The following is a 56,650-nucleotide window of genomic DNA, read 5'->3' as shown; positions in this document are numbered from 1 at the left end:
GAATATTCGCACAACCCAACCCTCCCCCTCGATGGGGGAGGCAGCGAGACTAGCCAGCTTGCTGGCTTAGTCGCAGCGGAGGGGGTGCGCTCGCGTCCTGAGATGACGGTGCAAGGACGCACCCTCACCCCCATCCAGCTTCGCCTAGCCGCGTCGCGGCAAGGCTGCATATCCTTCCCCCATCAAGGGGGAAGGTAGCGGTGTCGGCCAATGAATTTGATGCCATCGTGCTGGGCGCCGGCGCGGCCGGGCTGATGTGCGCCGCGGTCGCGGGCGGGCGCGGTCGCCGCGTGCTGCTGCTCGATCATGCCGATCAGGTGGGCAAGAAGATCCTGATTTCGGGCGGCGGGCGCTGCAACTTCACCAATGTGAACACCGCGCCCGACCGCTTTATTTCGGCGAACCCGCATTTCGCCAAATCGGCGCTGGCGCGCTACACCCCCGCCGACTTCATCGCGCTCGTCGTTCGCTATGGCATCGCTTATCACGAAAAGACGCTGGGCCAGCTGTTCTGCGACGGGTCGGCGAAACAGATCGTCGCGATGTTGCTGGAGGAATGTGCAAAGGGCGGGGTCGATGTCCGCACCGGGCAGCTGGTCCACGACGTCACCCACGCCGACGGCAAGTTCATCGTCCGGTTCGGCGATGCCAGCTTTTCCGCGCCCGCTCTCGTCATCGCCACCGGTGGCCCGTCGATCCCGCAGATGGGCGCGACCGGCTTCGCCTACGACTTGGCGCGTCAGTTCGGCCTCAAGGTCGTCGAGCCGCGCCCCGCGTTGGTCCCGCTAACCTTGGGCGGCGACGATGTGCTGTTCCGCGAGCTGTCGGGAATCGCAGCCCCGGTCGAGGCGCGCGCGGGCAAGGCAGCGTTTCGCGAGGCGGCGCTGTTCACGCATCGCGGCCTGTCGGGTCCGGCGATCCTGCAAGTGAGCAGCTACTGGCGCCACGGCGAGCCCGTCACGATCGACTTCTTGCCCGACGCTCCGCAAGCCTGGCTGCTAGACGCCAAACGCACCCGCCCACGCGCCACCCTACGCGCGGCGCTGGGGGCGATGCTCCCCGATCGCCTCGCCGAAACGCTCGCCGAACGCCTCGGCCTCCCCGGCGAACTCGCGGCGCAAACCGATCGCAAACTCGCCGATGCCGAGTCGCGGCTCGCGCGCTGGGATTTCCGCCCCAATGGCACCGAAGGCTTCGCCAAAGCCGAGGTCACCGTCGGCGGAATTTCGACCGCCAGCCTATCGTCGCAAACAATGGTGGCCAAAACCGTTGCAAACCTCTATGCGGTCGGCGAGGCCGTAGATGTCACAGGGTGGTTAGGCGGCTATAATTTTCAATGGGCCTGGGCAAGCGGACACGCTGCCGGACAGGTGATTTAAGCCCATTGAGCCCCTTCTATCGGCCCGTCACCGCACCGGTGACCGCCTATGTTATTGAGATAATAATGACTTTCGAAAATCTTTCTCCCGTCCTTTCGGACGCCCTTACCGCGCGCGGCTATGAAGCGCTCACCCCCGTGCAGTCGCAAGTCAGCGAAGATCAGGCCAAGGGCCGCGACCTGCTCGTTTCCGCCCAGACCGGCTCGGGCAAGACCGTCGCCTTTGGCCTCGCGATGGGTGACGAGCTGATCGAGGACGGCCGCCTGCCGTTCGCGACCTCGCCGCTCGCGCTGATCATCGCCCCGACGCGCGAACTCGCGCTGCAGGTCAGCCGCGAACTCAGCTGGCTTTACGCCAAGGCCGGCGCGCGCATCGCGACCTGTGTCGGCGGCATGGACGCCAGCAAGGAGCGCCGCGCGCTCGGCCAGGGCGTACAGATCGTCGTCGGCACCCCCGGGCGCCTGCGCGATCACCTCGAACGCGGCGCGCTCGACCTGTCGGCGCTGCGCGTCGCGGTCCTCGACGAAGCCGACGAGATGCTCGACATGGGCTTTCGCGACGACCTGGAAGAAATCCTCGACGGCACCCCCGCGACCCGCCGTACACTTCTGTTTTCGGCGACGATCCCCAACCCGATCGTGCAGCTCGCCAAGCGCTACCAGACGAACGCGCTGCGCATCTCGACCGTCGGCCAGGACCGCGGCCATGGCGACATCGCCTATCAGGCCGTCACTGTTGCCCCCGCCGACATCGAAGGCGCGGTGGTCAACCTGCTGCGCCTCCACGACGCCGAAACCGCGATGCTGTTCTGTGCCACGCGCGACAATGTCCGCCGCCTCCACGCCAGCCTTGTCGAGCGCGGTTTCGCCGCGGTCGCGCTGTCGGGCGAGCATAGCCAGAACGAGCGCAACGCCGCGCTGCAAGCACTGCGCGACCGCCGCGCCAAGGTGTGCGTCGCGACCGACGTCGCGGCGCGCGGCATCGATCTGCCGACGCTCAGTCTGGTGATCCACGTCGAAATCCCGCGCGACGCCGAGGCGCTCCAGCACCGTTCGGGCCGTACCGGCCGCGCGGGCAAAAAGGGCACCGCGGTCATCATCGTCCCCTATCCGCGCCGCCGCCGCGTCGACGGCATGCTGCGCGGGGCGCGGATCGAGGCCGAATGGATGGACGCCCCCACCGCCGCCGACGTGCGCAAGCGCGACCAGGAACGGCTGATGGAAAAACTGCTCACCCCCGTCGAGCATGAGCCCGAGGATCTCGAACTCGCGCAGCGCCTGATGGCCGAGCGCACCCCCGAGGACATCGCCGCCTCGCTGGTTCAGATGCACCGTGCGCTGATGCCGCCCCCCGAAGACCTCATCGACAACAGCGCCCGCGGCCGCGACGCCGCCGGTCGCCCCGAACGCGGCGAACGCTTTGAGCGCCCCGAGCGCGGCGCCGGCGGCGACCAGCGCGAAGGGTTCGAGGACAGCGTATGGTTCCGCCTCAACATCGGCCGCCACCAGAATGCCGATCCGCGCTGGATTCTGCCTTTGCTCTGTCGCCGCGGGCATGTCAGCAAGAACGAGATCGGCGCGATCCGCATCGGTCCCAAGGAAACGATGTTCAACATCCCGCGCGCCATCGCCGATCGCTTTGCCGAGGCGGTGATCCGCAGCGCCAATGAAGATGGCGAAGACGACAGCGGCGTGGCGATCACCCCCGCACCCGACGGCCCGACCTATCCGCCGCGCCGCGATAAAGGCGGGCATGGGGGCGGACACTCGAGCGGCCCGCGCGATGGTGCCCCGCGCAGCACGCTGGGCCGCGCGCCCGGCGGCGACCGCAGCTTTGGCGATCGTCCGCGTGGTCCCGGTGGCCCCGGCGGCAAGCCCACCGATCGCTACAAGCCCAAGCCCTTCGGCCAGCGCAGCCCGCGCCGCCCGTCGAAGTAAGCGGTTCGCTACCTAAAACCTCGTCATTGCGAGCGGAGCGAAGCAATCTCCAGCCATCGACCTTGCGCTAGGCCGATAACTGGAGATTGCCGCGTCGCCTTCGGCTCCTCGCAATGACGATGTCGATGGACGACTTGCCCTTGCGTCCTGCCGCCCGGCCCACCAGATGGACGGGACAGCAGGAGAGCGGCGCATGAAAGCGATCGAAGCCTTCATCGAAAGTCAGGGCGGGCCCGAAGTCATCGACTGGCGCGACGTCACGCTGGGCAAACCGGGGCCCGGACAAGTGCTGCTGCGCCAGAGTGCCATCGGGCTCAACTACATCGACATCTATCACCGCGACGGCACCTATCCGGTGCAGTTACCGGGCGGGCTCGGGCTCGAATCCGCGGGTGAGGTGATTGCGGTCGGCGACGGCGTCCATGGTTTCCGGCCCGGCGACCGCGCCGCGACCTTTGGGCCCGAACGCACCGCCTATGCCAGCGCAAGGTTGGTTAGCGCGGCGTCGCTGTTCAAACTGCCCGCCACCATCGACGACGAAACCGCCGCCGCGGCGCTGCTCAAGGCGTGCACGGTCGAAATGCTCGTCGAACGCTGCGCCAAAGTCGAAGCGGGATCGCCCGTGCTGGTCCACGCCGCCGCGGGGGGCGTCGGGCTGATCCTCGTCCAATGGCTAAAGGCGATCGGCGCGACGGTGATCGGCACCGTCAGCACCGAAGCCAAGGCGCACGCCGCGCACGAAGCGGGCGCCGACCACGTCCTATTGTACAACAGCGACGATGTCGCCGCGCATGTCCGCGAAATCACCGCCGGTCAGGGCGTCCCCGTGACCTTCGACGGCATCGGCATGGCGACATGGGACGTATCGCTCAAAGCCACCGCGCGGCGCGGGCTGATCGTCAGCTATGGCAATGCCGGTGGGCCGGTGACCGGGGTGAACCTAGGCGTGCTCGCGCAGCATGGCTCGCAGTTCGTGACCCGCCCGACCCTGTTCGACTATTATCTCCATCCCGGCGAACGCGCCGCGGGCGCGGCGCGCGTGTTCGAGATGATCGAAAGCGGCGCGGTGAAGATTATGGTTGGGCAGCGCTATGCGTTGCAGGATGCGGCGCGCGCGCATGCCGATTTGCAGGCGGGGCGGACGACGGGATCGACGCTGCTGATTCCTTGACCCCCCCTCCCTGAAAGGGAGGGGTTGGGGGTGGGTGCGAGCAACGCGAGCCGCGGCGCTCTACCGCATACCCACCCCTAGCTACGCCTAGCGAACAAGTTCGCAAGGCTCGCTACCCCTCCCTTTCAGGGAGGGGAGATTCACGCCTTCAATCGTTCCGCATGCCACGCAACATGCTCGGCCAGAAAGGTCGAGATGAAATAATAGCTGTGGTCATACCCCGGCTGCATCCGGATCTCGGCCTTCTGCCCCGCCAGCTCGCACGCCTCGACCAGCAGGTGGGTCTTGAGCTGTTCGGTCAGGAAATTATCCGCCTCGCCCTGATCAACGAGCAAATCGGCAACGCGCGCGCCGCCCGCGATCAGCGCGCAGGCATCATACACGGCCCACGCCGCGCGATCATTGCCAAGGTAATTGCCGAGTGCTTTCTCGCCCCACGGACATTGCAACGGCGCGACGATCGGTGAAAAGGCCGACACCGAGCGAAAGCGATCGGGCGTCCGCAGCGCGACGGTCAGCGCGCCATGCCCGCCCATCGAATGGCCGCTGATCCCCTGCCGCGTCATGTCGGCGGCGGCAAATTCGCGCAGGATCAGCGACGGCAGCTCGTCCTCGATGTAAGATCGCATCCGGTAATTCGCCGCCCACGGTGCCTCGGTCGCATCGACGTAAAAGCCCGCGCCCAGCCCGAAATCCCACGCCGCATCAGGGTCATCGGGCACAGCATCACCGCGCGGCGAGGTGTCGGGCGCCACAAAGATCACCCCATGCTCGGCGCAGGCGGCGCGATATTCGCCCTTCTCCATCACATTGGCGTGGGTGCAGGTCAGCCCCGACAGATACCAGAGCACCGGCAGCTTCGCGCCCGGCGCATGATCGGGAACAAAGACCGCAAAGGTCATGTCGGTGCCGGTCGTCGTGCTCTGATGCCTGTACACGCCTTGCGTGCCGCCATGGCTGCGAACGGTGGAGAGGGTTTCAATGGTCATGGATTGTCCTGCACGGGGATGGGGGCGACCACCGGGTCATGCCCCCAATGGCGCAGCAGGTCCAGTATCGCGCCGCCCGCCAGCGCGAGCGTCGCGGTATTGCGCAGCGGGTGGACGTTGACCGGATCGGCGGCGGCCAGCGCCGCGTCGAGTACGACGGTGATGCTTCCCGGCGCGGCATTGATCGCCGCCAGCGGGGTGACCGAACCCGGCGTGATGCCGAGCAGCCGATCCATATCGGCGGCCTTGCCGAAACTGACATGTTTGCATCCGATCGCGCCGGGCAGGCGCTTCAGATCGACCCGCGCATCGGACGGCACGGTGACCAGCCAATACGCCCCCCGCTTGTCCTTGAGGAACAGATTCTTGGTGTGCGCGCCGGGGATGGCGGCGTTGACCGCATCGCTTTCGGCGACGGTGAACACCGCTTCATGCTCATGGGCGGCGAAGGGGATCGACAGCGCACTTAGGTCCGCCAGCAGTCCCGCTTCGCCGCGCATGGGTCCTATCGGCCGCTTACAGGCGCTTCAGCGCGCACAGTTTGTTGCCATCGGGATCGCGCAGATAGGCGAGATAGAGCTGACCAAAGCTGCCTTCGCGGATGCCCGGCGGGTCTTCGATGCTGGTGCCGCCCGCGGCGACACCGGCGTCGTGCCACGCCTTCGCCTGATCGCCATCCTCCATCGCGAAACCGATGGTGCAGCCATTGCCCGCGGTCGCCGGCTGGCCGTCGATCGGCGGCGTCACCAGGAACAGCCCGCCGTTGTGCATATAGATCAGGCGGCCCTTGTCGTCCTGGATCCCCGGCTTGCCGCCGATCGCCTGGAAGGTCGCGTCGTAGAATGTCTTCGATTTTTCAATGTCGTTGCTGCCGACCATATTGTGGCTGTACATCGCCTGCGCTCCTCTGGTTTTGGTTGCGAATCGATACCTATACCCTTCGACGGCCTAGCGGAAGACCACCGTCTTGCGGCCATCGATCAACACCCGCTGTTCGGCGACCCAGCGCACCGCTTTCGCCAGCACCTGTGCCTCGACGTCGCGGCCGATGCGGATCAGGTCGTCGACGCTGTCGCGGTGATCGACGCGCTCGACTGCCTGTTCGATGATCGGGCCTTCGTCGAGGTCGCTGGTGACGAAATGCGCCGTCGCGCCGATCAGCTTGACCCCGCGCTCCTGCGCGCGGTGATAGGGTTTGGCGCCCTTGAACCCCGGCAGGAAGCTGTGGTGGATATTGATGCAGCGCCCCGAAAGCTGTGCCGACAGATCCTGCGACAGCACCTGCATATAGCGCGCCAGCACCAGATAATCGGCACCGCTGCGCGCCATCAGGTCGAGGATCCGCGCCTCCTGCTCAGCGCGATTGGCGTCGCTCACCGGGAAGTGGTGGAACGGCACGCCGTGCCATTCGCTCAGCCGCCGCTGATGCTCGTGGTTCGACACCACCGCAACGATGTCGATCGCGAGGTTGCCGGTCGACCAGCGGTGGAGCAGGTCGTTGAGGCAATGGCTGCCCTGCGACACCGCGATGACGAAGCGCGGTTTTGCCGCGCTGTCGCTGATCCGCGCATCCATCGCGAAACGCGCGACGATCGGCGCAAACGCCGCCTGCACCCCGGCGAGTCCCTCGGGAAAGCGCGACCCCGCGCCGCGAAACGCGACGCGCATGAAAAAGCGCCCCGAATCAAGGTCGGCATATTGCTGGCTGTCGAGGATGAAGCCGTCGCGCTCCGCCAGCAGCCCGGTCACCGCAGCGACGATACCCACCGCATCGACGCAGCTGAAGGTCAGGACAAAAGGTCCGCTCATCAGTTCATTCCCCCCGCCCCTCCGGCGTCGGCACCGCATGGCCGAAGATCGGCGCGGCGGCAAGCACCGGGGAAATGCGAATAAGTATAGGTCAGTACACCACGACGCTGCGGATGCTTTCCCCCGCATGCATCAGGTCGAAGCCCTTGTTGATCTCGTCGAGGGTCAGGACGTGGGTGATCATCGGGTCGATCTGGATCGTCCCGTCCATGTACAGATCGACGATCTTGGGCACGTCGGTGCGCCCCTTGGCGCCGCCGAACGCGGTGCCGCGCCAGTTGCGGCCGGTGACCAGCTGGAACGGCCGGGTACTGATTTCCTTGCCCGCTTCGGCGACCCCGATGATGATGCTGGTGCCCCAGCCGCGGTGGCATGCTTCCAACGCCTGCCGCATCACGGTCGTGTTGCCGGTGCAGTCGAAGGTATATTCGGCGCCGCCGTCGGTCAGCGCGACCAGATGCGCGACGATGTCGCCGTCCACGTCCTTGGGATTGACGAAGTGCGTCATCCCGAACTTCTTGCCCCATTCTTCGCGGTCGGGGTTGATATCGACCCCGACGATCATCCCCGCGCCCGCCATTTTTGCGCCCTGCAGCACGTTCAATCCGATCCCGCCGAGCCCGAAAACAATGACATTGTCGCCCGGCTGAACCTTGGCGGTGTTGGTCACCGCGCCGACCCCGGTGGTGACACCGCAGCCGATGTAACAGCTGGTCTGGAACGGTGCGTCCTGACGGATCTTCGCGACCGCGATCTCGGGCAGCACGGTGAAGTTGGAGAAAGTCGAGCAGCCCATATAGTGGAAGATCGGCTGGCCCTTGTACGAAAAGCGCGTGGTGCCGTCGGGCATCAAGCCCTTGCCCTGCGTCGCGCGGATCGCGGTGCACAGGTTGGTCTTGCCCGACAGGCAGCTTTTGCACTGGCGGCATTCGGGGGTGTAAAGCGGGATGACATGGTCGCCGGGAACGACGCTGGTGACGCCCGCGCCAACCTCGCGCACGATGCCCGCGCCTTCATGGCCCAGCACGCTAGGGAACAGCCCCTCGCTGTCGAGCCCGTCGAGGGTGTAAGCATCGGTGTGGCAAATGCCCGTCGCCATGATCTCGACCAGCACCTCACCCGCTTTCGGGCCGTCGAGGTCGAGTTCGACAATTTCGAGCGGCTTTTTTGCTTCGAATGCAACGGCGGCGCGGGTCTTCATGGGCGTGATCTCCTCAATCTCGCTTGGCTATCAGCACTCCACGACGCTGACCGCAAGCCCCCCTTTCGACGTTTCCTTATACTTGTCACGCATGTCGCGGCCGGTTTGCAGCATCGTCGCGATCACCGTGTCGAGGCTGACCACATGCGTGCCGTCGCCGATCATCGCGATGCGGCTGGCGTCGATCGCCTTGATCGAACCCATCGCGTTGCGTTCGATGCACGGGATCTGGACCAGCCCGCCAATCGGGTCGCAGGTGAGGCCGAGATTATGTTCCATGCCGATTTCGGCGGCGTTTTCGACCTGGGCGTTGGTGCCGCCCAGCGCCGCGGTCAGCCCGGCGGCGGCCATCGAACAAGCAACGCCAACCTCGCCCTGACACCCGACCTCGGCGCCCGAGATGCTGGCGTTGCGCTTATACAATGCGCCGACCGCCCCGGCGGCGAGCAGGAAGGTCCGCACCCCGGCATCGTCACCGCGATAGCCGCGCCGGTAAAAGCGGATCACCGCGGGGATGATCCCCGCCGCGCCGTTGGTCGGCGCCGTGACCACTTTGCCGCCCGCGGCATTTTCTTCGTTCACCGCCATCGCCCACAGGTTGATCCAGTCCATCATCGCGAGCGGATCGGTCAGATTTTGTTCGTGGCGGTTGCGGATGTCGGCGGCGATCTGCGGCGCGCGGCGCTTGACCTTCAGGCCTCCCGGCAAAATCCCGGTGCTGCAACAGCCAGCGTCGATCGACGCATCCATCGCCCCCGCGATCGCGTCGAGCCCGGCCTCGACCTCGGCCAGCGGGCGATGGACAAGTTCGTTTTCGAGCATCATTTCGGCAAAGCTCTTGCCCGACGCCGCGCCCATGCTCAGCAGGTCGGCGCCCGAGGTGAAGGCGAAGGGCAGGCTCACCTCGTCCTCGGCGCCGCGGCTGTTGCGCCCCGCCTCGTCCTCATCGACGACAAAGCCGCCGCCGATCGAGAAATACATCCGCTTGGCGACGATCTCGCCGTCGGCGTCGCGCGCGGTAAAGCTCACCGCATTGCTGTGGAACGGCTGGCGCTGGCGCATCTGGAAATGCAGGTCGCGCGCGGGCTGAAAGCGGGCGCGCTGGCGCCCGAGCAGATAGAGAAAACCTTCGCTCGTCGCGTGGTCCCAATGGGCGCGGATCGCGGCGAGACTGGTGCTGGCCGGGATCTCCCCGGCGAGCCCCGCGACGATCGCGGTATCGGCGGCGTGCCCCTTGCCGGTGAGCGCGAGCGAGCCGTAGAGATCGGCTTCGACATGCACGGTCCGGTCGAGCCATTGCTGCTCGTCGAGCCAGACGGTGAAACGGCGCGCCGCGACCATCGGCCCGACGGTGTGCGAGCTGGAGGGTCCGACGCCGATTTTGAAGAGTTCAAAGAGGCTGATGGTCATGGCGGCGCCTATAATGGGCAACCCGCCATGACGATAGTATCAGATGAAATTTACCTTACGGTCAGGCCGGATAGGTCCAGGTCGTATCGCGCGCGAAATTCTCCGCCGCGAAATCCCAGTTCAGCAGCTCGTCGACCACCGCATCGACATAGGCCGGGCGCAAATTCTTGCGGTCGATATAATAAGCATGTTCCCACACATCGATGACGACCAGCGGCTTGATCCCCGCGGTCAGCTCGGTCCCGGCGTCATGCGTATCGGTGACCGACAGCGTGCCGTCGCGCGAGACGAGCCAGGCCCAGCCCGACGCGAAATGGTTTACCGCAGTTTCCTTCAGCTTCTTTTTCAGGTCGTCGAGCGACCCGAAATCGCGGGTGATCGCGGCGAGCAAATCGCCTTCGGGCGCGGTCTTTTCAGGCGACAGGCTGTTCCAGTAAAAGGCATGGTTCCATGACTGGGCGGCGTTGTTGAACAGGCCCTTGTTGCCCGCGCCTTCGGCATGATGGACGATTTCCTCGAGCGGTTTGTCGGCGAGTTCGGTGCCGGTGATCGCGGCGTTGACCTTGTCGACATAGGCCTTGTGATGCTTGCCATGATGCGTCGCGAGCGTGTCGGCCGAAATATGCGGCGCGAGCGCGTCCTGCTTGTAGGGCAGCGGGGGAAGAGCGATCGTCATGGCAGTCTCCGTTTTATTATTGAACGTTCGGGACCTTAAACTCGGGATGGCGGAGGGCGGTTGCAAGGTTTTGAGGGCAAATTTTCCGCTCGTCATTGCGAGCAAAGCGAAGCAATCTCCAGCCATCGGCCTTGCGCCGACCGATGGCTGGAGATTGCTTCGTCGCTACGCTCCTCGCAATGACGACGCTGTTTACGTCACCATCGCCAGCAGCGTCGCAATCCGGTCCGCCTCTTCGGCGGGCTTGTCGCGGCGGATGCGCGCAATCCGCGGAAAGCGCATCGCGAGCCCCGACTTGTGGCGCTTCGATGCGTGGATCGAATCGAATGCGACTTCGAGCACCAGCGACTTTTCGACCTCGCGCACCGGGCCGAAGCGGTTCAGCGTGTTGTCGCGGACGAATTTGTCGAGCCATTTCAGCTCCTCGTCGGTGAAGCCCGAATAGGCTTTGCCGACCGGCAACAACTCGCCCGCGTCGGACCAGCAGCCGAAGGTATAATCCGAATAGAAGCTCGCGCGCCGCCCGTTGCCGCGCTGCGCGTACATCATCACGCAATCGGCGGTGAGCGGATCGCGTTTCCATTTATACCACAGCCCGGCGCGGCGCCCCGCGACATAAGGCGCATCGCGGCGCTTGAGCATCACCCCCTCGATCGCGGTATCGCGCGCGCCCGCGCGGCGCGCGGCGAGGTCGTCAAAGTCGGTCGCGTCGATCACCTGCGACAGGTCGAAATGGCTGTCAGCGAGCCGCGGTACGAACACTTCCAACTGGCGCCGTCGTTCGGTCCACGGCCGGGTCCGCAGATCATTGCCGTCCACCGCAAGCAAGTCATAGACGCGCACAAACGCGGGATAATCGGTCAGCATCTTCTTCGACACATTCTTGCGCCCGAGCCGTTGTTGCAGCGCGTTGAAACTCGCCGCCTCGCCCCCCTGCACCTCGCCGCGCACCAGCAGTTCGCCATCGATCACCGCATCCTGATCAAACGCCGCGACCAGTTCGGGAAAGGCGCTGCTGATCTCTTCGCCGCCGCGGCTGTAGATGCGGGTCTGACCGCCACCATGGACAATCTGGACGCGGATGCCGTCCCATTTCCACTCTGCGGCATAATCGGCGAGGTCGACGGTCGCGTCCTCCAGCGGATGGGCGAGCATGAAGGGACGAAAGAAGGCGACGTCCTTCAGGTCCGGCCGCTCGGCCCGCCCCTCGCCCCAGGCAAAGAGGGGCGCATAGGGCGGCGGGATCGCGTGCCATAGCTCCTCGACATCGTCGACCGGCACATCGAACGCCTGCGCAAAAGCCTGTTTGGCGAGCCGCGCCGACACCCCGACGCGCATCCCGCCGAGCGCGAGCTTGAGCAGCGCATAACGCCCGTCGGCGTCGAGGCGGTCGAGCAGCGACGCGACAATTGCGGGCGCGTCGCGGCGGCTCGCGGTAGCGAGTGCATCGACCGCTTCGGATACACTAAGATCGGCCTTTATTCTTGGCCCATCGGGCCACAGCAACGCCGCCGTCTCCGCCGTATCCCCCACAAAGTGCCGCGACAGCCGAAACAATTCCTCGTCGACCCGTGTCGCCAACAACGTCCGCACCGTCCCCGCCTTCACCGCAGGAAAATCCAGGCTCTCGGTCAGCGCCGCGATCGCCCAGCCGCGATCGGGATCGGGCGTATGGCGGAGGTAATCGACGATCAGCGCGAGCTTGGAATTGCGCGAGCGCGTGTAGATCAGCCGGTCGATGAGGGCCGCGAAGCGTTTCACGCCTCTTCCTCCAGATCGCGCCCGACCAGATGCAGCGCGCGCGCTTTGCGCTGATGCAGCTCGCACCAACGCAGCAACCCGTCCTCGCTGCCGTGGGTGATCCAGCTTTCCTTGGGGTTCACATCCGAAATCGTCGTCGTCAGCTCGTCCCAATCGGCATGGTCCGAAATAACGAGCGGCAGTTCGACCATCCGCTGCCGCGCGCGCTGGCGCACCCGCATCCAGCCCGACGCCATCGCAGTCACCGGATCGGGCAGCCGCCGCGACCAGCGATCATTGAGCGCCGAGGGCGGCGCGAGGACGATCTGCCCAGCCATGTCGGCCTTGTCGGTTTCGCCGACGAGCCGCAACTCGCCCAGATCGACGCCGTGCACCGCGTAAAGCGCGCACATTTTTTCGAGCGCGCCGTGGATATAGATCGGTGCGTTCCACCCCGCCGCGCGCAGCTCGGCAATCACCCGCTGCGCCTTGCCGAGCGCATAGGCGCCCACAAGCACACAACGCTCAGGCTCGGCGCGCACCGCGCCGATCAGCTTGGCGATCTCGCCCCCGGTCGGCGGATGACGAAACACCGGCAGCCCGAACGTCGCCTCAGTGATGAAGATGTCGCACGGCACCACCGCGAACGGCGCGCAGGTCGGGTCGTACCGCCGCTTGTAATCGCCGGTGATGACGATCCGTTCGCCCTGATATTCCATCAATATCTGCGCGCTGCCCAGCACATGCCCCGCGGGATGAAAGCTGAAGCGCACCCCGCCGCGCTCGAACCCGTCGCCATAGCCGAACGCCTGATTATGGCTCGCCTCGGCATCGACGCCGTAACGCAGCGCCATGATCGCCAGCGTTTCGGGCGTCGCGAACACCGACCCATGGCCGCTGCACGCATGGTCGGCATGACCATGGGTCACTGCGGCGCGCTCGACGGCGCGCGAGGGATCGATCCACAGGTCGGCGGGCTTCACATACAGCCCGTGCGGATGCGGTTCGAGCCAGGGCTTTGGCTTGACCATCAGGCGGCGAGCTTTCGCGCCAGCGCCAGATCGGCGACGAACGCCGCGCGTTCCTCGGCGGCGCGCGCCCGATCGGGCAAGCGCAGCAGGAAAGAGGGATGGATCGTCGCGACCAGCTTTGTGCCTCCCGCAAGTTCGTGCACCACACCGCGCATCGACATGACACCCATGCTCTTTCCCGTCACCCCGCGCAGCGCGCTGCCGCCCAAGGTGACGATCAGGTCGGGCTGCACCAGCGCGCGCTCCTTGTCGAGCCACCAGCGACAGATGTCGATCTCGCCGGTTGTCGGATTCTGATGGAGGCGGCGCTTGCCGCGCGGTTCATATTTGAAATGCTTGACCGCGTTGGTCAGGAACAGCGATGTGCGGTCGAGCCCCGCCTCGGCCAACGCCTCACCCAGCACTTGCCCCGCGGGGCCGACGAAAGGCCGCCCCTCCAGATCCTCACGATCGCCCGGCTGTTCGCCGACCAGCATGATGCGCGCCGCCGATGGTCCTTCGCCGACCACCGCCTGCGTCGCATGGCAATGGAGCGTGCAGCGCGTACAGCCGCCGACGGCGCGCGCGAGTTCGTCCAGCGTCTCGATCTCGTCGGTCAGGGCCAGGGTTTCGGGCACGCGGGTTCGCCATTTGTCGGTTTGCGGGTTTGCTAGCGAAACGGCGGTCTCGCGCATGCGTTCCACCCGCGCCGCGGCGCCCGCGAGCAGCGGCGCTATATCCTGTGCTTCGGGCAGGTTCTTCCAATGTTTCTTCGGCATTTCGGCGCGCATCGCGGCGATCTTGACCCGCGCCGGGTTGAAGATCGCACCATAATAGGTGCGCCACTGATCCTCGACGACGTCGCTGTCGGGCACTTCGCCCTTCGTCCCGCCGGGCCCGTAGATCAGCTTCTCGTCCGTCCAGATCGCCCGCGCGTCGGGCGTCACAATCGCCCAGTCCATGCCGTAGAAGCGGCGCTGAAAGAAGGGCGCGGTCAGCCGCAGGATGCGATGGTCGGGTTCAAACCATGCCGCAAAGCTCTCGCGCCCCGCCTCTTCCCCCAGCCGCCGGAAGCGCACGAAAGCGTGCATCTTGTGAATGTCGCGGCGGATCGCCTTTTCGGCCTTGCTGAGCCAGTCGATGTCGGGATCGGTCCGCCGCGCGAGCAGCTGGCGGTCGCGCAGCGCGCGCCAGACGATGCGATAGAGTCGCGCCGACACCGCAGCATCGCGATGGCAGATCACCCGGTTGGTCATTGCGACCAGTTCGCGCGGCAGGGTGACCGACGTGGTGGGCGCTGCGGGCGCCGCGTCACCGAACAGCGACGCCCCTTCGTCGGCGGTGCGCCAGCTCACGTCCTCCGGCCGCACGCCACCGGCCAGCAAAGCCCGCGCCGCATCGCGCCATTCGGCGAAATCGCCGGGGCGGGCGAGCACGACCTCCCTCATAGCGCCAGCGACAATTGCTCCGCGGGCGGCGCAAAGCGCGCGCGCAAGCTGGCGCTGTCGGTCAGCGACCCCGGCCGCCAGTCGGGGGTGACGATGAACGGCAGCAGCTTCTTCACCGACGCGGTGAGCTTCGCCAGGTCGCCAATCCGCAGCTTGCCGGTGCGCCGCACCGCGACGATCCGGTCGACCGCGCGCGTCCCCAGCCCCGGCACGCGCAGCAGCAGTTCGCGCGGCGCGCGGTTGATGTCGACCGGAAAGATGTCGCGCCGCATCAGCGCCCAAGCGAGCTTGGGGTCGATGGCGAGGTCGAGCATCCCGCCGCTTGCCCCCTCCATGATCTCTGCCCGCTGAAAACCATAAAAGCGCAGCAGCCAGTCGGCCTGATAGAGTCGGTGTTCGCGCATCAGCGGCGGGCGCACCGGCGGCAGGTCGCTGCTGGCGTCGGGGATCGGGCTGTACGCCGAATAATAGACGCGGCGCAGCCGATAGCCCGAATACAGGCTGGTCGCACTCGCCAAGATGTCATCGTCGCACGATCCGTCGGCGCCGACGATCATCTGGGTCGATTGCCCCGCAGGCGCGAAGCGCGGCGGCTTGGCCTTTTTGAGCAACCGCCCCTTGCTCGCCTCGATCGCGTCGTCGGCGCCGACGCGCACCGACGCCATCGTCTTGCGGATCGTCGCGGGCTTTTTCTCGGGCGCAAAGCTCTGCAATCCGGCCGCGGTCGGCAGCTCGACATTGGTCGATAGCCGGTCGGCGAACAGCCCGGCGCGCGCAATCAGTTCGGGCGCGGCGCCGGCGATGGTCTTGAGATGGATATAGCCGCCAAACCGATGCTCCTCGCGCAGGATGCGCGCGACCTCGACCAGCTGCTCCATCGTATAATCTTCGGATCGGATGATCCCCGACGACAGGAACAGCCCCTCGATATAATTGCGCTTGTAGAAATCGAGCGTCAGCCGGACCACCTCCTGCGGATTGAAGCGCGCCCGCGGGACGTTGCTCGACGCGCGGTTGATGCAGAAACGGCAGTCGTAGATGCAGAAATTGGTCAGCAGGATCTTGAGCAGCGAAATACAGCGACCGTCGGGAGCATAGCTGTGACAAATGCCCATGCCCTCGGTCGACCCGATCCCCTTGGTCTCGGTCGAATCGCGCTTCACCGTCCCCGACGACGCGCAGGACGCATCATATTTCGCGGCGTCGGCCAAAAGACCGAGCTTTTCCAGAATCATCTTTTCCGCCATCGCCCCTGCTGTAACACAGGAACATAAAGCGAACAAATCAACCGGACGCGGTCAGGCGTCGCGCCACCGCGCCGGCAAGCTGATGTCGAGCACCAGCCCCGTCGGTTCCCAATGACGCTCGATCGTGCCGCCCAGATTGTTGCGGACGCTGCGCTCCATCAACAAGGTGCCAAAGCTGGTCTTTTCAGGCGGGCCGATCGGGCCGTGATTGCCGGTTTCGGTCCAGGTCAGCCGGAACAATCGCGGCGCGTCGCCTTCGGGATCCTGCGTCCATTGGACATCGACGTCGCCGCTGGCTCCTGACAGCGCGCCATGCTTGACCGCATTGGTCGCCAGTTCGTTGAACACCAGCGCCATCGCCACCAGCGCGTTTTCGGGGAGGAGCAGGTCGGGGCCCGACCAGCGGATGCGCGGAAACGCCGCCTCGACCTCGCGCAGCAGCGCATGCATCGACCCCGTCATGAAATTGGCGCCGAGCAGGACGTTCTGCGCGCGGTTCAAGGCGTCGAGCCGCCCGCTGATCCGCTCGACATAATCATCGACATCGGTCGCCGCGTGGCGGGTGAGCGAGATGATCGCGCTGACCGTCGCGAACAAATTGCGCATCCGGTGGTGCAATTCGCGCATCAACAGATTGGCATTTTCCTGACGGCTTTTCTGTTCGGTGATGTCGGTGCTGATCCCGGTCAGAATGGCGTCGTCGGACCGCACGTCCCAGTCGGCGCGCACCGCGATCCAGCGCACCCCGCGTTCGGGATGCTCGATGCGATATTCGGTCGCATAATGGGTGCCGTTTGAAATCGACCCGTCGAGCACGGTCCGCACGGCTTCGCGGTCGTCGGGATGGAGGCGGTCGAAAAAGCCGTCGATATGGGCGAGCGCGGTCTCGAAATCGGCGCCCCACAGTTCGGCGACTGCACCGCGCCACTCGATCGCGCCGGTCCGGGCATCATAGCGCCAGGTCGCGATGCCCGAAAAATCGAGCGCGCGCTCCAGCGTCTGCCGCGCGTCATCGCGTTCGGCCGCGATGCGGCGAATGTCGGCCTCTGCCATGATGATCGCGGCGAAATCTTCGAGCCGCGCCACTTCGCGCTCGGCCAGAACCGCCCGTTCCTTGCGATCGATGACACACAAGGTGCCCAGGATCGCGCCATTATAGGCGCGCAGCGGCACCCCGGCGTAAAAGCGGATAAAGGGATCGCCGGTGACCAGCGGATTGTCGCGAAACCGTTCGTCGCCCAGCACATCGACGACTATGACGGGCTTGTCCTCGGTCAGGACATATTGGCAAAAGCTGATGTCGCGCGGCGTTTCGGGGGTGTCGAGGCCATAGGATGATTTGAACCATTGGCGGCAGTCGTCGACCAGCGACACCAGCGCGATCGGCGCATCGAACAGGTCGGCAACCATTTTGGTGACCCGGTCAAATCCCTCTTCCGGCGCCGTGTCCATGATTCGGTATTCGCGCAACGTGGTGAGGCGCAGACGTTCGGTCTGCGCTGGATCCAGATCAGCCCCGTCTATCAAGTGTCGCCCCTCGCTTCCTCGTACCGCACCGGGCCGCTCTGCCATGAATATGGTCCCTAAAAAAGCATGCTTGCCGCAAAATAAGGAAAGTGGCGTTATTCCACTCACTTACATATCGGCCTGTCGTGTCTCGGCTGACTCTACGCACCGCAACCGGACAAGTTGCAGTGACCCAGCGCACAGGGACGTCGCGGTTGGCGGCGCGATTTTGACGCGTCGATGCGGAACCGATATCCGGCGGACCGCGTATACCCTGTCTGGGCGGGAGATAAATTGCATGAGTTTGGGTGATGAAATTCGCGGGCATCTGCCGTTCTTGCGGCGTTACGCGCGCGCGCTGACGGGCAGCCAGCAGCATGGCGACAATTTTGTCCACACGACGCTGGAGGTGATTGTCGCCGCCCCCGACGAATTCAGCGCCGGCCACAGCACCCGCATCGATCTGTACCGCAATTTCCACCGCATCTGGGAAAGCGCTTATATCGACGATGGCGAAGGCGACGACGACGGCGAGGATCCCTTCGTCCACGCCGCGAACCAGCGGCTGGCGCAAATGACCCCACTCGGCCGACAGATCCTGCTGCTGACCGCGCTGGAGGGTTTTTCGGTCGGCGAAGCGGCGACCATCACCGGCACCGACGGCACGACGGTCGAAACATTGCTGGCCGATGCTGTGGGCGAACTTGACCGGGAATCGCGAACGTCGGTGCTGATCATCGAGGATGAGCCGCTGATCGCCATGGAACTCGAACAGATCGTCCGGGCGCTCGGCCACAAGGTCGCCGGGATTGCCGCGACGCATGCCGATGCCGTGGCCGCGTTCGAGGCGACCGATGCCGGGCTGGTGCTCGCCGATATCCAGCTCGCCGACGGGTCGTCGGGGATCGACGCGGTGCAGGATATATTGGCGATTGCGCCGGTGCCGGCGATCTTTATCACCGCGTTTCCCGAACGGCTGCTCACCGGCGGGCGCGTCGAGCCGACCTTTTTGATTTCCAAACCGTTTCGCGAAAATACGGTGCGCGCCGCGATCAGTCAGAGCCTGTTGTTCACCCCGCAGCTTGCGGCGTAACGACGATCAATCGCGCCCGGGTCCGTTCGCGGTCAGGTGATCGACGTCGTCCATGATCGACCGGAACACTTCGCTCGACGCGAGTTCATCGGTGCTGCGTAGCGGCATCGCGCCGCTTTCCAATATGGCTTGCAGCGCGGCGCGCGCGCGCGACACGCGGCTTTTCATCGTCCCGACCGCACAGTCGCAGATCGCCGCGCCTTCCTCATAGGATAGCTGACCAGCCCCGATCAGCACCAGCGCCTCGCGCTGATCGACCGGCAACATCAACAGCGCGCGCTGGACGTCGGCCAGGTGCAGGCTGTCGTCCTGATCGTCGGGCGCGACGAGCAGTCGTTCGGCCGCCAGCTCATCATATTCGGCGGTAAATTTCTTGCGCCGCATCTGCGACAGGAAACAGTTGCGCAGGATCACGAACGCCCAGCTTTTCATGCTGGCCGGTCCCGGCACATATTGTTCGCGCGCCTTCCACGCCTTCAGCATCGTTTCCTGCACCAGATCATCGGCCAGGTCGGCGTTGCCGCACAGACTGCGGCCAAAGGCGCGCAGGTGCGGCAGCATCGCCGCCAGTTCACGCTTGAAGCTGGCATCGTCGAGCGGTTGCGGGTCGAGCGTTGGAGGCGTCAGGTTGTTGATAATATGGCCTTAGTTTTGGCAGTCACGTTCGCGAAGCGGTTCAGGCTTAGCGCCTTGCTCCCCCGATGCAAACCCGAAGCAGCGAGCGCACCAAAAAAGCTCATGGCGCCGGTCAATCGGTAGCGCCCTGGGCCGATCGGCCGCGACGCCCGAGCGCAATGAAATTTTCCATCATCAACGCATCCTGCGGGTCGAGCCGTCCGCTGCTCGCCAGCCGCGCCAGATTATCGTCATGGCCGCGAAAATTCGGGTCGTACAGCATCGTCCATTCGGCAAAGGCGCGGTCGTCGATCGTCCGGCGGCGCACCTCGATCATCCCGCTATGCCGCGGATCGCGGCGAATGGTGCCCAGGCAGGCGTCAACCTTGTCGGCCGGACCTTCGAGCAATTGGAGGAAGTTATGGCCGTTGAAGATCAGCGCGCCGGTCAGCGCATCGCGTTGGTTGTTGCGGCGGGCCTGAACGAGAAGGGCGGCGATGTCCTGTTCGCCGATCAACGGATCGGCAACGCTAACATAGATGACGGAAAGCAAGCGGCGTTCTCCAGCCTTCCGTCGTGCGGAACAGGCAAAGCATAACCCCTCGCCGCCAGCCTGGTCGCCTGCGCGGCACCTCGAATAGGGCCGTTGTGGCATCTTGGCAACGCTTTCGTCGCAAAAAACGCGCTGGTCGGGAACTCGCGGCCGTTTTCGTCGTTGCTTCCGCATGGCTACGCAAGGCAACAACAGGACGAACGGTCAGGGCACCCCGCCCCCGGGCACCGATGCGCCTATTCGCAAGCAGGGCAGCTTTCCCGGCACCGACAGCGATGAGTGGCATCGCACCCTCACCGGTCGCCAGGCACCCGAACCGGTCAGCGCAAAGCTGCGGATGATTTACGGCAATATCGTTTCCGAACAGCTTCCCGACAATATGCTCGACCTGTTGTCGCAACTCGACCAGAAAAGTTCGAAGCAATAATGTCCGACCCCGCTGCTGCGGCGCCGGGTGGCGACAGCTTGTCCGACACCGAATTCAAGGTGTTGCTGGCCGGCGTTATCCCGCATTTGCGCGCCTATGGCCGCAGCCTGTCAGGCAGCCCGGATCTCGCCGATGATCTGACTCAGGATACGATGGTCAAAGCATGGGCATCGCGCGAGCGGTTCGAACGCGGCACGTCGATCAAGGCGTGGACCTTTGTCATCTTGCGCAACACTTTTCTGTCGCAGATGCGCCGCAACAAATTTGTCGGCGAATATGACGAAACCGCGGTCGAGCGAACGATGTCGACGCGCGCCAGCCAGGAAGACAGCGGCGAAATGGCCGATTTGCAGCGCGGCCTGATGGAATTGCCGCAGGACCAGCGCGAAGCACTGATCCTCGTCGGCGCCGGCGGCATGTCCTATGAAGAAGCCGCGAGCATTTGCGACTGCGCCCTCGGCACGATGAAAAGCCGCGTCTCGCGCGCCCGCGGCGCGCTCGAGGAAATCATGAACAGCGGCCAATTCTCGCAAAAACGTGCCGATGCGCCGCCAGCCAGCGAAGCGGTCGATGCGATTATGGACAGCGTCGAGATCATCACGGCGCGGCGCGAAGCGGCCAACCGCTAGACCGCGTAAACGCCCCTCGACTTTGCCGCGCCGCCGCGCCAGATTGGCGCATCCTTCCCCCAGCAAAGCGAGCTTTTCCGATGAAAATATTGCCGCTCCTCGCCCTTACCGCGGCGCTCGCCGCCGGCGCCTGCTCGGCCAGCACCGCGTCGAGCCAGCCTGCCGATCCCGCCAAGCTCGACGCGTCGGGTGATCAGCCCACAACCCCGGTTGCCGACGCCCCGTTCACGGTTCAGGAAGTCGCGAGCTTCGACGAACCTTGGGCGATGACCTTTGTCCCCGGCACCCGCGCCGCGCTAATCACCGAGAAAGCGGGCAAGCTGAAACTGTGGCAGGAAAGCGGTCCGACGCTCGACGTCGCGGGCGTTCCTGCGGTCGCCTATGGCGGTCAGGGCGGCTTTGGCGACATCATCGTCGCCCCCGACTTCGCCACCAGCGGCACCGTTTACTTGAGCTGGATCGAGCCCGGCGCCGGCGGCACCTATGGCGCCGTCGTCGGCATGGCCCGGCTGGTTCAGGGCGCCACACCGCGGCTGGAGGGTCTGAAAACGATCTGGGCCCAGTCGCCGAAGGTCACCGGCCGCGGCCATTATTCGCACCGCCTGGCCTTTTCGCCCGACGGCAAATATCTGTTCATCGGATCGGGCGAGCGCCAGAAATTCGACCCGGCGCAGGACATGCAGGCCAATCTGGGCAAGATCGTCCGCCTGAACCCCGACGGCAGCGTGCCCGCCGACAACCCGTTTGCGGCGCAAGGCGGCGTGACCTCACAAATCTGGTCGCTCGGCCACCGCAACATTCTCGGCCTGACCTTCGACGGCGCGGGGCAGCTGTGGAACCAGGAAATGGGGCCAAGGGGCGGCGACGAGGTCAATTTGGTCGCGGCCAAGGCCAATTATGGCTATCCGATCGTGTCGAACGGCGATCATTATGACGGCAAGGACATTCCCGACCACCCGACCCGGCCGGAATTTGCGGCGCCGAAACTGTGGTGGAACCCCGCGATCTCGCCCGGCGGCCTCGCCTGGTACAATGGCGACCTGTATCCGGGCTGGAAAAACAGCCTGCTGATGGGCGCCTTGTCGGGCGAAGGGCTGATCCGCATGGCGATCAATGGCGACCAGCTGACCAAATCCGATCGCTGGGATTTCGGCACCCGCATCCGCGAGGTCGAGGTGCGCGATGACGGCACGGTATGGCTGCTGATCGACGGCGAGGACGGCAAGCTGGTAAAGCTGGTCCCGAAGCGGTGATTTCTATTTCGTCACCCCGGGCTTGACCCGGGGTCCAGCTGGATTCCCGCTTTCGCGGGAATGACGAGTGTGAGATTAGGCCTTCCATGATCCGCAATCTGCTCACCCGGCGCGCCGAATGGCCCGCGCGCATCGCCGACCCCGATGCCCCGCCGTCGCTGGGGCTGCTGTGGCGCGAGGTAACGGGGCTGGCGCGCGCGCTGTGGGGCCGCATCCGCGCGATGCCGCCCGAACCCAATCCCGACAGCGACCATCCGCCGGTGATGGTGCTCCCCGGCTTCCTGTCGGGCGACTGGGCGACCAAGGCATTACGCGCCGACCTGCGCCGCGCCGGATTTCGCTGCTACGCCTGGGGCCTCGGCTTCAACCGCGGCGCCACCCCCGACATCATCGAGCGCATCGACACCCGCGTGCAATGGATCATCGACCGCACGGGCCACGCCCCCGCCCTCGTCGGGTGGAGCCTGGGCGGCATTTACGCGCGCGAATATGCCAAGCATCATCCGACAAAGGTCGCGCGCGTCGTCACCCTCGGCTCGCCCTTTTCGGGCAGCCGCCGCGCCAACCGCGCCTGGCGGCTCTACCATCTGGTCGCGCGCCATCCGGTCGACAATCCGCCGATCGACTTCCACCCCGCGCCGCGCCCCGAAATGCCGACCTTTGCCCTGTGGTCGGCCTATGACGGGGTGATCGCGGTGGGCAGCGCGCGCGGACTGCCGCACGAAAGCGACCGCCAGGTCGAGGTCGACTGCGGCCATATGGGCTTTGCCTATGCCCCGACGTCGGTCGCTGCGATCGTCAAGGCGCTGCAGGAAGACGTCGCCTGACGCGCTAAAGCGCCCGGTGCGTCACCGACGCACCGAGAAGGCCCAGTGCCTATGCCCGCGCGGATCGGCTGGCAACAGCCCTAGGCCAGGCACGCCTCCGCAATCGCCGCGACATGGCGCAGGTCGGTGCCGCAGCAGCCGCCCAACACCCGGATATTCGGGAACCGGTCGACCAGCGCGCGGTGGCGCGCCGCGAGATCGGCCGGGTCGCCGATGTCGAGTTCGGTCATCGCATCGAGCTCGGCATGGCTGAGGGACGACGCATTGGCGCGCACCCCGCCGATACGTGCGGTCCATGCAGCGCCATCGTCGAGGATGCGGTCGAAATGCGTCGGATGCGCACAGTTGATCATATAATAAGCGGGATAGGCGCCCGTCGCGGCATCAACCGCCGTAATCGCATCGCCCAGCGCGTCGCCCGTCGGCAGGCGCCCGTCGGTCTCGACCGTAAAGCTGATCACGACGGGTATTCCCAGCGCCTTTGCCGCGTTCGCGACGCCCACGGCCTCGGGAACATTGGTCATCGTGATCGCCGCCAGCATGGCGGCCCCCGCCGCGGCGAGCACCGCCGCCTGATGCGCATGATAGGCCTGCGCTTCGTCAGCACGCATGATCTGGCCCGGATCATAGCCGTCGCCGCGCGGGCCAAGGCAGCCGCTGACCACCACCGGCACATCCGCATATTCGGCGCGCAGCCCCGTCAGCAATTCGATCGCGGCGCCATTCAACCGATCGAGTTCGGCAACCGAAAAACCGAGCGGTTCGGCCCAGTCGGGACTCGCCCGCCACGTCGCGCTTTCCAGGATCAGCCCGGTCCCCCGCCGCCGCGCGAGGTCGAGAAAGTCGCGGTAATAGGCTTCGAGCACATCGAGGCCCTTGTCCGACGTGAACAAGGTCACCGACGAAAAATAGGGCAAGTCGATGCCCTTGTTGAACAGGATATCGGTTTCCAGACCAGCGTCGGTCAGGAAAAACCGGTCAAGTTGCGGCAATGAAGAGATCGCCATCGTCAGCCCTCCCCCTATATGTCCGCCGCGAATATTACGGATGCGACGACAGATTGTCTATCAAACCATGGCCGGGCTGGTTTCTAGCGACGGCGCCGCCCACCGCCGCCGTCACCCGCCGTTCCGCCCGCGCCACCATCGCCGCGCACGTCGCGATTGGGTGACCCATGCCGGACTGAAAGGCCTTGCCTCACGCCGATATACAATATATTGCGCAATATATTGTATAAACGAGTCGCGGTAAGGAATGATGGTCATATGACGAAATTCGGATCGGTCGCGATCGTCGCGGCGGCGTGGCTTTTCGGTGTCGGCGCGACCGGCGAGGCACCGCTCACCGCCGCCGACCGGCAACAGGTGGTCGACCAGCTGGGCCAGACGTTAGAGGCCAATTATGTCTTTGCCGACAAGGCGAAAACGCTCGCGGCAACGCTGCGCGCCCATCTCGACAAGGGCGACTATGACGGCGCGCAGGACAAGGACGCGCTGGCGCAGGCGCTGACCAAAGACCTGGTCGCGGCCAGCAACGATCTGCATTTCTTTGTCGGGGTCGATCCCGCTTTTGCCGCCGACTTTGCCGCCCGCAAAGACCCCGCCCGCGCCGCCGCCTTGCGCGAAACCGACCGGCGGGACGAAGCGCGGAAAAATTTCGGCTTTACCGACCTGCGCCGGCTCGAAGGCAATGTCGCCTATGTCGGGCTTTCGCATTTCGCCGATCCCGAACTGGGCTACGACGCCGCCGCCGCAGCGATGCGCTTCATCGAGAACAGCGATGCCGTCATCTATGACATGCGGTACAATAATGGCGGTCACCTCGAGATGGCGCAGCTGCTGGCGAGCCAATTGTTTCGCGGCGACAAGGATCAGGAGCTGTTCGATTATTATTACACCGACGATGGCCGCCGCGTCGCGCGCGGCCAATGGGTGCTCCCCGCCCTTCCCGCCAAACGGCTGACCGGCAAGCCGGTCTATGTCCTGACCTCGTCGACCAGCTTTTCGGCCGCCGAATGGTTCGCCTATTCGCTCCGCAAGCTCGGCCGCGCAACGCTGGTCGGCGAACGCACCGCGGGCGGCGCGCATCCGGTCGACCGCAAGCCGGTGGGGAGCGACTTTTTCGTGCAGGTGCCGATCGGTCAGATCCACGACCCCGTCGACCGCGGCGATTTTGAAGGACAGGGCGTCACCCCCGATCATGCCGTCGCATCGGCCGAGGCGCTGACCGTCGCCCACCGGCTTGCGCTGGCCGATCTGGCCAAAGCTGATCCTGCGAAACAGGCCGACGCCGACTGGTTCGCGCCCGCGCTCGCCGCGCGCGCCCAGCCGGCGCCGATCGCGCCCGCCGACCTTAAGGCCATCGCCGGGCGCTATGACGGCCGCCGCATCGATATCGTCGGCGGCAAGCCGCTCTACACCTGGCGCGAGCGGTTTCGCGTCACCCTCGAACCTTTGGGCAACGATCTTTTTGCCGTCGAGGGTGTCGGCGATTTCCGCTTCCGCATTGTCCGCAAGGCGGGCAAGGTCGCCGCGCTCGAACGCATCGACCGCGACGGAACGACGACAAGCTATGCCCGCGACTGACGCCTCAACCGGTCTCGACGATATTTCCTTCCTCGGACGGCTCAGCGAAGCGTTGAGCCAGATGATAGAGGACCAGACGCGCGACCTGTTCGATGCGGCGGGCATCGTCGTCCCGGTAAAATCCTGTTCGCTGCTGACCGCGCTCCGCCAGGCGGGCGAGGCGTCGCCCGCGCAGCTCGCGCGAACGCTGGGCCAATCGCACCAGCTGGTGATCCAGAAATGCCCGGCGCTGGTCCGCCTGGGGCTGGTGACCCAGCGCCCAGATCCGGCTGATGCGCGCCGCAAGCTGCTTCGCCTGACCGACAAGGGCGGCGCCCAACTGGCGATGGTCGATGCCTATAGCGAAGACATTACCGGCGTGTACAAACGGCTGTTTGAAGAGACCGGCGATGTGCACGCGATGATATTGAAAACCTTGCAGGCGCTCAAAGCGCGGCCGCTGCGCGAGCGTGCCGCGCCGACCCCGGGTTAATCCGAAAACGGCGCCACCACCGCGGCGGTCACCCGCAGCGGGCGCCCGCTCGCCTTGTCGAGCAGCGCCCACACCGTCCGCGCCCGGACATGGACTTTGCCATCGGCGCCGGTGAATTCCATGAAGCGATCAAACTTCGCCCCCTGCGGCTGGTCGGCGACCCAGGTGCGCGCGATCACCGTTTCGCCGGGGCCGAGCGCGCGCAGATAGTCGATCTCGTGGCGCACCACGACCCAGATATAGGCGTCCTTGTGCGCCTGCGGCGCCGCGGCATCCCAATGGCCGGTCGCGACCTGCTGGATCCACTGGACCCAGACGGCATTGTTGACATGGCCCAGCTCGTCGATGCTGTCGGGGGTGGCGGTGAGCGAGAGGGTGAAGGATTTCATGGGATGTTGCTTAACCCCGACGCTCGGCGACACAAGGCCTCGTCATTGCGAGGAGCGAAGCGACGCGGCAATCCAGAGCCTGCGTAAACCGCTCTGGATTGCTTCGCTTCGCTCGCAATGACGAGCGGGAGAGGCCTAAGCCAGCTCCACCGTCGTCACCATATACCCCGCATCGCGCAGCGCGGCGACCAGGCTGTCGAGATGGTCGCGGTCGCGCGCTTCGCACTCGATGTCGGTGATCAGCCCCTTGGCGGGCAGTGTGGTAAAGATGCGCTGGTGATAGATTTCGATGATGTTGACCTGTTTCTCGTCGAACAGCTTCATCACCTTGAACAAGGCGCCGGGGCGATCCTGCAACCGGATGCGCAGCCGCGCGATGCGGCCCGACCGCGCCAAATCGCGCAGCAGCACATTGGCGAGCAGGCGCGTGTCGATATTGCCGCCGGTGAGCACCAGCCCGACCTTGCGTCCGGCAAACTCCTCGGGATGCGCCAGCATCGCCGCGAGCCCCGCGGCGCCGGCGCCCTCGACCACAGTCTTTTCGATCTGAAGCAGCAGACTGACCGCGCGCTCAAGATGGCGTTCGGCGACCAGCACGATGTCGTCGTTGAGTTCGGCCACCAGCTTGCGCGTGTAGCTGCCCGGTTCCTTGACCGCGATCCCTTCGGCCAGCGTGTCGCCCTCGCACGCCATATCGACGCCGTTGAGTTCGGCATACATCGACGGATACAGCTCGGCCTGCACGCCCACGAGCCGCATGTCGTTCTTGATCCCGCGCGCCGCGGTACCCATGCCCGCGAGCAGCCCGCCGCCGCCGATCGGCACGATAAGCGTGTCGAGATCGGGGACATCCTCCAGCATTTCCAGCGCCACCGTCCCCTGCCCCGCCGCGACATGCGGATGGTCGAAGGGATGGACAAAGGTCAGCCCGCGTTCGATTTCCAGCTCGCGCGCATGCGCCGAGGCATCGTCGAATTTTTCGCCGAACAGCACGATTTCGGCGCCATGGCTCGCGGTCTGCGACACCTTCACCTGCGGCGTCGTCCTGGGCATCACGATGGTCACCGGCACGCCCAGCCGCTTGCCATGATAGGCGAGCCCTTGCGCGTGATTGCCCGCCGACGCCGCGATGACGCCGCGCGCCCGCTGTTCAGGGTCCATCAGCAGCAGTGCGTTCAGCGCGCCGCGTTCCTTATACGCCGCGGTGAACTGCAGATTCTCGAACTTCAGCCACACTTCGGCGCCGACCATTTCGGACAATGTCTGCGAATGGAGCGTCGGGGTGCGGATCACCGCGCCGTTAATTCGCCCCGCCGCCGCGCGCACATCGTCGAGGGTGATCGCCGGCAAATCGGCAGCGGACAGGGTCGGTGCGGTCGTGCTCATGATGCCGCTCGCCCTAGCCTATCTGGCGCACCGCGCAAACCATGGTTATGGACCATGCTATGAGCGAACAAAAATTGCGCATCAGCTTCATAGGCACCGGCGTCATGGGCGGACCGATGGCGGGCCATCTGGCGAAAGCCGGTCACCACCTCACCGTCTATAACCGCACCCGCGCCAAGGCCGACGCCTGGGTGGCAGCGCATGGCGGCGCGGCGGCAGCGACCCCGGCCGAGGCCGCGACGGACGCCGATGTCGTCCTGACCTGCGTCGGTAACGACGATGATCTGGCCCAAGTCACGCTGGGCCGCGACGGCGCGTTCCGGGCGATGGGCAAGGGCGCCTTGTTCGTCGATCACACCACCGTATCGGCGCGGATCGCGCGCCAGCTGTCGGTCGAGGCCGAGGGGCTGGGCATCCTCTGCCTCGACGCCCCGGTGTCGGGCGGCGAAGCGGGGGCGCAGAACGGCACGCTGTCGATCATGTGCGGCGGCACCAAGGCCGCCTTCGCCGCCGCCGAACCCGTGATGCAGGCCTATGCCGCGCGCATGGTCCATATCGGCGGCCCGGGCGCGGGGCAGACGACCAAGATGGTCAACCAGATCGCGATCGCCGGGGTGATCCAGGGCCTGTCCGAAGCGCTGCGCTTTGCCCAAGCCTCGCGGCTCGACACCGCCAAGGTGTTCGAGGCGGTGTCAGGCGGCGCCGCCGCCAGCTGGCAAATGCTCAACCGCTGGGACACGATGGCAAAGGACGAGTTCGACTTCGGCTTTGCGGTCGACTGGATGCGCAAGGATCTGGGCCTCGCGCTCGACGAAGCGCGATCGAACGGCGCGACGATCCCGGTCGCCGGGCTGGTCGATCAATTTTACGCTGATGTCCAAAAACTGGGCAATGGCCGCAGGGACACCAGTTCGCTTATAACAAGGTTACCGAAATGAACCGCCTTCTCCTCACCGCACTGGCCCTGACCCTCGCCGCCCCCGCGCACGCCGATACGCTGGTCGACAATGTCAACGGCATCACGCTCGACAAGGACGGCAAGCTGGTGCGCTTCACCGGGCTGCTCATCGACAGCCAGGGCAAGGTCAAGGAGCTGCTCGACCGCAAGGACAAGCGCCCCGAACGCCCCGATTTCAAGGAAGACGGCAAGGGCCGCACCCTCATCCCCGGGCTGATCGACGCGCACGGCCATGTCATGGGCCTCGGCTTTCAGTTGATGCTGCTCGACCTCAGCGATACCAGTTCGCTGGCCGAGGCGCAGGCGGCGATCCGCAAATATGCCGCCGACAATCCCGAAATGCCGTGGATCATCGGCCGCGGCTGGAATCAGGAAAAATGGGGTTTGGGCCGCTTCCCCACCGCCGCCGACCTCGACGTCGCGGTGCCGAACCGCCCGGTCTGGCTCGAACGGGTCGATGGCCACGCAGGCTGGGCCAACACCGCTGCGATGACCGCCGCCAAGGTCACCGCGGCGAGCAAGTCGCCCGAGGGCGGCCGCATCGAAATGGCGGGCGGCAAGCCGAGCGGGGTCTTTGTCGATGCCGCGATGAGCCTGATCGACGGCGCCAAGCCCAAACCGCTGGCGCGCGACCTCGACCGCGCACTGTATCTGGCGCAGCAGAAACTGCTTGCCCAAGGGGTCACCGCGATCGCCGACATGGGCACCTCGATCCTCGACTGGCAGGCGTTTCGCCGCGCCGGGGACAAGAAACAGCTCGCGGTGCGCATCCTCAGCTATGGCGGCGACATCGACAATATGGCGATCATCGCCGGGTCCGAGCCGACGCCCTGGCTGTACGACGATCGCCTTCGCATGGTCGGGGTCAAGCTGTACCTCGACGGGGCGCTCGGCTCGCGCGGCGCGTGGCTGAAGACGCCCTACAGCGACGCGCCGGGCCAGAAGGGTCTGCCGCTGCTCACCCCGGCGCAGCTGCGCAACAAGATGGTCCGCGCGTCGATGGACAAATTTCAGGTCGCAATCCACGCGATCGGCGACGCCGCCAATGCCGAGGCGCTCGACGCGATCACCGACCTCACCGCCGACCTCGCCACCAACGTTCCGGGCGAACGCCGCTGGCGGATCGAACATGCGCAGGTGATCGATCCCGCCGACATCGCCCGCTTTGCGCAGCTCAGGGTCATCGCGTCAATGCAGCCCGTGCACCAGACGTCGGACCGGCTGATGGCCGAAGCGCGGCTCGGTCCCGACCGGCTGAAGGGCGCTTATGCGTGGCGCAGCCTGCAGACCGCCGGGGTCCGGCTTGCCTTCGGCTCCGATGTCCCGGTTGAAAGCGCCAATCCCTTTGCCGGGCTGGCCGCCGCCATCTCGCGCACCGACGCCGCGGGTCAGCCGTTCGGCGGCTGGCGCCCCGAGGAAGCGGTCAGCCGCGAAGCCGCGCTCGACGGCTTCACCCGCACCGCGGCTTATGCCGGCTTTGCCGAGGACCGCATCGGCACGTTGATGCCGGGGATGCGCGCCGACTTTCTGATCGTCGACGCCGACCCGATGCTCGCCAGCCCCGACGAGATCCGCCGCATGACCCCGCTCGAAACCTGGGTCGGCGGCTATCGCTATTACAAGAAAGAGGCGTCCGGTGGCGGGCGGTAACACGCCCAGCCGCCGCGCGCTGCTGACCGGCCTCGCCGCCCTCCCCGTCGCGGCGACCGCCGCCGCGGCCGAGCGCAAGGAACGCAAGCCAAAGAAGCGCAAACCTGCGAAGCCCAAGGTCCAGCATGTCGATGTCGCGATCATCGGCGCTGGCGTGTTCGGCGCCTGGACCGCATGGCACCTGCTGCGCGCGGGCAAGACGGTGCGGCTGTTCGACGCCTATGGCGCCGGCCATGCGCGCGCGTCGTCGGGCGGCGAAAGCCGCGTCATCCGCATGGGCTACGGCGCCGACTCCATCTATTCCGAAATGGCGCGCGAATCCTTGCCCTATTGGCAGGCGCTGTCCGACAGCGCGAGCGCACCGATCTTCCACAACACCGGCGTCCTGTGGTTCGGGCCGCAGGGCGACGCCTATACCGCGCAATCGCTCGCCTGGCTGCAAACAAACCGCGTCGGGCATGAGCATGGCGACGTCCGCTGGTTGCAAAACAAATATCGTCAGATCCAATTCTATCAGGGCGAAACCGGCATCCTCGAAACCGAGGCCGGCGCGCTGATCGCCGGGCGCGGGGTGCAGGAGGTGATCGCCGACGCCCAGATCGCGCTCGAGCGCGTCGTGATGCCCGCGCCCTTGCTGTCGAAACGGATCAAGCGCCACAGCCTGCCCGATGGCGGCACCGCCGATCATCTTGTCTATGCCGCCGGGCCGTGGCTCGCCGAGCTGTTCCCGCAGCAGCTGATGAACAAGATCGTCGCGACGCGGCAGGAGGTTTATCATTTCGGCGCGCCGCAGGGCGACACGCGCTTTGCGCCGCCCGAGCTGCCGGTGTGGGCCGACAACAGCAACAACGGCATTTTTTACGGCATCCCCGACCTGGAGGGCGCCGGGTTCAAGATCGCGATCGACCGCCACGGTCCGGCGATCGACCCCGACACGATGGAACGGCAACTGACCCCCGCCGGGATCGCCGAAGCCCGTGCCTATATCGCCCGACGCTTCCCCGGACTTGCGTCGGCGCCGCTGATCGGCGGGCGCGTCTGCCAATATGAGAACAGCTCGAACGGCGATTATCTGATCGACCGTTTTCCGGGGCAGGACCGCGTCTGGCTGGTCGGCGGCGGATCGGGACATGGGTTCAAGAACGGCCCTGCGGTGGGGAAACGGGTGGCGGCGCATATTCTTGATGCAAAGCTGGCGGTCGAACCGCGCTTCAGCTTCGCGACCAAGGGGACAGTGGCGGCGCGGACGGTGTTTTAACGAATATGCGGTCACTCCATCCCCGTTCGTGTCGAGCGAAGTCGAGACACCCATCGGCAGTGCGCGCCTTCACGGCATCTCGACTTCGCTCGATGCGAACGGAATAGGGCAAGCATGAAACTCACCGACTGCCACAATATCGACGATTTCCGCGCCCTCGCAAAGCGGCGCCTGCCGTGGCCGGTGTTCGATTATATTGACGGCGCCGCCGACGACGAAGTCACTCGCCGCCGCAACCGCGCCGCCTTCGACGATTGCGACCTGATCCCGCGCATACTCGCCGGGGTCGACCGCGTCGACATGCGCACGACCCTGTTCGGGCGCGAGATGGCGATGCCGCTGTTCCTGTCGCCGACCGCGCTCCAGCGCCTGTTCCACTGGCAGGGCGAACGCGCGGTCCTCCGCGCCGCGGCGAACGCCGGGACGATGGCGGGCATATCGAGCCTCGCGACGATCAGCCTCGCCGAAGCCGGCGCCCTCACCGACGGCCCCAAGCTGTTTCAGCTTTATGTCCACAAGGACGAAGGGCTGAACCGCGCGATGCTGGCGGCGGCCCGCGACGCGAAATTCGACGCGGTCGCGCTCACGGTTGATACCATCGTCGGCGGCAACCGCGAACGCTGCCTGCGCTCGGGCTTCACATCGCCGCCGCGTTTCACCCCGGGCAATATGTTGAGCTACGCCGCCAAGCCCGGCTGGGGGCTCAACTATGTTTGCCGCGAGAAATTCAGCCTGCCCAATCTCGCCACCCATGTGTCCGAAGGGTCGAGCGTCCCCAAATCGGTCGCCGACTATTTCACGACGATGCTGGACCAAAGTCTCGACTGGCGCCGCGCCGAGGCAATCCGCCAGCAATGGGACGGCCCCTTTTGCCTCAAGGGCATCGCCGCGGTCGAGGACGCCAAACGCGCCGCCGACATCGGCGCCACCGCGATCATGGTGTCGAACCATGGCGGGCGGCAACTCGACGGCAGCATTTCGCCCTTCGACGCGCTCGCCGAGATCGTCGACGCGGTCGGCGACAAGCTGGAAGTCATCTGCGACGGCGGCATCACCCGCGGCACCCATGTCTTGAAGGCGCTGTCGGTTGGCGCCAAAGCCTGCTCAGGCGGGCGCCTCTATCTCTACGCGCTCGCCGCCGCCGGCGAGGATGGCGTCGCCCGCGCCATCGCGCTGCTGCGCGCCGAAATGGAGCGCGGGATGAAATTGATGGGGGCCAAGACCCTGTCGGATCTCGGCCCCCACAATCTGCGCTGGCGGTAGCTAACATCGTCATTGCGAGCGAAGCGAAGCAATCTCCAGCCATCATCCTTGACTGATGCTTCACGCTGAAGATTGCCGCGTCGCTTCGTTCCTCGCAATGACGAAGCAGGTGGTCAGGCCACCGCCACCTCATCCTTCTTTCCCAGCCCGCTCCAGTCGACGCTCCGCGTCATGTACATCACCCCGGCGAGGGCGAAGAACATCAGCACCGACCCGATCAGCAACGAGTAAGCCTCGAGATTGAGCAGCACATAAAGCAGCGCATAAAGCCCGATCAGCATCGCCGCCAGGAACCGCGCGCGTTTCCAGCTTTTCAGCACCGCGGCGCTATAAAAGGCCAGCAAGCCGATGATCGCCGCCGACGCCAACATATAGGCAAAGGTAAAGCCGATCACCTCCGCGAACGCGAGCAGCAGCACGAAGAACAGCACCAGCGCGACCCCGGTGAGCAGATATTCGGCCGGTGCGACCCGGGCGCCTGCGATGATGTCGAACATCAGGAAAGCGACGAAGGTAAAGCCGATGAACAGGAAGCCATATTTGATCGCGCGATCGACCTGGCTGTACAGGTCGACCGGTTCGATCAGGCTGATCGCCACCGCCTTGGCGACCCCGCCCGATGTGTTGTCCTCGGCACTGGGGGCATTGGCGACATCGACGACCTCGGCATAACGCGGGCCATTGTCGCCGCCATAATTGCTGGTCACCGGCGGTGACAGGTCACCGGTCAGCACCTGGGCTTGCCCCAGCGCGAGGTTGGGAATGGCGTCGGTCGCGGTAAAGCCGCTTTCCGTCACGCTGCGTTTCGCGGGCAGGAAATCGCCGCCAAAGCTCGGGTTCGGCCAACTCGACTTGACCGTCCAGCGCGTATCCACGCCGCGCGGGATCAGCTTGAAATCGCCCAGCCCGCGCACCCCGATCTTGTAATCGACCTTCAGCGGCGCCGCCGCGGTCCAGTCGACAAAGGCGAAGGTGCCCGAATTGCCGGTCGAGAGCAGCCCCTTGCCCGGCTGCAACGCCAGCGCGGTACCGTTGACCGCGACGCTGTTGCCGTCGACCAGCCCGCGCGCGTCGCTGACCCCCAACCGCACCTCGGCGCGGTCGAGCATCAACGCCTCGCGCGCAACGCCAAAGCGCGCAATATCGGCAGGCAGCACGAAATCGGCGCTGCCCGAAATCTGGCTTTCATAAACGACGGTTTCGTAGATCGCCTTCTTCCGCTTCTCGGGCTTGATGACAACATCGGCCTTGTTGGTCTGCGGCGAGAGATAGAGGTTGCGGATGGCGTTCACCGTCCGCGTCACATCCTTGCCATTTTCGGTGACCGTCGTCGTTTCGGTGGCGCGATAGGGGACGACGATCACCGGTCCGGCGATCGTCTGTTGGCCGCCCCAGCCCTGGCCGATCGAGGCCTGCGCGGTTTCGGCCTGCTGCTGGCGATCCCATAGCAGGCCGTAAATCATCAGCAGCGGGACCATCAACGCGACCGCGATCAGCACCGCGATGACCAATTTGACGCCGGGGCTGCGTTCGCTGCGCGCGGGCGGGTTTGCGGATGCCACGGGGGGCACGGAAACGCTTTGAGGCATGGGGGACACTCTCCGGCCATTTCAACTCGTCGATGAAATTGCACGGTTCGCCGACACGGTCAAGCGCGTTGCAACGAAGCCCGGCGGCGCATCGCGCGGACGAAAAAGGGGGCGGCCTCCCCCGAAGCCGCCCCCTTAGCGCGTGATCGCTGACCCGCTAGGCGATCAGAAGGAAACGCCCAGCGTAAAGACCACGGTTGGATCGAACAATGTATCAACGGCCTTGATCCCCGACTTTTTGATGTCGGTATCGATATATTGGACCGTGAAGGTCGCCGGGCCGGCGGCGAGCGATGCGCCGAGCGACCAGTCGAGATAATTGCCGTTGGGCGCCAGGGCACCAAGCGAGCCGTCGGTATAACCGAGCCCGGCGGTCAGCGTCACCGGCGTGTTGGCGATGCCATAGCCCAGGCCAAGGTTCAGGTAGACATTGTCCTGGCTGCCCAGCGAATTCTGGTCCGGGGCGTAAGCCACCATCCCGGTCGCCGACACGGGGCCGATGTCATGCGACAATTTGCCGATGATTTCGACATAGTCGCTCGGCCCGGCGAAGTCCTGATTGCCCGGATACACATAATAGGTCGCGCCGATGTCGACGGTGGTGCCGGGGGCGATCTCGGTCGCAAATCCGCCGTAAAGGTCGAGCTCGAACTTGCCATAGAGCGGGCTGTCGGGAAGCGACGAGCCCCAGGCGCCGACATAAAAGCCGCTTTCGTGGCTGACGGTCAGCGTCGGTTGAACGGCGACCTTTTCGTTCGACAGCGAAATGCCGCGGAAACGATAATCCGACGTGACCGAAATGCCGCCCGAAAGCGAGAACGGGCCGCTGGCTTCTTCTTCCTGGGCGAAAGCGGGCGTCGACAGCGCCGACGCGGCAAGCAGCATGCCGAAACACGCTTTGGTAAGAAAGTTCATGGGTGATCCCCCTAAAGAAAAAAACGGATCGTCCCGGCCTGCTGTCCGTGTCCACGCCTCTTGGTACGGGCCTGTGACGACGAACGCGTTCAAAATTGCCGATTTTGCTGCAATGCACAAACGAAAATTGCGCGCGGCACCGATTCCGCCTCAGAGTGTGACTTTCGCGCAACAGCGGCGCGGGCCATGCTTGGCTTTGCCATTCGCCCGCCGGACCGCTAAAGAGCGGCACATCCTCCCCTCTCGATCGAGCCCGAAACCATGAGCGATCACAACCCCGGCCTGCGCCCCTGGCGCGACATCGCGCGGCGCACCAGCCGCCAGATCATGGTCGGCAACGTCCCGGTCGGCGGCGGCGCGCCGATTAGCGTGCAGACGATGACCAACACGCTGACCAGCGACGCGGTGGCGACGATCGACCAGATCCGCCGCTGCGAGGAAGCGGGCGCCGACCTGATCCGCGTGTCGTGCCCCGACACCGAATCGACCGCGGCCCTGGGCAAGATCGTGCGCGCGGCGCGCATCCCGATCATCGCCGACATCCATTTCCACTATAAGCGCGCATTGGAAGCCGCCGACGCCGGTGCCGCCTGCCTGCGCATCAACCCCGGCAATATCGGCAGCAGCGAGCGCGTCGGCGAGGTCGTCCGGGCAGCAAAAGCAAACGGCTGCGCGATCCGCATCGGGGTCAACGCCGGCAGCCTCGAAAAAGACCTGCTCGAAAAATATGGCGAACCCTGCCCCGAGGCGCTGGTCGAAAGCGCGCTCGACCATATCAAGCTGCTCCAGGACCATGATTTCCACGATTACAAGGTCGCGGTGAAGGCCAGCGACGTCTTCCTCGCGGTCGCCGCTTATGCCCAGCTCGCCGACGCGGTCGACTGCCCGCTCCACCTCGGCATCACCGAGGCTGGCGGGCTGATCGGCGGCACCGTCAAATCGGCGCTCGGCATCGGCAATCTGCTGTGGGCCGGCATCGGCGACACGATCCGCGTGTCGCTCTCGGCCGAACCCGAGGAAGAAGTGCGCGTCGGCTACGAAATCCTGAAATCGCTCGGCCTGCGCACCCGCGGCGTCCGCGTCGTCAGCTGTCCCAGCTGCGCGCGCCAGGGCTTCGACGTCATCCGCACCGTTCAGGCGCTCGAAGACGCGCTCAGCCATATCAAGACCCCGATGTCGCTCTCGGTCCTCGGCTGCGTCGTCAACGGCCCCGGCGAGGCGCGCGAAACCGACATCGGCATCACCGGCGGCGGCAACGGCAAACATATGGTCTATCTGTCGGGGGTCACCGACCACACGATCGCTGACGCCGACATGATCGCGCATGTCGTCAAGCTGGTCGAAGCCAAGGCGGCCGAGATCGACGCGGGCAGTTCGGTGAGCATGGACACGCTGCACGGCAAGGCGGCCTGACGGTTCTGGACCCGGGTACATCTTGGACTTTTACATTGCTGCTGCCGCTGCCTAAGCATCCCGCGCGACAATCGAGGGGGAAACATGATGCTGGGCAAATTCGATACGCTGGACCGGCTGGTCCAGCTGTTGCTGCTGATCGCTGCGGTCGTCGCGATTGCCAACGGCGGTTTCATGCTCGCCAATCCGCTCGAATGGTATGTCTTTCTGCCCACCGTCATCACCACCGGGCCGCCGAACGCGCATTTCATCCGCGACATCGGCCTCGCCTATCTGGGTTCTGGGCTGATCCTGCTCTACGCCGCCGCGCACCCGGTGCTGCGCTGGCGCGCCGCGCTGGTTGGCGGGCTGTGGCTGACGCTGCACGGGTTGCTCCATATCTATGAGGTTCTCGCCGGGATCTGCGGCCCCGCAACATTCTGGGCCGATGCGCCGGGCGTGGTCGGGCATCCGTTGCTGGTGATCGCTGCCTTGGCGATCCTGTTCGCGCGCCAGCGGATCGCCCCCGCGGGCATCCCGCCACGCCTGTTCGCTCGGGCGGCGGACAAGGCGACCGGCGGCAACAGCCCTTATCTGGCCGACCTGATCGCCGCGCCCGGCCACGCCGCCGAAAAATTCCAGCATTTCATGCCTGTCACCGCGCACCGCCACGCCGCCCCCGCCGATGCATTCCATGCCGCGCGGATCGGCGCGACGCTTGCCGCCGATTGCGGCCCCTGCGCACTGATCGCGGCCGATAGCGCACGCGGCGACGGCGTCCCGCGCGATACGATCAACCGCCTGCTTGCAAGCGAGCCGCCGGCCGATCTGGCCGACGCCTTCGCTTTCGGCGCAGCCATTGCGCGCCACGACGCGGCGGCCGATGACCATGGCGCGAGGGTCGAGACGCTATATGGCCGCCCCGCACGTTTTGAAATGGCGCTGACCGCTGCCACTGTCACGGCCTATCCGGCGCTCAAACGCGGGCTCGGCTTCGCCACCAGCTGCGCGCTCCACAAGCTGGCGGTTTGACAGCGGCGACAGCGCGCGACACAGAGCACAGATGGCCGTCACCATCCGCCCTGCCACCCCCGCCGACCTGCCATTGATCGCGCAGTTCATCCGCGACCTCGCCGATTATGAAAAGCTCGCCGACGCCGTGCGCTTCGACGCGGCGACGCTCGGCGAAAAGCTGTTCGGCCCGCGCCCCTATGCCGAGGTGGTGATCGGCGAACTCGACGGCACGCCGCAGGGCTTCGCGCTGTTCTTCCACAATTTCTCGACCTTCGAGGGACGCCCCGGCATCTATCTGGAGGATCTGTTCGTGCGCCCCGCGGCGCGCGGATCGGGGCTCGGCAAGGCACTGCTCGCCCATCTGGCGCAGCTCTGCGTCACCCGCGATTGCGCGCGGCTCGAATGGAGCGTCCTCGACTGGAACGCCCCGGCGATCGGCTTTTACCAAAACCTCGGCGCCCGGCTGATGGACGAGTGGACGGTGATGCGCGTCGACGGCGCGGCGCTGGCCGGACTCGCCGGGGCGGACTGACGCACACTCCGCAAATTTCGCGGTCGCGGATACCTCTTCTGGCCGTTTGCCACGCCCCCGCGTTCATGCTTTCCTGACCCCCGGGCCGCACCGGGTTCGCGCGATTGCGAACGAGTCGCCCTCCCCCCGCGGGAGCGCACGACAACAGGGGAAATGCCATGTACAACAAATTGTTCGCCGCTTCGGCGGCCCTTTTCGTTTTGGCCGCGGCGCCGCTCGCCAGCGCCCAGATGCCGACCTGGTCGGCGCAGCAGACCGAGGCGTGGAAGGTCATCGAACAAAGCTGGGCCGACGACGTCGCGCAGAACGGCAAATGGCCCGCCAACTACGCCGATCCGCAGATGGTGGTGTGGTCGTCCGAATTTGCCGCCCCGCGCGGCAAGGATTCGGCGGTCCGCTGGACCAAGTTCCAAAATACGCAGGGCAAGGTCGTCCAATATGAGCTGAGCCCGCAGTCGATCTCGCTCAGCGGCGACACCGCGGTCGTCACCTATGCGCTGACCATCGTCAGCCAGCGCGGCACCGACAAGCCCAATTGGGACAAGGAAGCGATCGTCGAAACGCTGGTGCGCAGCGGCACCGGCTGGAAATTCCTGTCCTCGTCGAGCTTCGCACTCGGCGACTAGGATCCACAGCCGAAGCGGGCGGCGGCTACCCCGGCCGGGCGTAGCCGCCGCCCGCGATCGCGTCAGCGCTTGCGCGCGAACCAGACCAGAAAAATGCCGACGACCGCGAGCACGACGCCGTTGCGCGTCCACGCCGTGTCGCCCAGCATGAAGCTGCTCGCCGGCCAACGCACGATGTCGAGCCCCTGCAGCGCCCACAGCCCGCCGACCAATATCATCGCGATCCCGACGATCGCGAGAACGCCCTTTAATGCACCCATGATGATCTCCCCCTATTGGCGTTGCAAGCCGATCAACGGCCGCAGCCAGCCGATGCTGCGCCCGATCGCATAGAAAAGCCAGCACCCCGTCACCGTCGCCGCCAGCAGGATCAGGAAAGACGGCAGCGCGGCGACCCCGGCCCCGAGCAGATACCAGCCGACGACGACGATGATCGTCTGGTGGATGATGTAAAAGGGGAACACCGCCTCGGCCAGCATCGCGCGCCGCGGATGGTCGCGGTTCCACTTGGCGTCGGCGATCCCGATCAGCGCGACAATCGCCATCCAGCCATTGACCTGCCGCGCGACATGATAGGGCAGGAACACCCAGTCGGGGGCGATCGTGTCGCCCGGCCAGGCCCATTCGATCCAGGCGACCGGCACAACGGCGAGCACCGCGAGCAGCAGCGCGACTTTCCACCAGCGCGCGACCGCATCGAACAACTGCGGGCGGACGCGCAGCAGCCAGCCGACGAAAAAGGGCGTCAAATAATGAAGATGCGACGGCCCGTCGTTGAACAGCGCGTGGGTTTCGTCATGATCGGGGAACAGCGCATAGATCAGCAGCCAGACCGCGAGCGGCCAGACCAGCACGCCCCAGCCCGCCAGCACTCGCGCCGCACCGTCGGCGATCCGCGCCCGGGCCGCCGCGGGGATGAGCGCGGCCAGCAACGCCGCCAGCATCGTATAAACCCACAGATAGACGACGAACCACAAATGCTGCCACGTCGGCAGGTCGATCCCCGCCAGCTTGTGAAAGCCGAAATAATCGTGGCGCCAGAAATAGCCGAAACCGTGCGGATAGCCATGCTGGCCGACCAGTTCGATCCACGGTTGCGGCGGGATGATGACGATCATCGCAAAGATCAGCGGGATCAGCAGCCGCGCGCTGCGCGACCGCGCGAACGCCCCGCTGCCGCCCAATTTCGCGAACAAGGCCGCGCTCGCATAGCCCGACACCAGGAACAGCAGCGCGAGCCGCCAGCTGTTGGTCGCCAGCATCGGGATCGTAACCCAATCGAGCGGCTGGGAAATTTTCACGTGCCAGCCCCACGGCACGAAATACATCCCGATATGATAAAGGATCAGCAGCGCAAACGCCCCGATCCGCAGCCAGTCCATACCGTGGTGGCGCCCAGTGGTCATGCCGATCCCCCCAACATTCGTCATCCCGGACTTGATCCGGGATCCATGCAACATCGCGCAAATGGATCCCGGATCAAGTCCGGGATGACGATAGTGGATATATCTACTTCACCACCCGCCACGCCAATTCGGCAAACTCGCACAGCAACGGCCGCGTGTCGCGCGGGTCGATAATATCCTCGACCCCGAATTTCTCGGCGGTGCGGAACGGACTGCGAACCCGGTTCAATCGCTCACGGATCGCCGCCAGATGCCCCGCCGGATCGTCCGCCGCCTCCAGCTCGCTCTTATACGCGACCTCGACCCCGCCCTCGATCGGCAGGCTGCCCCAGTCGCCCGACGGCCAGGCAAAGCGATATTGAAAGCGCTCGGCGTTCGACATCGCGCTGCCCGCGATCCCGTAAGCGCGGCGCACCACCACCGACGCCAGCGGCACCGTCGCGCGGTAGATCGCGTTCATCGCCTGCACCCCGTAACGGATCGTCCCCGTCCGCTCGGCCTCGCCTCCGATCATGAAACCCGGATTGTCGACCAGATGCACGATCGGCAGCCGGAACTGGTCGGCCAGCTTGACGAAGCGTTCGGCCTTCTCGCTCGTCTTCGCGTCCCACGATCCGCCGAGGTACGAAGGGTCGCTCGCGAGCACCGCGACCGGATAGCCGTCGAGCCGCGCAAAGGCGGTGATGACGGCGCGGCCCCAACGCGCACCCATCTCGAAAAAGCTGCCGCGGTCGAACACTGCGTCGGCGATCCGCCGCATCGCGTAGACCTGCTTCGCCTCGCGTGGCACCGCCGCCAGCAGGCTCTCCTCACGCCGATCAACTGGATCGCTGCATGCGGTGCGCAGCGCGCGGTCGTGGATCGACGACGGCAGATAGGACAGGAACCGCCGCGCCGCCGCGAACGCCTCGGCCTCGCTCGCGACCTCGTCATCGACCACCCCATTGCGCGTATGGACGTCGCTGCCGCCCAGCTCCTCGCGGTCGAGCGTATCGCCGATCGCCGCCGCGACCGCCGGCCCCGCAGCGAACAGCTGCGACAGCCCGCGCACCATCACGCTATAATGGCTCGCGACGACCCGCGCCGCGCCCAGCCCCGCGGTCGGCCCCAGCGCCAGCGCCACCACCGGCACCGTGTCGAGGTTGGCAATGATCTCGTGCCACCCGGGGACGTGCGGGATATAGGTATAGCCCATATCCTCCAGCGTCTTGACCGACCCGCCGCCGCCGGTGCCGTCGATCATCCGGATCAGCGGCAGGCGATATTCATGCGCCATCGCCTCGCACTGCACGAACTTGCGGTGCAGCGCCGCATCCGCCGCACCGCCGCGCACGGTGAAATCGTCGGCCGACGCAACCACCGGCCGGCCGTCGATATTCGCGCGGCCAAAGATGAAATTGCTCGCGGCGAGGTCTTCGAGTTCGCCGTCGGCCCCATAGCGCCCGCGCCCCGCGATCTTGCCGATCTCGCGAAAACTGCCCGCATCGACGATCCCCGCGAGCCGCGCCCGCGCGTCCATCTTGCCGCGCCCATGCTGCCGCGCGACCTTTTCTTCGCCGCCCATCTTCTCGGCCATCGCGCGGCGTTGGCCCAGTTCGCCCACTTCTTTTTTCCAGCTCATGGGGCAAAGGCTAACTGACGTTGACGGAAACGTCATGCAAAACCTATCGTCGGCGGATGAAGCGCATCATCCCCCTCCCGCTCGCGGCCGCCTTGCTCGCGCTCGCCCCTGCCGCGGCCAGCGAGCCGCGCACCCTGCCCGGCATCGAAGACGCCTATCAAAGCGCCGCCTTCGACCCCAATCCCATGCCCGCCATCGACGCCGCGCTCGCCAGCGCGACGCAATCGGGGGCGCGCGTCCTGCTGGTGATGGGCACCGGCGGCTGCCACGACAGCGCCTGGCTCGCCAATCTGATCGCCACCGACCGCTTCGCACCCGTCCGCGATCGCTACACCATCGTCTATGCCGACATCGGCATGCCGCACGTCCGCGGGCTTGGCCGCAACCCCGCGGTGCCGAAACGCTTCGGGTTCAAAAAGATCAAGGGCACCCCGACCGTCGCGATCCTGACCGCCGACGGCACCGTCCTCAACCGCAAGGCCGCACCCAAGTGGCGCAACGCCGCCAGCCGCAGCGACGACGAGATTTACAACGAACTGATGCAATAGGGAGAGACGCATGGCCGACAGGAATCTTGCGGGCCGCATCGCGCTCGTCACCGGCGCCTCGCGCGGGATCGGGCGCGGGATCGCGATCGGGCTGGCCGAAGCGGGCGCCGACGTCGCGGTCAACTACACCCGCGGCGCGCAGGAAGCCGCCGAAACCGTCGCCGCGATCACCGCCTTGGGTCGCAAGGCAAAAGCCTATCAGGCGTCGGTCACCGACGAAGCCGCCTGTGCCGCGATGGTTGCCGCAGTCGAAGCCGATTTCGGACCGATGTCGATTTTGGTCAACAACGCTGGCATCGCCAGCCGCGGCCGGTCGGTCGCCGACACCAGCCCCGAAGAAGTCGACAAACTCTTCGCCGTCCACGCCGGCGGCCCGCACCGCCTGAGCCGCCTTGCGCTGCCACAGCTGCGCACCCACAAGCGCAGCGACATCATTGTCATCTCCAGCATCGCGACCTACACCCACTCACCGAACGGCGCACCGTACACCATGGCCAAGGCCGCGGGCGAGGCGCTGGCCTATGCGCTCGCCAAGGAAGAGCTGGCGAACGGCGTCCGCGTCAACATCGTCGCCCCCGCGCTCACCGTTAGCGACATGGGCGAAAAACTGTCGCGCGCGATCACCGGTCAGGACGACATCCAGCATCTCGCCGCCAAAATGCCCTTCGGCCGCGTCGCCGTCCCCGCCGACGTCGCCGCCGCGGTCGTCTGGTTCGTCAGCGACGCGAATTCCTACTGCTCGGGCCAGAAACTCAACATTGACGGGGCGGGACAAGCGACGTTTCGGTGATATTCCCTCTCCCCTTGGGGGAGAGGGTTGCGAAAGCTTGGCGGCTTGCCGCCTAGCTGAAGCTGGGTGAGGGTCAGCCAGCTTCACCATCGCCTGCAAAGTCCCAACCCTCATCCAACTCCGCCTCACCGCTTCGCGGTAAGGCTCCATATCCTTCTCCCCGAAGGAGAGAAGGCAAGGTACAGCCCCACCATGCGTCCCGATTCGCCCTCTCCTGTCATCCCGTTCCTCATCGCCTGCGCGGGCATCGCGACCTTTTCGGCGATGGACGTCCTGATGAAGGGGCTGTCGATCGACATCGGCGCTTACAACGCCGTCCTGTGGCGCACCGGGGCCGGGACGATCCTCAGCGGCGCGCTTTATTTCGCGTCGCGCCCCGCGATGCCCGACCGCGCCACGCTTCGTATCCACGCCGTCCGCTCGCTGTTCGTCGCGGGCATGGCGGTCAGCTTTTTCTGGGCGCTGGCGCGATTGCCGATGGCCGAGGCGATCGCGATCGCCTTCATCGCGCCGCTGGCGACGCTCTATATGGCGGCGATTTTCCTGGGCGAACGGATCGGCCCGCGCTCGATCATCGCCTCATTGCTCGGCATCGCCGGGGTGATCGTCATCGTCGCGGGCAAGCTGGGGCGCGGCGACTATGCGCCCGATGCGCTGTGGGCGGTCACGGCGGTCGTCGGCTCGGCGCTGCTCTATGCCTATAATCTCATCCTCGCGCGGCGGCAGGCGAAGATGGCCGAGCCGATGGAGATCGCCTTTTTCCAGAACGGCTTCGTCGCGCTGATCCTGGCGCTTGGCGCCCCGTGGTTGCTCGCGGTTCCCGGCGGCGAGCACGCCCCGCACATCCTTGGCGCCGCAATCCTCGCGGTCACCTCGCTGCTGCTGCTCAGCTGGGCCTATGCCCGCGCCGAGGCGCAGATTCTGGCGACCACCGAATATACCGGCTTTCTGTGGGCGATGCTGTTCGGGTCGATGTTCTTCGACGAGGCGGTGACCTGGCCGACGATCGCCGGCGCGGGGCTGATCGTCGTCGGCTGTCTGATCGTGGCAAGGAAAACCCCGCAGCTCGATCCCATCGAGCCGGCGGCGGCTTAGCCTAGCGGCCCCTATCTCCGTTCGTGTCGAGCGAAGTCGAGACACCCATCGTCAGTGCATGACTGAGCGGCATCTCGACTTCGCTCGATGCGAACGGACTTTTTTAAACCGCCGCCCTCGCCAACCGATCATTGATCGCCGCACCCAGCCCATCGCTTGGAACCGCCGCCACCGCAATCCGCGCCTTCACGCTCGCCGCGCCCGCGTGCAACGCATCGAACAAGCGCGCCGCTGCCTCGGTCAGATCGCCCGCCTCGCTCAGAACATAATCGCCAGCGACCGCCCCGAACCCGATCCCGAACTCATCATCCGCAAAATCCACCGCCCCCAGCCGCACCGGCTTGCCCGGCGCATAATGGCTCGCGAGCATCCCCGGCGCGACGACCTCCGATCCCATGACGCCCGCAACGACTAGCCCGCTCGCCTCGGCCAGCATGTTGGACGTCACCGGCCCCGGCCGCAGCACCTCGACCGCCCCGTCCTTGACGCGCGCGATGGTGGACTCGACGCCCGCCGTCGTCGGCCCATCGTCGATCACCAGCGCGATCCGCCCGTCCAGCGTGGCCAGCACATGCCCCGCCTTCGTCGGGCTCACCCCCCCGCTCGCATTGGCGCTCGGCGCGGCCAGCGGCGCGCCTGTCGCCGCCAGCAATGCCTGCATCGCCCGGTGCCCCGGCACCCGCAGCGCGATCGTGTCCAGCCCCGCCGTCGCAATGCTCGCGACCGGGCAATCGGCGCGGCGCGGCACCACCAACGTCAGCGGTCCGGGCCAGAAGCCCGCCGCCAGCGCCCGCTCGGCCGCGCCAAACACCCCCAACCGCTCCGCCGCCGCCAGTTCGGGCACATGGACAATCAACGGATTGAAATCGGGGCGCCCCTTTGCGGCATAAATCCGCGCCACTGCTTGCGGGTTGCGCGCGTCGGCAGCGAGCCCATAGACCGTCTCGGTCGGCACCGCGACCGGCTGCCCCGCGCCAACCAGCGCCGCGGCGCGCGCTATCGCATCCGTGTTAAACGGCAAGACCTCGGTCGCCATGCTGTCGTTCGTTTGACCCTTCGCCATGCCGCGCTATAGCCGCGGCCACCACAGAATCGCCAGCAAAAGCGGGGAGCAGGGTCAGCATCCCTTGCTGGCGCGGTCGAGGTTTGAGTCGATTTTGTTCAGGGCTAGGACGCGAGGCGCCGCAGTATGTCGATACTTCAAGTCTCGCTGACGCCGCCATGGACAAAATCGGCCAAATCCCGCAGGGACGCCGAAATGGCTTCGACCTCGCTTCCACGCGGCCTTGCAGATGGAACCACCATCTGCGGCGGCCACGCGAAAGCGATATCTTCGCCATTTCGACGCCTCGACCGTGCCAGCAAGGGATGCTGACCCTTTATGACCTACACACCGCCGACCACCGAACAACTCTTCGTCCTCGACCATATCGCGCGCATCGACGCGATGGCGGCGCATGACAAATTCGCCGCCGCGACCCCCGACATGGTCGAAGCGATCGTCACCGGCATCGGCGAATTCGCGGCCGAGGTTTACGCCCCGCTCAACCGTGTTGGCGACGTCCACAACCCCAAATGGGAAGACGGCAAGGTCATCATGCCGCCGGGGTTCAGGGAAGCGTACAGGCAGTTCGTCGAGGCCGGCTGGGGCAGCATCGACGGCCCTGGCGAATATGGCGGCCAGGATCTGCCCTTCACCCTCGCGACGGTGGTGATCGAGGCGCTCGGCAGCGCCAACATGGGCTTCTCGCTCTGCAGCATCCTCACCCCCGGCGCGATCCACGCGCTGATGGCCTATGGCACCGAGGAACAGCGCCAGACCTGGCTGCCCAAGCTGATCACCGGCGAGTGGAACGGCACGATGAACCTGACCGAGCCCGCCGCGGGCAGCGACGTCGGCGCGCTGCGCACGGTCGCTGAACTGGTCACCGAGGGCGACCATGCCGGGCTGTACAAGATCAAGGGGCAAAAGATCTTCATCACCTTTGGCGAGCATGACCTCACCGACAATATCGTCCACCTCGTCCTCGCCCGCACCCCCGGCGCGCCCGAGGGCACGCGCGGCATTTCGCTGTTCCTCGTCCCCAAATTTCGCCTCGATGCGGGCGGCAAGCCCGCGCACGCGAACGGCGTCCGCTGCGCGTCGATCGAGCATAAGCTCGGCATTCACGGCTCGCCGACCGCAGTGATGATCTATGGCGAGGACGAGGATTGCCTTGGCGAGATCGTCGGCGCCGAAATGGGCGGTATGCGCGCGATGTTCGTGATGATGAACAACGCCCGCCTGATGATCGGCTGTCAGGGCATCCAGATCGCCGAGCGCGCGACCCAGCAGGCGCAGCACTTCGCCGCCGAACGCGTCCAGTCGGCGCTCGCGGGCACCGCCGACCGCTCGCCGGTCACCATCGACCAGCACCCCGACGTCCGCCGCATGCTGTGGCGGATGCGCGCCCAGACCGAGGCCGCGCGCGCGCTCACTTACTATGCCGCGGCGCAGATCGACTTTGGCAAGCTCGGCGACGAAGCCGCCGCGATGCGCGCCGAAATCCTGATCCCGCTGGTCAAGGCGCACGCGACCGACATCGGCTGCGAGGTCGCCAGCCTGGGGATTCAGGTCCATGGCGGCATGGGCTTTATCGAGGAAACCGGCGCTGCGCAGCATTATCGCGACGCCCGCATCGCGCCGATTTACGAAGGCACCAACGGCATCCAGGCCGCTGATCTGGTCGGCCGCAAGCTCGGCATGGCGGGGGGCGATCTGGTCCGCGGCCTGATCGACGACATCGCGCACGGCGCCGCCGATTTTCCGGAGCTTCAGCAGCTCGCCGATGCCTGTCGCGCGGTCACCGACTGGATGGTGACGGCGAACACCGGCGACCGGCTCGCGGGAAGCTATCCCTATCTCACCATGCTCGCGACCGCGACCTGCGGCTGGCTGATGGCGATCCAGCACCAGGCGGCAAAGGCGGCGCTCGAAAGCGGCAGCGGCGACCGCGTCTTTCTGGAGGCAAAGATCGCCTCGACGCGCTTTTATCTGCAGCAAATCGTGCCCGCGGCAACCGGGCTGGCCGCCTCCGCCCTGGCCGGCGACGCGACGCTCGCTCCCTTACCGACAATCGCCTGAAACGCGCGGATTCAAAACAGTTTTCGAGGATCAGCATGGGCAAGAATTTGTTCATGATTAACGCGATGATAACCATCTGAGACTAGGCACGACCGGCAATTGCTGGAGACGTGCGTGCCCATTCCGGTCAAAAATCTGATCATCAGCTGGCGGACGATTGCCCTGTCGCTGTTGCTCAGCATCGCGGCGGGACTGTCGTCGATTACAGAACCGGTCGATCGCGTCATCGAAGCGGCGGTGGGCCGCGTTGCATGGCGACCGGTGTCGGGGGACATTGTCGTGGTCGCGCTCGACGCCAAGACCCTCGATCAATCGCCCAACCGCGATTATTCGCCTATGCACTATGCCGCTGTAATCAATGCGGTAAATGCCGCCGGAGCCCGGCGCCTTTTTGTCGATTTCTATTTCGATCGTCGCGAAAAAGATCGCGACTTCCCGACGCTCACCGATGCGGTAAGGCGGATGGGTGATCGCGTCGTTCTGGCCGTGCCGACGCGGTCGGCGCCGGGAACCAACGAAAACATATCAACTTTCCCCAGCCCCGCCTTCGGCGTAAATGTGCCAATCGCCAGCATCGCATGGGAAACCGAGTTCTGGCAGATCTGGCGCGTTCCGATCAGCTATGTTGCGGATGGCCGCCTGCTGCCCAGTTTCGCATCGATGATCGCCGAAAAAACCAGCGCGACACCGGCGACCTTTCGCCTCGACTTTTCCTATGATCCGGCAACGATCACGGCCTATAGTGCTGCCGACGTCGCGAACGGCAAGGTCGGCGCTCGCGAACTCGCTGGCAAGGATGTCATTTTCGCGCCAACTGCACCCAATTTCCAAGATTCCTTCTTTCTTCCCGGCCATAATCGGCTTCCAGGCGGATATATTCACCTGATAGCCGCAGAAACGCTGAAACGGGGAAATCCGGTCGATGTTGGTTGGATTCCGGCGTTTCTGTTCGTCGTCGCAATCATTGTCGCAGCATTGTTCGCGCGCGTAAGTCGCGGCTTTACGCCTTTGACCGTCGCGATAACGGCTCTGTTGATTGCAGCGAAGATTGCGCTGAGTTTCATGCTTGTAACGGTCTGGATCGGTGCAGCACTGTTCTTCATCGCCGCGATCGGTACAAATGTGTCACGCACCCGCCGCCGCGATTCGGCACAACGCGAAAATCCGATCTCCGGTCTGCCCAATTTCGAAGCACTGCGGTCGCAGGCGTCGTTCGGCAGCGCGACGGTCGTTGCCGCGAAAGTCGTCAATTTCGAGGATCTCGCCGCCTTCATTCCCGGCGACGGGATCGGCAAGCTGGTCGAACAGGTCACCCGCCGCCTGCAACTGGCGTCGCAGGGCACGACGCTCCACCACGATCTCGACGGCACTTTTGCATGGCTCGTTCCCTATTATCAGCACAGCCAGATCGAGGGGCAGCTGGCGGGGCTCGCCGCGCTCTTCAACGCCCCGCTCACGATCGGCGAATTGCGCGTCGACGTCGCCATCGCCTTCGGGGTCAACGACGAGTTCGAGGGATCGAATGCGCAGCGCCTTGCCGCGGCACTGGTCGCTGCCGAACGTGCGATCCGCACCCGCGCGCTGTGGACGAAATATGTGCCGCGCCAAAAGGACGATGCTGGCTGGCAATTGAGCTTCCACTCGCAGCTCGAGGATGCACTGACCGGCGGCGATATCTGGGTCGCCTTCCAGCCGCAATATGCGATCGCGACCGGTACACTGGTTGGGGTCGAGGCTCTAGCGCGCTGGACGCACCCGACGCGCGGCCCGATCCCGCCCGACGAGTTCATCGTCCAGGCCGAAAAGAGCCAGGACATCTATCGCCTGACGTTGTTTGTGATGGATCAGGCGATCCGGTCGGCCGCGCAGCTCCACGAGCGCGGCCACCGGATCAACATGTCGGTCAACCTGTCGGCCACGCTGCTCGACCATAGCGACCTTGTCGGCACGATCCGCGTCATGCTGACTGCGCACCATCTGCCGCCCGAAATCCTGACCATCGAGATCACTGAAACCGCGCAGATCGAAAACAGCCGCCAGGCACGCCAGACACTCGCCCAGCTCCGCCGCACCGGCATCCGCCTGTCGATCGACGATTATGGCACCGGCCAGTCAAACCTCGAATATCTGACCGAAATCGAAGCCGACGAAATCAAGATCGACAAGCGATTCGTGATGACGATGCGCGATTCGCAACGAAACCTTGAAGTCGTTAAGTCGACCATTGACCTAGCCCATCGCCTGGGCGCCGTTGCGGTCGCCGAAGGCATTGAAGATGCTGAAACAATGGCCCTGCTCGACCAGCTCGGCTGTGATGTTGGTCAAGGTTATCATCTTGGCAAACCTCAATTATTTTCCGAGCTCGCGGCGACCCTCGCCGCCCCGTCGCAAAACCGCACCGCATAGCTGCCAGATTGGCGGTAATTTTATGGTTAAGACTCGATTTACCTTACCAAAGATGGTATATGCTCCGTTAACTGTTCTTCGTGGGCAGTGCCGACAGGAGATTTATTATGGGTTGGTTTTGGAGATTCCTGGGTGGCGGCGGCACCGATAGCGGTGGCGGTCAAGCCTAACCTGGATATGGATTAGAGGAGGGGCTCCGGCATTGCCGGGGCCCTTTTTTTTGCCTGCCGCGCGCGTGCCGATCCGGCGGCACATTGAGGATATTGGCGGCGATCGCGCCGCCGTCCGCATGGCGTCGATCGCCGCCCCGCGCCAGGCAAAATATTTTGCTGACGGGCGTCACCACACCGCGACCCGTGCTATCCCGCAGAAACGCTGGCGCTACCGCTGATGGCCGGGCATCAGCCGCGACGAGACGAATCAAAATATCGACGAACCGAGTCTCTAATCCGTCATTTACCGTCTTGCATCATCGCGCCGACGTGGCACTATAGATGGTGGGTAGGCCACGGGGGCACCCCAAGAAATAGTGTTTGGCCAAAATTGGCGGATTTCCGTCGCCCACGACATGTGGGCACGGGAAAGTGCTTCGTGCGGCCAAAATAAGTGCCCCCTGGGTCGGTTTAGATGCTAAGACCGGGGCTTCGCCCTGAGTCGAACAAGACAGGAACAAAGCGCACCAGTTGCGCGTTCAAATCGGGGGCGATTACGATGGATTTTCGGGAAACGGAACGGGTGGAGACGAGCGACGTGGCGACGGTGGAACTGACGAAAAATGAAGCGCCGGTCGCGAACGAATCGGCGCCTGACGCGCCGGCCGCGGCAAAGCTCAACGACAGCAGCGAGGCGAAGGTCCACGCGCGTCGATTCGACATCGTCACGGACAAAAGCCGCGACGCGCTGCTCACCGACTTCGGCAAGGAAACGCTCGAGGACCGCTATCTCCTCCCCGGCGAATCCTATCAGGATCTCTTCGCGCGCGTCGCGTCGGCCTATGCCGACGATCAGGAGCATGCCCAGCGCCTCTATGACTATATCAGCCGCCTGTGGTTCATGCCCGCGACCCCCGTTCTCTCGAACGGCGGCACCGGCCGCGGCCTGCCGATCAGCTGCTATCTGAACTCGGTCCCCGACAGCCTGGAAGGCATCGTCGAGACGTGGAACGAGAATGTCTGGCTCGCCAGCCGCGGCGGCGGCATCGGCACCTATTGGGGCAGCGTGCGCGGCATCGGCGAACCCGTCGGCCTCAACGGCAAGACCAGCGGCATCATTCCGTTTGTCCGCGTGATGGACAGCCTGACCCTCGCGATCAGCCAGGGCAGCCTGCGCCGCGGCTCGGCCGCCTGCTATCTCGACATCAGCCATCCAGAGATCGAGGAGTTCCTCGAAATCCGCAAACCGTCGGGCGACTTCAACCGCAAGGCGCTCAACCTCCACCACGGCGTGCTGATCACCGACGAGTTCATGGAAGCGGTGCGCGACGGCGGCGAATTCAACCTGCGCAGCCCCAAGGACCAGAGCGTGCGCGGCAGCGTCGACGCGCGCTCGCTGTTCCAGAAGCTCGTCGAAACGCGCCTCGCGACCGGCGAGCCCTACATCATCTTCATCGACCAGGTGAACCGCATGATGCCCAAGCATCACCGCGATCTGGGGCTCAAGGTCACCACCTCGAACCTCTGCTCGGAAATCACCCTGCCCACCGGCCGCGACCATCTCGGCAATGATCGCACTGCGGTCTGCTGCCTCTCGTCGCTCAACCTCGAAACCTGGGACGAGTGGAACGGCGACAAGATGTTCATCGAGGATGTCATGCGCATGCTCGACAACGTCCTTCAGGATTATATCGACCGCGCCCCGCCCGAAATGGCGCGCGCCAAATATTCGGCCAGCCGCGAACGCAGCGTCGGCCTCGGCGTCATGGGCTTCCACAGCTTCCTTCAGGCGCGCGGCCTGCCGTTCGAGGGCGCGATGGCGAAATCGTCGAACCTCCGCGTCTTCAAGCATATCCGCGCCCAGGTCGATCAGGCGTCGATGCTGCTCGCCAAGGAACGCGGCCCCTGCCCCGACGCCGCCGATCAGGGGGTGATGGAGCGGTTCAGCTGCAAGATGGCGATCGCGCCCACCGCGTCGATCTCGATCATCTGCGGCGGCACCAGCGCGTGCATCGAGCCGATCCCGGCGAACATCTACACGCACAAGACGCTCTCGGGCAGCTTCTCGATCCGCAATCCGCATTTGGAAGCCCTGCTCGTCGACAAGGCGAAGAACAGCGACAATATCTGGAACTCGATCCTCGAAAAGGGCGGCAGCGTCCAGCACCTCGACTTCCTGACCACGGACGAAAAGGACTGCTTCAAGACCAGCTTCGAGATCGACCAGCGCTGGCTGCTCGAACTCGCCGCCGACCGCACCCCCTATATCGATCAGGCCGCCTCGCTGAACCTGTTCATCCCGGCGGACGTCGAGAAATGGGATCTGCTCATGCTCCACTACCGCGCGTGGGAACTCGGCATCAAATCGCTCTATTATCTCCGCAGCAAATCGGTGCAGCGCGCCGGCTTCGCGGGCGGGGTCGAGGCCGACAACACCGCCGAAGCCCCGGTGTACGAGCTGCAGACCACCGATTATGATGAATGCCTGGCGTGTCAGTGATGATTTCCGCCAAAGGCGAAAAGCTCAGCTTTTTTAGGATAAGCAAATGAACGATGCACGGCACGACGACGATTTGTCCAATAAGGCAGATTGGCTCGAAGAATTGCTGACAGGCCTGATTCTGGATATCAAAAAGGGCGACGGCACGACCGTTCACACGAACTCCGTGCTCGTTTTGGCTCGCCCTGGAAGCGAGAAACAGAAAATGTTTAGCAAAATCAAATCTGCGGCAGGCATCTAAAGTGTTCCCCCGCGAAGGCGGGGGTCCAGAGCGAGATTGCGCCAAGCCACACTGGATCCCCGCCTGCGCGGGGACACGAAACAAAAGACAAGAACCGAGGATAGCCCGCCATGCCCCTTCTAGAATCCCGCAACACCTACAAGCCCTTTGAATATCCCTGGGCATTCGATTTCTGGAAGCGCCAGCAGCAGATCCACTGGGTTCCCGAGGAAGTGCCGCTGGGCGAGGATTGCCGCGACTGGGCGCAGAAGATCAGCGACCATGAACGCAATCTGCTCACCCAGATTTTCCGCTTCTTCACCCAGGCCGATATCGAGGTGCAGGATTGCTACCACGACAAATATGGCCGCGTGTTCAAGCCGACCGAGATCAAGATGATGCTGACCGCGTTCAGCAACATGGAAACCGTGCATATCGCGGCGTACAGCCACCTGCTCGATACCATCGGCATGCCCGAAAGCGAATATGGCATGTTCCTCGAATATGACGAGATGCGCGCCAAGCACGACTATATGCAACAGTTCGGCGTCGACAATGACGAGGATATCGCGCGCACCCTCGCGATGTTCGGCGGCTTTACCGAGGGGCTTCAGCTCTTCGCCAGCTTCGCGATGCTGATGAACTTCCCGCGCTTCAACAAGATGAAGGGCATGGGCCAGATCGTCAGCTGGTCGATCCGCGACGAAAGCCTCCACTGCGAAGGCATCATCAAGCTGTTCCACACCTTCACCAAGGAACGCGACTGCCTGACCAAGGCGGTGAAGGAAGACATCATCGACACCTGCCAGAAGACGGTGCGGCTCGAGGATGCGTTCATCGACCTCGCGTTCGAACAGGGCCCCGTCCCCGGCATGACGCCCAAGGAAATCAAGCGCTACATCCGCTACATCGCCGACTGGCGCCTCGGCCAGCTCGGCTTCGCACCGATCTACATGATCGAGGAACACCCGCTCCCCTGGCTCGCCCCGCTGCTCAACGGCGTCGAGCACGCCAACTTCTTCGAAACCCGCGCGACCGAATACAGCAAGGGCGCGACTCGCGGCGAGTGGAACAATGTCTGGTCCAGCTTCGACAACCGCAAGAAAGCCAAGGCGAACGACGACCTCGCCCCCGCGATCACCGCCGAAACCGACGGCGAGGATATGTTCAAACAAGCGGGGATTGCCGCGGAGTAAGCACGCGAAAACCCCTCCCGCTCGCGGGAGGGGCAGCGAGACTTAGGAGCTTGCTCCTTAGTCGCAGCGGGGAGGGCACCAACGCCACCCCGAGACACAAGACCAGAAGTCAGAGGCCAACCAAATGACCGAAAAACAAAAACTCCTCATCCTCAGCCAGCCGCAGCGTTCGACGCTCGAAGGCCTGTCGAACCGCCGCCCCCAACTCCCCACCGACCCGATCCGCGACGAACTCGTCACGCTGGGGCTGGTGGTGAAACAGGGCGCCAAATGGGCGCTGACCCCGCAGGGCAAAAAGGTGCTGGCGGCGAGCTCGAACCGGCGCAATGCTGGGGGGTTTTCGGTTTGACGCTTAAGGAACGGAAAACAGTTTGGGGTGGAGCTAGTTCATGGCGATAACTTTCGATGACGTAACAGTAAGAAAGTTGTTTGGGTCTGAAGACGCCGAAAGTGAAGATCCGGAGCGCCTAAAAGAGTATTTTCTTAATAATGGCGCTTACAATGATTTAAATGCGCCACTTCCTCTTAGAATTGTTACCGGCCACAAGGGAGTAGGAAAATCTGCGTTACTAAAACGTGCGTTTTTGGATGATCAAGAAAACAATATTCTTGCGGTCGAGATTCAGCCTAATGATATAGCTGAATTGATGGCTTCCGCTCCAGACGAGCCCTTCATCCAAAAAATTGAACGTTGGAAATCTGGAATAAAACGCATTGTTGCTCAAAAAGCCGTTGATTCCATGATCAGCGGATCGATAGATAATGCCACGCAAGAAAAATTTCAAAATGCGGGGCAAAAAGCTACAGCCTTTATACGACGCGCTATCGAAATAATTAAACCAAATATAAATGATCAGGCTAATGCTTTAATTGCCGATTCATTTTTGCGAGACAATGTTATCAGAGTTTATATAGACGACATAGATCGTGGTTGGTCGGCGAGTCAAAGCGACATTTCCAATATATCCGCCCTTTTGAACGCAATTCGAGATCTTTGTAACTCAGACAAAGGATTACAATGTAGAATTGCACTGAGAACCGATGTATATTTTCTTGTAAGAACTTCAGATGAATCTACAGACAAAATAGAACAAGATATTATCAGACTTCAATGGTCAAATGATGAAATATTAAGAATGATCACCATACGCGTGATGACCTATTTCAATATGAGAAACTTAAACGATTTGACGACTCTTTCTCAAGCAAGAATTTCAAAAGAGATACTGTCAACTGTTATAGACCCTATTTATAGCGGCCGCGGGCTTTGGGAAAACGTGCCAGTTTCCGTTCCCCTCATGTCCTTGTGCAGAAAGCGCCCGAGAGACCTGGTCAAATTGCTTCATGCCGCCGCTCGTGCAGCAGGGAAATCGAGCCATTCTATAATTAAGTCCGAAGACCTCACCTCAGCATTTGAAGCCTATTCGGATGAAAGACTACAAGATCTCGTCAACGAATTTCGTAGCGAAATGCCCGAAATTAAAAATGTACTATTGAAATTCAAACCATCGAAGAAGGAGAAGCATGCTTCGATAAACTATAAGTTTACGACAGATCAGCTTATCAATAAAATAAAGAACATACGGCAGCAGGTTAGAATAGAATTTAGATCGGGAACTTCGGTCAGCGAAAGATCAATACTTTCTTTTTTGTATAAGATTGACTTTATAATTGCCAGAAGCGAAAGTGATGGGAAAGCGAAGTGGACTTATTTCGATCAGCGCCGATTTTTGGCAAATGATGCTATAGACTTCGGATTTCAATGGGAAATTCATCTAGCATATCGGTGGGCAATACAGCCAAATGACATCCAGGACGTGATAGATTCGCTGGACGATATCTCTGGATAGAGCAGCGCGTCGCATCGCTGATCGCCGCAATTACGGTGACAAATGCAACAATCCCCAATTAGTCCCACGCCGCGTGGATGCCGGATCAAGTCCGGCATGACGGTACGAAGAGAAGGCTCCGTTCCGCACCAATCCTCGTCACCCCGGACTTGATCCGGGGTCCATCGCCGCCCTAGCCTCCACCCCATGCACGCCGACTTCCAGCCCTGCGTCTATATCACGGCCAGCGCGCGGTACGGCACGCTCTACCCCGGCGTCACCTCGCACCTGATCCAGCGCATCTGCCAGCACCAGGGCGGCAGCTTCGACGGCTTCACCAAACGCTACGGCGTCAAAACGCTCGTCTGGTTCGAACTCGCCGGGACGATGCACGCCGCGATCACGCGCGAGAAGCAGATCAAGAACTGGCAGCGGAAATGGAAGATCGAGTTGATCGAGGCGGCGAACCCGGAATGGCGCGATCTGACAGAGGAACTGGGGTTGCCGCCGTTGGGTGGGTGACGTCGACAACCGCACCTTCCCCTTCATCCGGCACCTCCCCCTCATTCGTCATGCCGGACTTGATCCGGCATCCATTCCAGCGCCGGCGTCGTGGACCCCGGATCAAGTCCGGGGTGACGAAAGAGGGGTGGTGCTTCGTGTTTTCTTATCTGCGCGACTTCGCGCCTTCGCGTGAAAACTAATTCCCGCACCGCCCCGCACCGCCCCACACACACCCAAAATCCTATTTCGCACACCCTACCCCAAAAACCGCTGTCCTACATTATCCGGCTATGCTCCAAACTGGCAGATG

At 64.4% G+C, this 56,650-nt stretch carries 53 protein-coding genes; 30 read left to right on the top strand and 23 right to left on the bottom strand.

Going from position 1 to position 56,650, the window contains the following annotated elements:
- The first annotated feature begins 200 nt into the window (after positions 1–200).
- The 3 genes from FFS68_RS05045 (at position 201) to FFS68_RS05035 (ending at position 4,487) form a co-directional block, all read left to right on the top strand.
- On the top strand, positions 201–1,379 hold the full coding sequence (locus FFS68_RS05045; protein WP_137752116.1) for an NAD(P)/FAD-dependent oxidoreductase: 1,179 nt from the start codon (positions 201–203) through the stop codon (positions 1,377–1,379).
- Between the two features lie 65 nt (positions 1,380–1,444).
- Positions 1,445–3,316 carry a DEAD/DEAH box helicase gene (locus tag FFS68_RS05040; protein ID WP_137752115.1) on the top strand — a complete coding sequence of 624 codons (1,872 nt, stop codon included), beginning with the start codon at positions 1,445–1,447 and terminating at the stop codon, positions 3,314–3,316.
- Between the two features lie 193 nt (positions 3,317–3,509).
- Positions 3,510–4,487 (top strand): quinone oxidoreductase, encoded by a 978-nt coding sequence (locus FFS68_RS05035; protein WP_137752114.1) that lies wholly within the window; start codon positions 3,510–3,512, stop codon positions 4,485–4,487.
- 140 nt (positions 4,488–4,627) lie between these two features.
- On the opposite strand, the gene fghA is transcribed toward FFS68_RS05035, so the two are convergent.
- From fghA to FFS68_RS04975, 12 genes are all read right to left on the bottom strand, one after another.
- Positions 4,628–5,476 carry an S-formylglutathione hydrolase gene (gene fghA, locus FFS68_RS05030; protein WP_137752113.1) on the bottom strand — a complete coding sequence of 283 codons (849 nt, stop codon included), beginning with the start codon at positions 5,474–5,476 and terminating at the stop codon, positions 4,628–4,630.
- Positions 5,473–5,976, bottom strand: a complete 504-nt coding sequence (locus tag FFS68_RS05025) for a prolyl-tRNA synthetase associated domain-containing protein (RefSeq protein WP_137752112.1) — start codon at positions 5,974–5,976, stop codon at positions 5,473–5,475. The genes fghA and FFS68_RS05025 overlap by 4 nt, the downstream gene beginning before the upstream one ends.
- Before the next feature lie 16 nt (positions 5,977–5,992).
- Positions 5,993–6,370, bottom strand: a complete 378-nt coding sequence (locus tag FFS68_RS05020; protein ID WP_137752111.1) for a VOC family protein — start codon at positions 6,368–6,370, stop codon at positions 5,993–5,995.
- A gap of 54 nt (positions 6,371–6,424) precedes the next feature.
- Positions 6,425–7,285, bottom strand: a complete 861-nt coding sequence (purU, locus tag FFS68_RS05015; protein WP_137752110.1) for a formyltetrahydrofolate deformylase — start codon at positions 7,283–7,285, stop codon at positions 6,425–6,427.
- Positions 7,286–7,376: 91 nt separating this feature from the next.
- Complete coding sequence (locus FFS68_RS05010) at positions 7,377–8,486, bottom strand: S-(hydroxymethyl)glutathione dehydrogenase/class III alcohol dehydrogenase (RefSeq protein ID WP_137752109.1); 1,110 nt, start codon at positions 8,484–8,486, stop codon at positions 7,377–7,379.
- A gap of 30 nt (positions 8,487–8,516) precedes the next feature.
- Positions 8,517–9,896 (bottom strand): L-serine ammonia-lyase, encoded by a 1,380-nt coding sequence (locus FFS68_RS05005; RefSeq protein ID WP_137752108.1) that lies wholly within the window; start codon positions 9,894–9,896, stop codon positions 8,517–8,519.
- Between the two features lie 61 nt (positions 9,897–9,957).
- Entirely contained in the window at positions 9,958–10,572 is a 615-nt protein-coding gene (locus FFS68_RS05000; protein WP_137752107.1) for a superoxide dismutase, read from the bottom strand.
- A gap of 192 nt (positions 10,573–10,764) precedes the next feature.
- Positions 10,765–12,333: a cisplatin damage response ATP-dependent DNA ligase gene (locus FFS68_RS04995; RefSeq protein WP_137752106.1), complete on the bottom strand. Its 1,569-nt coding sequence runs from the start codon at positions 12,331–12,333 to the stop codon at positions 10,765–10,767.
- Positions 12,330–13,343: a ligase-associated DNA damage response exonuclease gene (locus tag FFS68_RS04990; RefSeq protein WP_137752105.1), complete on the bottom strand. Its 1,014-nt coding sequence runs from the start codon at positions 13,341–13,343 to the stop codon at positions 12,330–12,332. The genes FFS68_RS04995 and FFS68_RS04990 overlap by 4 nt, the downstream gene beginning before the upstream one ends.
- Positions 13,343–14,758 carry a UdgX family uracil-DNA binding protein gene (locus FFS68_RS04985; protein ID WP_349290369.1) on the bottom strand — a complete coding sequence of 472 codons (1,416 nt, stop codon included), beginning with the start codon at positions 14,756–14,758 and terminating at the stop codon, positions 13,343–13,345. The genes FFS68_RS04990 and FFS68_RS04985 overlap by 1 nt, the downstream gene beginning before the upstream one ends.
- A gap of 8 nt (positions 14,759–14,766) precedes the next feature.
- The gene (locus FFS68_RS04980; protein WP_137752103.1) at positions 14,767–16,017 is read right to left on the bottom strand and encodes a putative DNA modification/repair radical SAM protein; all 1,251 of its coding nucleotides are present in this window, start codon (positions 16,015–16,017) and stop codon (positions 14,767–14,769) included.
- 51 nt (positions 16,018–16,068) lie between these two features.
- Entirely contained in the window at positions 16,069–17,469 is a 1,401-nt protein-coding gene (locus FFS68_RS04975) for a GAF domain-containing protein (protein ID WP_249340018.1), read from the bottom strand.
- Positions 17,470–17,821: 352 nt separating this feature from the next.
- On the opposite strand from FFS68_RS04975, the gene FFS68_RS04970 reads away from it, so the two are divergent.
- A complete protein-coding gene (locus FFS68_RS04970) occupies positions 17,822–18,616 on the top strand; it encodes a response regulator (protein ID WP_137752101.1) in 795 nt (264 codons plus the stop codon).
- Between the two features lie 6 nt (positions 18,617–18,622).
- On the opposite strand, the gene FFS68_RS04965 is transcribed toward FFS68_RS04970, so the two are convergent.
- Both FFS68_RS04965 and FFS68_RS04960 read right to left on the bottom strand, forming a co-directional pair.
- Positions 18,623–19,252 carry a sigma-70 family RNA polymerase sigma factor gene (locus tag FFS68_RS04965; RefSeq protein ID WP_249340029.1) on the bottom strand — a complete coding sequence of 210 codons (630 nt, stop codon included), beginning with the start codon at positions 19,250–19,252 and terminating at the stop codon, positions 18,623–18,625.
- Between the two features lie 112 nt (positions 19,253–19,364).
- Entirely contained in the window at positions 19,365–19,784 is a 420-nt protein-coding gene (locus FFS68_RS04960; protein ID WP_137752099.1) for a BLUF domain-containing protein, read from the bottom strand.
- A gap of 172 nt (positions 19,785–19,956) precedes the next feature.
- Between FFS68_RS04960 and FFS68_RS04955 the strand changes: the two genes are divergently transcribed.
- The 4 genes from FFS68_RS04955 to FFS68_RS04940 all read left to right on the top strand — a co-directional run bounded on the left by FFS68_RS04955 (position 19,957) and on the right by FFS68_RS04940 (position 22,920).
- Complete coding sequence (locus tag FFS68_RS04955; RefSeq protein WP_137752098.1) at positions 19,957–20,211, top strand: NepR family anti-sigma factor; 255 nt, start codon at positions 19,957–19,959, stop codon at positions 20,209–20,211.
- A complete protein-coding gene (locus FFS68_RS04950) occupies positions 20,211–20,840 on the top strand; it encodes a sigma-70 family RNA polymerase sigma factor (RefSeq protein WP_137752097.1) in 630 nt (209 codons plus the stop codon). Before FFS68_RS04955 ends, FFS68_RS04950 begins: the two co-directional genes overlap by 1 nt.
- 80 nt (positions 20,841–20,920) lie before the next feature.
- A complete protein-coding gene (locus tag FFS68_RS04945; RefSeq protein ID WP_137752096.1) occupies positions 20,921–22,093 on the top strand; it encodes a PQQ-dependent sugar dehydrogenase in 1,173 nt (390 codons plus the stop codon).
- A gap of 86 nt (positions 22,094–22,179) precedes the next feature.
- Positions 22,180–22,920: an alpha/beta fold hydrolase gene (locus tag FFS68_RS04940; protein ID WP_137752095.1), complete on the top strand. Its 741-nt coding sequence runs from the start codon at positions 22,180–22,182 to the stop codon at positions 22,918–22,920.
- Between the two features lie 80 nt (positions 22,921–23,000).
- Here the strand turns inward: FFS68_RS04940 and FFS68_RS04935 are convergent, their stop codons facing one another.
- Positions 23,001–23,927: a homocysteine S-methyltransferase family protein gene (locus FFS68_RS04935; RefSeq protein ID WP_137752094.1), complete on the bottom strand. Its 927-nt coding sequence runs from the start codon at positions 23,925–23,927 to the stop codon at positions 23,001–23,003.
- A gap of 258 nt (positions 23,928–24,185) precedes the next feature.
- On the opposite strand from FFS68_RS04935, the gene FFS68_RS04930 reads away from it, so the two are divergent.
- Both FFS68_RS04930 and FFS68_RS04925 read left to right on the top strand, forming a co-directional pair.
- Positions 24,186–25,505, top strand: coding sequence for a S41 family peptidase (locus FFS68_RS04930; protein WP_137752093.1), 1,320 nt, complete (start codon positions 24,186–24,188; stop codon positions 25,503–25,505).
- Positions 25,492–25,977 (top strand): MarR family winged helix-turn-helix transcriptional regulator, encoded by a 486-nt coding sequence (locus FFS68_RS04925; protein ID WP_171003745.1) that lies wholly within the window; start codon positions 25,492–25,494, stop codon positions 25,975–25,977. The genes FFS68_RS04930 and FFS68_RS04925 overlap by 14 nt, the downstream gene beginning before the upstream one ends.
- Here FFS68_RS04925 and FFS68_RS04920 read toward each other — a convergent pair.
- Both FFS68_RS04920 and FFS68_RS04915 read right to left on the bottom strand, forming a co-directional pair.
- Positions 25,974–26,366, bottom strand: a complete 393-nt coding sequence (locus FFS68_RS04920) for an acyl-CoA thioesterase (protein WP_137752091.1) — start codon at positions 26,364–26,366, stop codon at positions 25,974–25,976. The genes FFS68_RS04925 and FFS68_RS04920 overlap by 4 nt on opposite strands.
- A gap of 135 nt (positions 26,367–26,501) precedes the next feature.
- The gene (locus FFS68_RS04915) at positions 26,502–27,752 is read right to left on the bottom strand and encodes a threonine ammonia-lyase (RefSeq protein WP_137752090.1); all 1,251 of its coding nucleotides are present in this window, start codon (positions 27,750–27,752) and stop codon (positions 26,502–26,504) included.
- A gap of 59 nt (positions 27,753–27,811) precedes the next feature.
- Here FFS68_RS04915 and FFS68_RS04910 point away from each other — a divergent pair, with 59 nt between their 5' ends.
- From FFS68_RS04910 to FFS68_RS04895, 4 genes are all read left to right on the top strand, one after another.
- On the top strand, positions 27,812–28,690 hold the full coding sequence (locus FFS68_RS04910; RefSeq protein WP_137752089.1) for an NAD(P)-dependent oxidoreductase: 879 nt from the start codon (positions 27,812–27,814) through the stop codon (positions 28,688–28,690).
- The gene (locus FFS68_RS04905) at positions 28,687–30,360 is read left to right on the top strand and encodes an amidohydrolase (RefSeq protein WP_137752088.1); all 1,674 of its coding nucleotides are present in this window, start codon (positions 28,687–28,689) and stop codon (positions 30,358–30,360) included. The genes FFS68_RS04910 and FFS68_RS04905 overlap by 4 nt, the downstream gene beginning before the upstream one ends.
- On the top strand, positions 30,347–31,618 hold the full coding sequence (locus FFS68_RS04900) for an FAD-dependent oxidoreductase (RefSeq protein WP_171003744.1): 1,272 nt from the start codon (positions 30,347–30,349) through the stop codon (positions 31,616–31,618). The genes FFS68_RS04905 and FFS68_RS04900 overlap by 14 nt, the downstream gene beginning before the upstream one ends.
- A 114-nt stretch (positions 31,619–31,732) precedes the next feature.
- Complete coding sequence (locus FFS68_RS04895) at positions 31,733–32,881, top strand: alpha-hydroxy acid oxidase (RefSeq protein ID WP_137752086.1); 1,149 nt, start codon at positions 31,733–31,735, stop codon at positions 32,879–32,881.
- A gap of 113 nt (positions 32,882–32,994) precedes the next feature.
- Here FFS68_RS04895 and creD read toward each other — a convergent pair whose 3' ends face one another.
- Together creD and FFS68_RS04885 are read right to left on the bottom strand one after the other, a co-directional pair.
- Positions 32,995–34,443: a cell envelope integrity protein CreD gene (gene creD / locus FFS68_RS04890; protein WP_249340017.1), complete on the bottom strand. Its 1,449-nt coding sequence runs from the start codon at positions 34,441–34,443 to the stop codon at positions 32,995–32,997.
- A gap of 192 nt (positions 34,444–34,635) precedes the next feature.
- Complete coding sequence (locus tag FFS68_RS04885) at positions 34,636–35,385, bottom strand: TorF family putative porin (protein ID WP_137752084.1); 750 nt, start codon at positions 35,383–35,385, stop codon at positions 34,636–34,638.
- A 261-nt stretch (positions 35,386–35,646) separates the two neighbouring features.
- Between FFS68_RS04885 and ispG the strand changes: the two genes are divergently transcribed.
- The 4 genes from ispG to FFS68_RS04865 all read left to right on the top strand — a co-directional run bounded on the left by ispG (position 35,647) and on the right by FFS68_RS04865 (position 38,949).
- Complete coding sequence (ispG, locus tag FFS68_RS04880) at positions 35,647–36,798, top strand: flavodoxin-dependent (E)-4-hydroxy-3-methylbut-2-enyl-diphosphate synthase (protein WP_137752083.1); 1,152 nt, start codon at positions 35,647–35,649, stop codon at positions 36,796–36,798.
- Positions 36,799–36,882: 84 nt separating this feature from the next.
- Positions 36,883–37,809, top strand: coding sequence for a hypothetical protein (locus FFS68_RS04875; protein ID WP_137752082.1), 927 nt, complete (start codon positions 36,883–36,885; stop codon positions 37,807–37,809).
- A gap of 31 nt (positions 37,810–37,840) precedes the next feature.
- Positions 37,841–38,323 (top strand): GNAT family N-acetyltransferase, encoded by a 483-nt coding sequence (locus tag FFS68_RS04870; RefSeq protein ID WP_137752081.1) that lies wholly within the window; start codon positions 37,841–37,843, stop codon positions 38,321–38,323.
- A 158-nt stretch (positions 38,324–38,481) separates the two neighbouring features.
- The gene (locus tag FFS68_RS04865) at positions 38,482–38,949 is read left to right on the top strand and encodes a nuclear transport factor 2 family protein (protein ID WP_137752080.1); all 468 of its coding nucleotides are present in this window, start codon (positions 38,482–38,484) and stop codon (positions 38,947–38,949) included.
- A gap of 62 nt (positions 38,950–39,011) precedes the next feature.
- On the opposite strand, the gene FFS68_RS04860 is transcribed toward FFS68_RS04865, so the two are convergent.
- The 3 genes from FFS68_RS04860 to FFS68_RS04850 all read right to left on the bottom strand — a co-directional run bounded on the left by FFS68_RS04860 (position 39,012) and on the right by FFS68_RS04850 (position 41,976).
- Positions 39,012–39,209: a hypothetical protein gene (locus FFS68_RS04860; protein WP_137752079.1), complete on the bottom strand. Its 198-nt coding sequence runs from the start codon at positions 39,207–39,209 to the stop codon at positions 39,012–39,014.
- 12 nt (positions 39,210–39,221) lie between these two features.
- Positions 39,222–40,355 carry an acyltransferase family protein gene (locus tag FFS68_RS04855; RefSeq protein ID WP_249340016.1) on the bottom strand — a complete coding sequence of 378 codons (1,134 nt, stop codon included), beginning with the start codon at positions 40,353–40,355 and terminating at the stop codon, positions 39,222–39,224.
- Between the two features lie 103 nt (positions 40,356–40,458).
- On the bottom strand, positions 40,459–41,976 hold the full coding sequence (locus FFS68_RS04850; RefSeq protein WP_137752077.1) for a carboxyl transferase domain-containing protein: 1,518 nt from the start codon (positions 41,974–41,976) through the stop codon (positions 40,459–40,461).
- A 20-nt stretch (positions 41,977–41,996) separates the two neighbouring features.
- On the opposite strand from FFS68_RS04850, the gene FFS68_RS04845 reads away from it, so the two are divergent.
- The 3 genes from FFS68_RS04845 to FFS68_RS04835 all read left to right on the top strand — a co-directional run bounded on the left by FFS68_RS04845 (position 41,997) and on the right by FFS68_RS04835 (position 44,409).
- A complete protein-coding gene (locus tag FFS68_RS04845; RefSeq protein WP_137752076.1) occupies positions 41,997–42,524 on the top strand; it encodes a thioredoxin family protein in 528 nt (175 codons plus the stop codon).
- A 10-nt stretch (positions 42,525–42,534) separates the two neighbouring features.
- On the top strand, positions 42,535–43,314 hold the full coding sequence (locus tag FFS68_RS04840; protein ID WP_137752075.1) for an SDR family oxidoreductase: 780 nt from the start codon (positions 42,535–42,537) through the stop codon (positions 43,312–43,314).
- 192 nt (positions 43,315–43,506) lie between these two features.
- On the top strand, positions 43,507–44,409 hold the full coding sequence (locus FFS68_RS04835; protein WP_137752074.1) for a DMT family transporter: 903 nt from the start codon (positions 43,507–43,509) through the stop codon (positions 44,407–44,409).
- Positions 44,410–44,512: 103 nt separating this feature from the next.
- On the opposite strand, the gene FFS68_RS04825 is transcribed toward FFS68_RS04835, so the two are convergent.
- Positions 44,513–45,445 carry an L-threonylcarbamoyladenylate synthase gene (locus FFS68_RS04825; RefSeq protein ID WP_137752073.1) on the bottom strand — a complete coding sequence of 311 codons (933 nt, stop codon included), beginning with the start codon at positions 45,443–45,445 and terminating at the stop codon, positions 44,513–44,515.
- Between the two features lie 345 nt (positions 45,446–45,790).
- Between FFS68_RS04825 and FFS68_RS04820 the strand changes: the two genes are divergently transcribed.
- The 9 genes from FFS68_RS04820 (at position 45,791) to FFS68_RS04785 (ending at position 56,358) form a co-directional block, all read left to right on the top strand.
- Positions 45,791–47,533: an acyl-CoA dehydrogenase gene (locus FFS68_RS04820; protein WP_137752072.1), complete on the top strand. Its 1,743-nt coding sequence runs from the start codon at positions 45,791–45,793 to the stop codon at positions 47,531–47,533.
- A gap of 114 nt (positions 47,534–47,647) precedes the next feature.
- The gene (locus tag FFS68_RS04815; RefSeq protein WP_137752071.1) at positions 47,648–49,939 is read left to right on the top strand and encodes an EAL domain-containing protein; all 2,292 of its coding nucleotides are present in this window, start codon (positions 47,648–47,650) and stop codon (positions 49,937–49,939) included.
- Positions 49,940–50,159: 220 nt separating this feature from the next.
- Positions 50,160–50,330: a hypothetical protein gene (locus tag FFS68_RS17800; RefSeq protein WP_171003743.1), complete on the top strand. Its 171-nt coding sequence runs from the start codon at positions 50,160–50,162 to the stop codon at positions 50,328–50,330.
- Between the two features lie 320 nt (positions 50,331–50,650).
- Positions 50,651–52,591: a ribonucleoside-diphosphate reductase subunit alpha gene (locus FFS68_RS04810; protein WP_137752070.1), complete on the top strand. Its 1,941-nt coding sequence runs from the start codon at positions 50,651–50,653 to the stop codon at positions 52,589–52,591.
- Between the two features lie 46 nt (positions 52,592–52,637).
- Positions 52,638–52,832 (top strand): hypothetical protein, encoded by a 195-nt coding sequence (locus FFS68_RS04805; RefSeq protein ID WP_137752069.1) that lies wholly within the window; start codon positions 52,638–52,640, stop codon positions 52,830–52,832.
- A 110-nt stretch (positions 52,833–52,942) separates the two neighbouring features.
- Complete coding sequence (locus FFS68_RS04800; RefSeq protein WP_137752068.1) at positions 52,943–54,007, top strand: ribonucleotide-diphosphate reductase subunit beta; 1,065 nt, start codon at positions 52,943–52,945, stop codon at positions 54,005–54,007.
- A gap of 124 nt (positions 54,008–54,131) precedes the next feature.
- On the top strand, positions 54,132–54,356 hold the full coding sequence (locus FFS68_RS04795) for a hypothetical protein (protein ID WP_137752067.1): 225 nt from the start codon (positions 54,132–54,134) through the stop codon (positions 54,354–54,356).
- A gap of 40 nt (positions 54,357–54,396) precedes the next feature.
- Positions 54,397–55,857 carry a hypothetical protein gene (locus FFS68_RS04790; protein ID WP_137752066.1) on the top strand — a complete coding sequence of 487 codons (1,461 nt, stop codon included), beginning with the start codon at positions 54,397–54,399 and terminating at the stop codon, positions 55,855–55,857.
- A 186-nt stretch (positions 55,858–56,043) separates the two neighbouring features.
- On the top strand, positions 56,044–56,358 hold the full coding sequence (locus FFS68_RS04785; protein WP_137752065.1) for a GIY-YIG nuclease family protein: 315 nt from the start codon (positions 56,044–56,046) through the stop codon (positions 56,356–56,358).
- Positions 56,359–56,650: the final 292 nt, after the last annotated feature.

It is taken from the genome of Sphingopyxis sp. L1A2A, assembly GCF_005502465.1.
GTDB lineage: Bacteria > Pseudomonadota > Alphaproteobacteria > Sphingomonadales > Sphingomonadaceae > Sphingopyxis.
Note: the sequence above shows the minus strand (reverse complement) of the source record. Positions and strands in the feature narration are given on the sequence as shown.

Excerpts from the sequence above, each read along its gene's own strand:
- FFS68_RS05040 (WP_137752115.1), top strand. The coding sequence starts at position 1,445 with ATGACTTTCGAAAATCTTTCTCCCGTCCTTTCGGACGCCCTTACCGCG.
- FFS68_RS05035 (WP_137752114.1), top strand. The coding sequence starts at position 3,510 with ATGAAAGCGATCGAAGCCTTCATCGAAAGTCAGGGCGGGCCCGAAGTC.
- fghA (WP_137752113.1), bottom strand. The coding sequence starts at position 5,476 with ATGACCATTGAAACCCTCTCCACCGTTCGCAGCCATGGCGGCACGCAA.
- FFS68_RS05025 (WP_137752112.1), bottom strand. The coding sequence starts at position 5,976 with ATGCGCGGCGAAGCGGGACTGCTGGCGGACCTAAGTGCGCTGTCGATC.
- FFS68_RS05020 (WP_137752111.1), bottom strand. The coding sequence starts at position 6,370 with ATGTACAGCCACAATATGGTCGGCAGCAACGACATTGAAAAATCGAAG.
- purU (WP_137752110.1), bottom strand. The coding sequence starts at position 7,285 with ATGAGCGGACCTTTTGTCCTGACCTTCAGCTGCGTCGATGCGGTGGGT.
- FFS68_RS05010 (WP_137752109.1), bottom strand. The coding sequence starts at position 8,486 with ATGAAGACCCGCGCCGCCGTTGCATTCGAAGCAAAAAAGCCGCTCGAA.
- FFS68_RS05005 (WP_137752108.1), bottom strand. The coding sequence starts at position 9,896 with ATGACCATCAGCCTCTTTGAACTCTTCAAAATCGGCGTCGGACCCTCC.
- FFS68_RS05000 (WP_137752107.1), bottom strand. The coding sequence starts at position 10,572 with ATGACGATCGCTCTTCCCCCGCTGCCCTACAAGCAGGACGCGCTCGCG.
- FFS68_RS04990 (WP_137752105.1), bottom strand. The coding sequence starts at position 13,343 with ATGGTCAAGCCAAAGCCCTGGCTCGAACCGCATCCGCACGGGCTGTAT.
- FFS68_RS04980 (WP_137752103.1), bottom strand. The coding sequence starts at position 16,017 with ATGGCGGAAAAGATGATTCTGGAAAAGCTCGGTCTTTTGGCCGACGCC.
- FFS68_RS04975 (WP_249340018.1), bottom strand. The coding sequence starts at position 17,469 with ATGGACACGGCGCCGGAAGAGGGATTTGACCGGGTCACCAAAATGGTT.
- FFS68_RS04970 (WP_137752101.1), top strand. The coding sequence starts at position 17,822 with ATGAGTTTGGGTGATGAAATTCGCGGGCATCTGCCGTTCTTGCGGCGT.
- FFS68_RS04955 (WP_137752098.1), top strand. The coding sequence starts at position 19,957 with ATGGCTACGCAAGGCAACAACAGGACGAACGGTCAGGGCACCCCGCCC.
- FFS68_RS04950 (WP_137752097.1), top strand. The coding sequence starts at position 20,211 with ATGTCCGACCCCGCTGCTGCGGCGCCGGGTGGCGACAGCTTGTCCGAC.
- FFS68_RS04945 (WP_137752096.1), top strand. The coding sequence starts at position 20,921 with ATGAAAATATTGCCGCTCCTCGCCCTTACCGCGGCGCTCGCCGCCGGC.
- FFS68_RS04940 (WP_137752095.1), top strand. The coding sequence starts at position 22,180 with ATGATCCGCAATCTGCTCACCCGGCGCGCCGAATGGCCCGCGCGCATC.
- FFS68_RS04935 (WP_137752094.1), bottom strand. The coding sequence starts at position 23,927 with ATGGCGATCTCTTCATTGCCGCAACTTGACCGGTTTTTCCTGACCGAC.
- FFS68_RS04930 (WP_137752093.1), top strand. The coding sequence starts at position 24,186 with ATGACGAAATTCGGATCGGTCGCGATCGTCGCGGCGGCGTGGCTTTTC.
- FFS68_RS04925 (WP_171003745.1), top strand. The coding sequence starts at position 25,492 with ATGCCCGCGACTGACGCCTCAACCGGTCTCGACGATATTTCCTTCCTC.
- FFS68_RS04920 (WP_137752091.1), bottom strand. The coding sequence starts at position 26,366 with ATGAAATCCTTCACCCTCTCGCTCACCGCCACCCCCGACAGCATCGAC.
- FFS68_RS04915 (WP_137752090.1), bottom strand. The coding sequence starts at position 27,752 with ATGAGCACGACCGCACCGACCCTGTCCGCTGCCGATTTGCCGGCGATC.
- FFS68_RS04910 (WP_137752089.1), top strand. The coding sequence starts at position 27,812 with ATGAGCGAACAAAAATTGCGCATCAGCTTCATAGGCACCGGCGTCATG.
- FFS68_RS04905 (WP_137752088.1), top strand. The coding sequence starts at position 28,687 with ATGAACCGCCTTCTCCTCACCGCACTGGCCCTGACCCTCGCCGCCCCC.
- FFS68_RS04895 (WP_137752086.1), top strand. The coding sequence starts at position 31,733 with ATGAAACTCACCGACTGCCACAATATCGACGATTTCCGCGCCCTCGCA.
- FFS68_RS04885 (WP_137752084.1), bottom strand. The coding sequence starts at position 35,385 with ATGAACTTTCTTACCAAAGCGTGTTTCGGCATGCTGCTTGCCGCGTCG.
- ispG (WP_137752083.1), top strand. The coding sequence starts at position 35,647 with ATGAGCGATCACAACCCCGGCCTGCGCCCCTGGCGCGACATCGCGCGG.
- FFS68_RS04875 (WP_137752082.1), top strand. The coding sequence starts at position 36,883 with ATGATGCTGGGCAAATTCGATACGCTGGACCGGCTGGTCCAGCTGTTG.
- FFS68_RS04870 (WP_137752081.1), top strand. The coding sequence starts at position 37,841 with ATGGCCGTCACCATCCGCCCTGCCACCCCCGCCGACCTGCCATTGATC.
- FFS68_RS04865 (WP_137752080.1), top strand. The coding sequence starts at position 38,482 with ATGTACAACAAATTGTTCGCCGCTTCGGCGGCCCTTTTCGTTTTGGCC.
- FFS68_RS04860 (WP_137752079.1), bottom strand. The coding sequence starts at position 39,209 with ATGGGTGCATTAAAGGGCGTTCTCGCGATCGTCGGGATCGCGATGATA.
- FFS68_RS04855 (WP_249340016.1), bottom strand. The coding sequence starts at position 40,355 with ATGACCACTGGGCGCCACCACGGTATGGACTGGCTGCGGATCGGGGCG.
- FFS68_RS04850 (WP_137752077.1), bottom strand. The coding sequence starts at position 41,976 with ATGAGCTGGAAAAAAGAAGTGGGCGAACTGGGCCAACGCCGCGCGATG.
- FFS68_RS04840 (WP_137752075.1), top strand. The coding sequence starts at position 42,535 with ATGGCCGACAGGAATCTTGCGGGCCGCATCGCGCTCGTCACCGGCGCC.
- FFS68_RS04835 (WP_137752074.1), top strand. The coding sequence starts at position 43,507 with ATGCGTCCCGATTCGCCCTCTCCTGTCATCCCGTTCCTCATCGCCTGC.
- FFS68_RS04825 (WP_137752073.1), bottom strand. The coding sequence starts at position 45,445 with ATGGCGACCGAGGTCTTGCCGTTTAACACGGATGCGATAGCGCGCGCC.
- FFS68_RS04820 (WP_137752072.1), top strand. The coding sequence starts at position 45,791 with ATGACCTACACACCGCCGACCACCGAACAACTCTTCGTCCTCGACCAT.
- FFS68_RS04810 (WP_137752070.1), top strand. The coding sequence starts at position 50,651 with ATGGATTTTCGGGAAACGGAACGGGTGGAGACGAGCGACGTGGCGACG.
- FFS68_RS04805 (WP_137752069.1), top strand. The coding sequence starts at position 52,638 with ATGAACGATGCACGGCACGACGACGATTTGTCCAATAAGGCAGATTGG.
- FFS68_RS04800 (WP_137752068.1), top strand. The coding sequence starts at position 52,943 with ATGCCCCTTCTAGAATCCCGCAACACCTACAAGCCCTTTGAATATCCC.
- FFS68_RS04795 (WP_137752067.1), top strand. The coding sequence starts at position 54,132 with ATGACCGAAAAACAAAAACTCCTCATCCTCAGCCAGCCGCAGCGTTCG.
- FFS68_RS04790 (WP_137752066.1), top strand. The coding sequence starts at position 54,397 with ATGGCGATAACTTTCGATGACGTAACAGTAAGAAAGTTGTTTGGGTCT.
- FFS68_RS04785 (WP_137752065.1), top strand. The coding sequence starts at position 56,044 with ATGCACGCCGACTTCCAGCCCTGCGTCTATATCACGGCCAGCGCGCGG.